This window comes from Actinomyces qiguomingii (assembly GCF_004102025.1).
GTDB lineage: Bacteria > Actinomycetota > Actinomycetes > Actinomycetales > Actinomycetaceae > Actinomyces > Actinomyces qiguomingii.
In genome coordinates this window covers 3,170,295-3,227,965 of sequence record NZ_CP025228.1, presented here as the reverse complement: position 1 = coordinate 3,227,965, position 57,671 = coordinate 3,170,295, and the positions used below count along the sequence as shown (strand labels likewise).

Annotated in this window: 43 protein-coding genes and 2 riboswitches (2 of these 45 cut by a window edge); of the genes, 23 read left to right on the top strand and 20 right to left on the bottom strand. The window is 67.5% G+C overall.

Going from position 1 to position 57,671, the window contains the following annotated elements:
- The 3 genes in view from CWT10_RS13560 to CWT10_RS13550 are tightly spaced (at most 60 nt apart) and all read left to right on the top strand, a layout consistent with a single transcriptional unit that may run on beyond the window.
- Window positions 1-804, top strand: the end of a protein-coding gene (locus CWT10_RS13560; RefSeq protein ID WP_103063058.1) for a DUF5605 domain-containing protein. 1,002 nt of this gene lie to the left of the window's left edge; the window shows 804 of its 1,806 coding nt (coding positions 1,003-1,806); its start codon lies beyond the left edge, outside the window; it ends in the stop codon at window positions 802-804.
- Window positions 805-864: 60 nt separating this feature from the next.
- Window positions 865-1,128 (top strand): hypothetical protein, encoded by a 264-nt coding sequence (locus tag CWT10_RS13555; RefSeq protein ID WP_103063059.1) that lies wholly within the window; start codon window positions 865-867, stop codon window positions 1,126-1,128.
- 9 nt (window positions 1,129-1,137) lie between these two features.
- Window positions 1,138-1,413, top strand: a complete 276-nt coding sequence (locus tag CWT10_RS13550; RefSeq protein ID WP_103063060.1) for a CopG family transcriptional regulator — start codon at window positions 1,138-1,140, stop codon at window positions 1,411-1,413.
- 74 nt (window positions 1,414-1,487) lie between these two features.
- On the opposite strand, the gene CWT10_RS13545 is transcribed toward CWT10_RS13550, so the two are convergent.
- From CWT10_RS13545 to CWT10_RS13525, 4 genes are all read right to left on the bottom strand, one after another.
- Window positions 1,488-3,062: a glycoside hydrolase family 43 protein gene (locus CWT10_RS13545; RefSeq protein ID WP_103063061.1), complete on the bottom strand. Its 1,575-nt coding sequence runs from the start codon at window positions 3,060-3,062 to the stop codon at window positions 1,488-1,490.
- A gap of 150 nt (window positions 3,063-3,212) precedes the next feature.
- Window positions 3,213-6,272 carry an alpha-L-rhamnosidase gene (locus CWT10_RS13540; RefSeq protein ID WP_199176336.1) on the bottom strand — a complete coding sequence of 1,020 codons (3,060 nt, stop codon included), beginning with the start codon at window positions 6,270-6,272 and terminating at the stop codon, window positions 3,213-3,215.
- Window positions 6,273-6,435: 163 nt separating this feature from the next.
- Complete coding sequence (locus tag CWT10_RS13535; RefSeq protein WP_103063062.1) at window positions 6,436-7,215, bottom strand: NADPH-dependent F420 reductase; 780 nt, start codon at window positions 7,213-7,215, stop codon at window positions 6,436-6,438.
- A gap of 467 nt (window positions 7,216-7,682) precedes the next feature.
- Window positions 7,683-8,291, bottom strand: a complete 609-nt coding sequence (locus CWT10_RS13525; RefSeq protein WP_233188142.1) for a TetR/AcrR family transcriptional regulator — start codon at window positions 8,289-8,291, stop codon at window positions 7,683-7,685.
- A 326-nt stretch (window positions 8,292-8,617) separates the two neighbouring features.
- On the opposite strand from CWT10_RS13525, the gene CWT10_RS13520 reads away from it, so the two are divergent.
- The 4 genes from CWT10_RS13520 (at window position 8,618) to CWT10_RS13505 (ending at window position 12,827) form a co-directional block, all read left to right on the top strand.
- Entirely contained in the window at window positions 8,618-9,988 is a 1,371-nt protein-coding gene (locus CWT10_RS13520) for an MFS transporter (RefSeq protein ID WP_158247647.1), read from the top strand.
- A 160-nt stretch (window positions 9,989-10,148) separates the two neighbouring features.
- Window positions 10,149-11,453 carry a glycoside hydrolase family 1 protein gene (locus CWT10_RS13515; protein WP_103063065.1) on the top strand — a complete coding sequence of 435 codons (1,305 nt, stop codon included), beginning with the start codon at window positions 10,149-10,151 and terminating at the stop codon, window positions 11,451-11,453.
- Between the two features lie 130 nt (window positions 11,454-11,583).
- Window positions 11,584-11,877, top strand: a complete 294-nt coding sequence (locus CWT10_RS13510) for a hypothetical protein (protein ID WP_103063066.1) — start codon at window positions 11,584-11,586, stop codon at window positions 11,875-11,877.
- Window positions 11,877-12,827 carry a zeta toxin family protein gene (locus tag CWT10_RS13505; RefSeq protein ID WP_103063067.1) on the top strand — a complete coding sequence of 317 codons (951 nt, stop codon included), beginning with the start codon at window positions 11,877-11,879 and terminating at the stop codon, window positions 12,825-12,827. The genes CWT10_RS13510 and CWT10_RS13505 overlap by 1 nt, the downstream gene beginning before the upstream one ends.
- Before the next feature lie 464 nt (window positions 12,828-13,291).
- Here CWT10_RS13505 and CWT10_RS13500 read toward each other — a convergent pair whose 3' ends face one another.
- The 3 genes from CWT10_RS13500 to CWT10_RS13490 form a co-directional block, all read right to left on the bottom strand.
- Window positions 13,292-16,204: an alpha-L-rhamnosidase gene (locus CWT10_RS13500; protein ID WP_103063068.1), complete on the bottom strand. Its 2,913-nt coding sequence runs from the start codon at window positions 16,202-16,204 to the stop codon at window positions 13,292-13,294.
- 92 nt (window positions 16,205-16,296) lie between these two features.
- Complete coding sequence (locus CWT10_RS13495) at window positions 16,297-17,841, bottom strand: carboxylesterase/lipase family protein (RefSeq protein ID WP_103063069.1); 1,545 nt, start codon at window positions 17,839-17,841, stop codon at window positions 16,297-16,299.
- Between the two features lie 104 nt (window positions 17,842-17,945).
- Window positions 17,946-19,379, bottom strand: a complete 1,434-nt coding sequence (locus CWT10_RS13490; protein WP_103063070.1) for an MFS transporter — start codon at window positions 19,377-19,379, stop codon at window positions 17,946-17,948.
- 327 nt (window positions 19,380-19,706) lie between these two features.
- Between CWT10_RS13490 and CWT10_RS13485 the strand changes: the two genes are divergently transcribed.
- Complete coding sequence (locus CWT10_RS13485) at window positions 19,707-20,726, top strand: LacI family DNA-binding transcriptional regulator (RefSeq protein WP_158247648.1); 1,020 nt, start codon at window positions 19,707-19,709, stop codon at window positions 20,724-20,726.
- A gap of 149 nt (window positions 20,727-20,875) precedes the next feature.
- On the opposite strand, the gene CWT10_RS13480 is transcribed toward CWT10_RS13485, so the two are convergent.
- The 8 genes from CWT10_RS13480 to CWT10_RS17705 all read right to left on the bottom strand — a co-directional run bounded on the left by CWT10_RS13480 (window position 20,876) and on the right by CWT10_RS17705 (window position 31,840).
- Complete coding sequence (locus CWT10_RS13480) at window positions 20,876-24,037, bottom strand: glycosyl hydrolase (RefSeq protein WP_103063072.1); 3,162 nt, start codon at window positions 24,035-24,037, stop codon at window positions 20,876-20,878.
- Between the two features lie 330 nt (window positions 24,038-24,367).
- The gene (locus CWT10_RS13475; protein ID WP_103063100.1) at window positions 24,368-25,183 is read right to left on the bottom strand and encodes a class II aldolase/adducin family protein; all 816 of its coding nucleotides are present in this window, start codon (window positions 25,181-25,183) and stop codon (window positions 24,368-24,370) included.
- A 103-nt stretch (window positions 25,184-25,286) separates the two neighbouring features.
- Window positions 25,287-26,414, bottom strand: a complete 1,128-nt coding sequence (locus tag CWT10_RS13470) for an alpha/beta hydrolase (RefSeq protein WP_103063073.1) — start codon at window positions 26,412-26,414, stop codon at window positions 25,287-25,289.
- 89 nt (window positions 26,415-26,503) lie between these two features.
- Window positions 26,504-28,069 (bottom strand): rhamnulokinase, encoded by a 1,566-nt coding sequence (locus tag CWT10_RS13465; RefSeq protein WP_103063074.1) that lies wholly within the window; start codon window positions 28,067-28,069, stop codon window positions 26,504-26,506.
- Between the two features lie 67 nt (window positions 28,070-28,136).
- The gene (rhaI, locus tag CWT10_RS13460; protein WP_103063075.1) at window positions 28,137-29,327 is read right to left on the bottom strand and encodes an L-rhamnose isomerase; all 1,191 of its coding nucleotides are present in this window, start codon (window positions 29,325-29,327) and stop codon (window positions 28,137-28,139) included.
- A 79-nt stretch (window positions 29,328-29,406) separates the two neighbouring features.
- Window positions 29,407-30,690: an MFS transporter gene (locus tag CWT10_RS13455; RefSeq protein ID WP_103063076.1), complete on the bottom strand. Its 1,284-nt coding sequence runs from the start codon at window positions 30,688-30,690 to the stop codon at window positions 29,407-29,409.
- A 41-nt stretch (window positions 30,691-30,731) separates the two neighbouring features.
- The gene (locus tag CWT10_RS13450; protein WP_103063077.1) at window positions 30,732-31,190 is read right to left on the bottom strand and encodes an L-rhamnose mutarotase; all 459 of its coding nucleotides are present in this window, start codon (window positions 31,188-31,190) and stop codon (window positions 30,732-30,734) included.
- A gap of 524 nt (window positions 31,191-31,714) precedes the next feature.
- Window positions 31,715-31,840 carry a hypothetical protein gene (locus CWT10_RS17705; protein WP_269843775.1) on the bottom strand — a complete coding sequence of 42 codons (126 nt, stop codon included), beginning with the start codon at window positions 31,838-31,840 and terminating at the stop codon, window positions 31,715-31,717.
- A gap of 408 nt (window positions 31,841-32,248) precedes the next feature.
- Here CWT10_RS17705 and CWT10_RS13445 point away from each other — a divergent pair, with 408 nt between their 5' ends.
- Window positions 32,249-32,476 (top strand): hypothetical protein, encoded by a 228-nt coding sequence (locus CWT10_RS13445; RefSeq protein WP_103063079.1) that lies wholly within the window; start codon window positions 32,249-32,251, stop codon window positions 32,474-32,476.
- An 863-nt stretch (window positions 32,477-33,339) separates the two neighbouring features.
- Here CWT10_RS13445 and CWT10_RS13440 read toward each other — a convergent pair.
- From CWT10_RS13440 to CWT10_RS13425, 4 genes are all read right to left on the bottom strand, one after another.
- Entirely contained in the window at window positions 33,340-33,714 is a 375-nt protein-coding gene (locus tag CWT10_RS13440; protein WP_103063080.1) for a DUF192 domain-containing protein, read from the bottom strand.
- A gap of 643 nt (window positions 33,715-34,357) precedes the next feature.
- Window positions 34,358-36,070, bottom strand: coding sequence for a DNA repair helicase XPB (locus tag CWT10_RS13435; RefSeq protein ID WP_103063081.1), 1,713 nt, complete (start codon window positions 36,068-36,070; stop codon window positions 34,358-34,360).
- A gap of 137 nt (window positions 36,071-36,207) precedes the next feature.
- Window positions 36,208-37,482, bottom strand: coding sequence for an alcohol dehydrogenase catalytic domain-containing protein (locus tag CWT10_RS13430; RefSeq protein ID WP_199176337.1), 1,275 nt, complete (start codon window positions 37,480-37,482; stop codon window positions 36,208-36,210).
- On the bottom strand, window positions 37,479-38,939 hold the full coding sequence (locus tag CWT10_RS13425) for a PTS mannitol transporter subunit IIBC (protein ID WP_103063082.1): 1,461 nt from the start codon (window positions 38,937-38,939) through the stop codon (window positions 37,479-37,481). The genes CWT10_RS13430 and CWT10_RS13425 overlap by 4 nt, the downstream gene beginning before the upstream one ends.
- Before the next feature lie 217 nt (window positions 38,940-39,156).
- Here CWT10_RS13425 and CWT10_RS13420 point away from each other — a divergent pair, with 217 nt between their 5' ends.
- Window positions 39,157-40,110: a sugar-binding transcriptional regulator gene (locus CWT10_RS13420; protein ID WP_103063083.1), complete on the top strand. Its 954-nt coding sequence runs from the start codon at window positions 39,157-39,159 to the stop codon at window positions 40,108-40,110.
- A gap of 50 nt (window positions 40,111-40,160) precedes the next feature.
- Here CWT10_RS13420 and CWT10_RS13415 read toward each other — a convergent pair whose 3' ends face one another.
- Window positions 40,161-41,318: an ROK family protein gene (locus tag CWT10_RS13415; protein WP_103063084.1), complete on the bottom strand. Its 1,158-nt coding sequence runs from the start codon at window positions 41,316-41,318 to the stop codon at window positions 40,161-40,163.
- A gap of 93 nt (window positions 41,319-41,411) precedes the next feature.
- Here CWT10_RS13415 and CWT10_RS13410 point away from each other — a divergent pair, with 93 nt between their 5' ends.
- The 13 genes from CWT10_RS13410 to CWT10_RS13355 all read left to right on the top strand — a co-directional run.
- Entirely contained in the window at window positions 41,412-42,347 is a 936-nt protein-coding gene (locus CWT10_RS13410; RefSeq protein WP_103063085.1) for a carbohydrate ABC transporter permease, read from the top strand.
- Window positions 42,348-42,350: 3 nt separating this feature from the next.
- The gene (locus CWT10_RS13405; RefSeq protein ID WP_103063086.1) at window positions 42,351-43,265 is read left to right on the top strand and encodes a carbohydrate ABC transporter permease; all 915 of its coding nucleotides are present in this window, start codon (window positions 42,351-42,353) and stop codon (window positions 43,263-43,265) included.
- Window positions 43,266-43,309: 44 nt separating this feature from the next.
- The gene (locus CWT10_RS13400; protein WP_103063087.1) at window positions 43,310-44,650 is read left to right on the top strand and encodes an ABC transporter substrate-binding protein; all 1,341 of its coding nucleotides are present in this window, start codon (window positions 43,310-43,312) and stop codon (window positions 44,648-44,650) included.
- Between the two features lie 5 nt (window positions 44,651-44,655).
- Complete coding sequence (locus tag CWT10_RS13395; RefSeq protein WP_128683495.1) at window positions 44,656-46,287, top strand: glycoside hydrolase family 36 protein; 1,632 nt, start codon at window positions 44,656-44,658, stop codon at window positions 46,285-46,287.
- Between the two features lie 191 nt (window positions 46,288-46,478).
- Window positions 46,479-47,681: a family 16 glycosylhydrolase gene (locus tag CWT10_RS13390; protein WP_158247649.1), complete on the top strand. Its 1,203-nt coding sequence runs from the start codon at window positions 46,479-46,481 to the stop codon at window positions 47,679-47,681.
- 50 nt (window positions 47,682-47,731) lie between these two features.
- Entirely contained in the window at window positions 47,732-49,120 is a 1,389-nt protein-coding gene (locus CWT10_RS17510) for a hypothetical protein (protein WP_244936749.1), read from the top strand.
- Complete coding sequence (locus CWT10_RS17505; RefSeq protein ID WP_244936748.1) at window positions 49,030-50,100, top strand: helicase-associated domain-containing protein; 1,071 nt, start codon at window positions 49,030-49,032, stop codon at window positions 50,098-50,100. The genes CWT10_RS17510 and CWT10_RS17505 overlap by 91 nt, the downstream gene beginning before the upstream one ends.
- A gap of 234 nt (window positions 50,101-50,334) precedes the next feature.
- Entirely contained in the window at window positions 50,335-51,639 is a 1,305-nt protein-coding gene (locus CWT10_RS13380; protein WP_233188144.1) for a DUF3027 domain-containing protein, read from the top strand.
- Between the two features lie 45 nt (window positions 51,640-51,684).
- Entirely contained in the window at window positions 51,685-53,205 is a 1,521-nt protein-coding gene (locus CWT10_RS13375) for an NCS2 family permease (RefSeq protein ID WP_103063090.1), read from the top strand.
- Between the two features lie 173 nt (window positions 53,206-53,378).
- Entirely contained in the window at window positions 53,379-54,758 is a 1,380-nt protein-coding gene (locus CWT10_RS13370; RefSeq protein ID WP_103063091.1) for an MFS transporter, read from the top strand.
- Window positions 54,759-54,903: 145 nt separating this feature from the next.
- A complete protein-coding gene (locus CWT10_RS13365) occupies window positions 54,904-55,581 on the top strand; it encodes a metal-dependent transcriptional regulator (protein ID WP_103063092.1) in 678 nt (225 codons plus the stop codon).
- Between the two features lie 171 nt (window positions 55,582-55,752).
- Window positions 55,753-55,922, top strand: a riboswitch (cyclic di-AMP (ydaO/yuaA leader).
- A complete protein-coding gene (locus CWT10_RS13360; protein WP_103063093.1) occupies window positions 55,923-56,693 on the top strand; it encodes a C40 family peptidase in 771 nt (256 codons plus the stop codon). It abuts the riboswitch before it with no gap.
- Window positions 56,694-56,923: 230 nt separating this feature from the next.
- A riboswitch (cyclic di-AMP (ydaO/yuaA leader) is annotated at window positions 56,924-57,082 on the top strand.
- A 5-nt stretch (window positions 57,083-57,087) separates the two neighbouring features.
- On the top strand, window positions 57,088-57,671 hold the 5' portion of the coding sequence (locus tag CWT10_RS13355; RefSeq protein ID WP_103063094.1) for a C40 family peptidase. It continues 217 nt past the right edge of the window; 584 of the gene's 801 nt are visible here — the first part of the coding sequence; it begins with the start codon at window positions 57,088-57,090; the stop codon falls past the right edge of the window.

Sequence of the window (57,671 nt, the reverse complement as noted above, 5' to 3'; positions counted from 1 at the left end):
GGCTTCGCGGAGATGACGCCCGACGTGGACGACGCCTATCTGCGTCATGTGGTCCGGCGTCTGGCCGCCTTTCCTAATGTGTGGTGGTCTATGGCCAACGAGTACGAGTTGCTGACAACCAAGTATCCCTCGGACTGGGACCGTCTAGGGCGGATTGTGGCGGAGGAGGACTCGGCGAGACACCCCATCGGCGTGCACAACATCTTCGGTCCCTTCGACGCCTCCGCCGACTGGGTCAGTCACGTGTCCTTCCAGGGCGGTGGCTACGAGATAGGACGGAATGTGGATGATCTGCGAGGTCGTTTCGGCAAACCGGTCGTCATCGACGAATACGGCTACGAGGGCAACCTGGAGCATGAGTGGGGAAACCTCACCGCCGAGGAAGAACTGCGTCGTTTCTGGGAGGGCCTCATCCGCGGTGCCGGTATGACTCACGGCGAGACCTACCTGCACGAGGACGGAATCTGGTGGTCTCATGGAGGCGTCCTGCGGGGGGAGAGCTGGAAACGCATAGACTTCTTGTGTCGGCTCATCCAGGACGCACCTCGTGGAAGGCTGATACCCACGCCGCCTGGTAGGGGGACGCCATCGGCCACGGATGGGGAGGACTACCTGCTGACCTATTTCGGCGGTGCACAGCCCTATCGGACCACCGTCACAGTGCCGGACGGCCGCACCGCGGCAATCGACGTCATCGACACGTGGAACATGACGATCGAACAGGTGGCCGCTGGGGTGGGCGGCAGCGTACACGTGCCGCTTCCGAGCCGCCCCTGGATGGCGGTGCGGGTACGCCGCGACTGAACGGTCTTCCCTCCCGCAGGGTTTTCGTCTAACATATTTGTGAGACAAAAGGTGGGTTTCATGGCTGACGGCGTCCTTGTACACCCGCGGGTGGCGGAGCGGAACCCAGACGTGGATACAGAAGACGTTGTTACGGCGTGGCGCCAGGCGATCGGTATCAGAAGACGGAATTTCGACCCTCCCGAGTACTACCTAGCAGCCGGTATGGATGCGAAGGGCCGGCTGCTCGAGATGCTCGGAGTCCAGCTCGAGGATGGCAGCATCCTGGTATTCCACGCGATGAAGCTCACCCACAAGGCAGCAATCGAGCTCGGACTCGGTTAGGAGGAAGCGGTGACGACGTACACGACCAAGAGCGGCAGGACGCTCACAGACCGGGACATTGAGGCGCTCGCGCAGGCGGCGGAGCGCGGTGACTTTCCGGGTGAGCCGGGTGCCTTCGTGGTGGGTCCGCCTGGGCGTCCGCGGCTGTCCGAGGAGGAACTCGTGACAGTCGCCTTCAAAGTGCCGCGTTCCCGGCGCGAGGCGCTCGACCGCAGGGCACAGTCGCGTGGGAAGACCCGAAGTCAGCTACTGCGTGAGATCCTCGAACGTGAACTCGCGTCCTGAACGATGATGTGCCAAACCGCTTCTTCCCTCCAGTGAGCTAGCACGCGTTCCTTCCGCCCCGCCCTCCGCCGTGCCTATAGCGGCCGGTAGTCGAAGCGCTCAATGGTTGCCGTGCCGCTTACTGCGCGAACGCCCACGACCCGGCCGGTGAAGCCGCCGGCGACCTCGGTGGACAGGTAGCGGCCGTCCAACCGGCCCAACTCCACGTCCTGACCGTCTACGCCGACGCCCAGCACCAGTTCGTCGGGCACGCGCTGCCCGAATAATCCCGACTCCGGGAGCTGCGCGCTCACCCACATCCGCACCGTCCGTCCCTGCAGTCCCTCCAAGTCCGCTGCCGTCAACTCGCCAAAAGTCTGCTCAAACGGCGCCGCGGTCGCGACGGCCACGGCGCGAGTCCCGTCCCACCGCACGGCCGCGCGATGGTCGGGGTCCAGATACACGCACAGTTCGACGACGGCGCCCGGCTCCACGGTCAGTTCCGCCTCGGCCCGCCAGGCGGAGTCGCGGCAGCGGGTGGCCAGCAGCGGGCGGGGCGCGGCGTCGTCGTCGGGCCCGGTTATCGTCAGCCTCCCGGCGGCGTTACGGGCCAGGGCGTTGCGGGCAAGCCCGCCGGGAGAGACCCACCTGTCGGGCAGATCCCAAGGAGCGTCGCCGTCGGCCACCGGTCCGGGCTGGCCGCGCAGCTCATCGGTGAAGGCATGCGTGGAGGCGGCGTCGCGCGCGGCGATCGCCTCGACGTAGCGGTCCTCGACGGCGACCGGCCAGTCCCCCTCCCAGTTGACGCCGACCAGGAAGGTCTCCCGGCCGTTGACGTGGTAGCCGGGGAAGGGCTCCAGCTGACGGATGCCCAGGTGCACCATGGCGAAGCGTGTCCCATCCCAGCCGGCGTCGTCGAGCGGGACCAGGTCGGCGTGCCCGGTGGCCTGCACCGGGTGATCGGTGGAGCGGTGGGTGAGGATCGGATTGCTGGGATGCTCCTCCCAAGGGCCCGTCAGTTCGCGGGCGCGCGCCATCGTCACGCAGTGGCCGACGCCGGTGCCGCCCTCGGCCAGCAGCAGGTACCACCAACCGCGGCGCCGGAACAGGTGCGGCCCCTCCGAATCGCGCATGCCCGTGCCCTGCCACAGGTCCACCGCCTCCCCCAGGCGCTTGCCGGTGTTCGGATCGATCGGCACCGAACGCAGTGTGGAGACCACGGTGCCGGTCTCGAAGGACACCCCGCGCCAGCTCAGGTGGCAGACGCCGTCCTCGTCCCAGCACAGGTCCGGGTCGATGCCTGGGGTGTCGGGTACTTCCACCGGGTCGGACCAGCCGGCGGCGGGATCCGTGGTACGCACGATGCGCTGGCCCAGCGGGTCCTGGCCCATATTGGTGACGATCACGTAGAAGACGCCGTCGTGGTGGCGAATAGTGGGGGCGAAGGTGCCCTGGGAGCCGGCGTCGCCTCCCGGCAGTGGCAGGGCGGAGGGGCGGGTGTAGGCGTGACCGACCTGCTCCCAGTGCACCAGGTCGGCGGAGCGGTGCACGGGCACGCCCGGAAGATACTCGAAGCTGGAGTTAACCAGCCAGAAAGTCCCGTCCACACGGCAGATGGACGGATCGGGGAAGTACCCCGGCAGAATCGGGCGGGTGGACTGGGCGGACACGGTATGTCTCCTTCCCGGGGACGGCGGTGGATAGTGGCGCCGAGCGGTCGGCAATCGGCATATCTACCGAACTCGATGGTTATTTCGACCGAACTCGGTGGTTATTTCGACCGAACTCGATGGTTATTTCGACCGAACTCGATGGTTATTTCAGCCGATCTCGGCGGAGGTGACTTCAGGCGCGTTCGGTGCCACCTCGGCGATTACCGCCTCAAGCGCGGCCTTGGCCGCCTCCATGCCGGGGATGAAGCCGTACATGGTGGCTGCGCCCGGGATCACCTTCGTCGTTGAGTCGAGTTCGTGGGTGAGGAAGCCGGTGAGCGTGGCGGCCGGGTCTTCCATGTAGGCGCCGTGCTTGCCGCGCACGGCCTCCACCACGCGCTCCCAGGCGGCGGCGTCGTCCATCAGGTCGCGCACCGTGCGGATCTGTCCGACGCCGTCGCGCAGCTGCGCGGGCAGCGTCACCGTGCGCTCATGCAGCCCGTGGCCGAGCGTCTCCGGCGCCGTGCCGGGCAGCGCCAGCTCGGCGCTCGCCCCCACCGGTACCTGCACGCTGATGTGCAGCGTGTCGCCGTCGATCTCCCAGGCGGCGCGGGCGGTGCCCAGCGGCAGCCGGCGCACCACGCTCGCGCAGGTGAAGCCATGGCCCACCTGCGGGGCCACCCGCAGCGCCCGCCCGCCGGCGCCGATCACGTCCAGGCCGGCCAGGTCCGTGATCAGCCACTGGGTTACGGCGCCCAGGGCGTAATGGTTGAAGCTGGTCATCTCCCCGGGGTTGATCTCCCCGTTGGGAAGCATGGAGTCCCAGCGCTCCCAGATGGTGGTCGCCCCCATGGTCACCGGGTACAGCCAGCTGGGGCACTCCCGTTCCAGGATCAGCCGGGCGGCCGTGGCCGCCTGCCCGCCCTTGACCAGGGCGTCCGGCACCAGCGGGGTGCCGACGAAGCCGGTGGAGATCCGGAAGGACCGCAGACGCACCAGGTCCGCCAGGCGCAGCCCGGCCCCGGCCACGCGCCGCGGCGTGTCCAGCAGGTCCCAGGCCAGTGCCTGGGCGTAGACGGTGGCGCAGTCGGACAGGATCATCCCGTCGGCGGTGACGTAGGCGTCCAGGTAGGCCTCCCGCACGCTCGCGGCTAGCGCCTCGTAGTGGGCGGCGCGCTCGGTGTTGCCGAGGATCTCCCAGGCGCGGGCGGTGATGCCGGCGCTGCGGGCGAAGTAGGCGGTGGCCACCACATCCGGGTCGGCCTTGGCGGCGGCCGGGTTGTCCGGCGGAGCGTCCGGGTCAAGCCAGTCGCCGAACTGGAAGCCGCCGCGCCACAGGTGTGAGGCCCCGGCCACCGCATCGACGCCGTCGACGAAGCAGCTCATCGCCTCCGCGCTCGCGGCCAGCACCGACGGGTCCCCGGTGGCCTCATAGACGGCCCAGGGCACCAGGGTGATGGCGTCGCCCCAGGCGCAGGTCAGCTTGTTGCCCTCCAGCACATCGGGGGAGACCGCCGGCAGGGCGCCGTCCGGGGTCTGGGCGGCGGCTAGGTCCTTGGTCCAGGAGTTCAGGAAGGCGGCGGCGTCGTACAGGCTCAGGGCGGTGGGGGCGAAGGCGCCGATGTCCCCGGTCCAGCCCAGGCGCTCGTCGCGCTGCGGGCAGTCGGTGGGCACGGTGATGAAATTGTCGATGGTTGACCAGCGGGTGTTCTCCACCAGCCGGTCCACCAGCGGATGGGAGCTGGTGAACCAGGCGGACCGCTCCATGCCCGCGGAGACCACGCGGGCGGTGACGCAGGCGAGCAGGGCGTTGTCGTCACCCGGGAACCCGTCGACCTCCACGTAGCGGAAGCCGTGCTGGGTGAGGGTGGGGGTGAAGACCTCGGGACGCTCGGGGGTGCCGGTGCCGGCCAGGGTGACGCGGTCGGTGCACTCCGCATTGCGCAGCGGGCGGGTGCCCAACTCGCCGTGCTCCAGCACCTCGGCGTGGCGCAGGGTGACCACGTCCCCCGCCTGGCCGCCGGGCACCGCCAGGCGCACGTGCCCGGTGAGGTTCTGCCCCAGGTCCACCACGCGCCTGCCCGACGGCGTGGTGAGCACCTCCACGGGCCGTACCTCGCCGACAACGGTGGGCAGCGGCAGTGTGGTCGGCTCCAGGGCGGCCTTCGGCAGGTCCCCGACGGCGACCGGGGATTCGGCCTCCGCCGCGCCGAGGGCGGGCAGCCGCAGGTCGGTGGATTGGCCGTTGTACAGGTCATTGGCGGTGATGTTGGAGGGCCGCCAGGCCCAGTCGGAGTCTGTGCCGATGACGGTGGTGCTCGCGCCGTCGCTCAGTTCGACCTGGGCCAGCAGCCACAGGTCCTGGCCGTAGACGGCCTCGCGCATCGCCCAGGTCAGGTGGCCGCGGTACCAGCCGTTGCCCAGGACGACGGCCAGCTCGTGCTCCCCCGGGGTCAATGCCGTGGTCACGTCGTGGCTCTGGACCACCTGGCGGCGGGAGTACTCGGTCCAGCCCGGGGCGAGCTCGTCGGCCCCGACTTTGACGCCGTCGATGAAGGCCTCGTAGGTGCCGCCGGCGGTCAGGTGCAGGCGGGCGGCAGTGGTGCCGGCGGGGACGTTGATGCGGCGCACCAGCACCGGTGCGGGATCGGTGCGCCGGTTGCCGGGGGCGGTGATGGGGCGGGCGGTCCAGTCAGCGGGATCCAGCAGGCCGGTCTCGACGACGGCGGGCGCCGACCAGGGCGACCAGGCGCCGTCGTCCCCGGCGACTCTTACCCGCCAGGCGGCGCTCTCGCGTGACCCCAACGGTGCGAAGGGCCAGGGCACGAACAGGGAGTCGGGGCCTTCCAGGGCCGCTGCCTCGGGTGTGCCGGGCAGGGCGCCTACGGGGCCGCGGACCACCTCGATTTCGGCCCGGGCCTGGATCCAGCCGGCGGGCGCGGTGGGCACCTGCCAGGACAGGGCGGGGGTGGCGCCGGTGCCGCCGAGCACGGGCAGGTCGGGGCGGTGATGGTCCAGGCGCAGGCCGGTCGGGGCGGCGAGGGGGCCGACCGGGTCGGTGCGCTCGGGTGCGGCGGCAGTAAGTAGGTCGGCGGCCGGGGAGGCGGGGCCGGCGGGACTGATGGCCGCGGCCGAGTTGACGCCTGCGCGAGTGGAGTCGGCCGGGGGCATGGCATCGGCGCCTGCGGCGCAGGCGGCGTTGGGCCGGCTTGAACGATGTGCGGACACTGATCCCTCCGGATCCTCGTTGAACCGTTTCACGGATTGGTCTGAGCGTATTGGGTCAATGGTGGATCCGTCAACCTCATGGTGCGCGTGGCCGGGCGGGCCGTGAAGAGGGGACGGCATCCGGCCCGGAATGGGCGCCGTTTGGGTGGCGCCCTGGGACCGGTTAAGGCTGTGTGGCGCCGCCTTCAACGGCGCCGGCGGGACCGGCGCAGATGACGCGAGCGACGGCGAGACTCCAGTCCGCATCGGGGTTGACGCCGGCGCCGAGCCAACTCGAGAAGACCTTGACCACCAGATCGCGACGCTGCGGTGCGTGCTCGGCATCGGCGGCACCTAGTGCTGCCGGCAGCAGTTCGCGGGTCAGATCGGTGCCGTATGCGGGCGTCCCGGGCTGTTGACGCCATGAGGTCTCCAAGGGGCCTGCGTCATAGGCGTCGAAACCAGTGTCCTCGACCAGAGCCATTGCCCGCTGTTTGTCGATACCTCGATCGGCTGCCACGGGCAGTGCGATCCGGCCGGGGGTGGCGCTGGGGACGCCTTTCATCGCCAGCGATGCAGAACCGATGGAGTTCCACGCCTTGGCGATGGGCCGCCCCAGCTGAGCGGAAACCCACAGGCTTTCGACCGTGCCGGCGGGCAAGAGATCGTCGCCGTCCCGCTGCGGGTAGTAGTTGGACGTATCGATGATGGTTGCATCCTCGGGGAGCTCGGCAAGTAACGGTGCAAGGGTGGGGATGGCGCTCAGCGGCACCGAGAGAATCACGACCTCGGTGTCCTGCACCGCTTGTGCGGATGTGACGGGCTTGGCGCCGTCGACGAGCAACTCGGCCGCAATGGTGTGGGGGCCGCGCGAGTTGGCGGCTGCGACCTCGTGTCCGGCGGCGCTCAACGCTCGCACGAGACTGGCGCCAATGTTGCCGGTGCCGATAATGCCAATTCTCATGGGGATTCCTTCCGGTGGTTCAAGGGTTCTTGCGGTCGACGACGTCATTGCGTCCGGTATGCCTCAGGCGGCGGGGGTGGGATCGCGGCGGGCCGCGGCTAGAGCATCCCGGATCTTCTCTGCGGGTGTGGGGGAGACCGGTGCGGTGAAGATGTCCTCCCGAAGCGCCGTCGTGCATCCAACACCCTGGGTGTGGGGGAGACCGGTGCGGTGAAGATGTCCTCCCCCGGCGTGAGCCGGCCGGCCAGGTATATGGGCGTGTAGGCGGCTGTCCCGGGCGCAAAGCGCCAGGCATCGGCCGCAGTGCCCGCGTCAACGGGGTCGAAAACTGCCAGTCGCGCGATGGCGCTGCCGATCGCGCCGGCGCCCACGATTCCGAGTTGCATGGGTGCTCCCTAGTGTCGAGAAGAGGTGGATGAAACCGCAGGGGCGGCCTGGCCGGGACGGCGATGCCGGTTCTCCGGTGGCTAGGCCCTGCGCAGGCGCTCGGCGAAGTCGCGCAGCACGGCGGCCATGTCCACGCTGCGGTCTAGCAGCCACTCCGCCTGAAGGCCCTCAATGAGGGAGACGAGTTCAACGGCTGCCAGGTCGAGGTCAACGTCCTCGCGCAGTCTTCCCGCTTCGCGCTCGCCCTCCAGGTCGGCGCGTACCGCGGACCGGAAACGACGGGTGAGTCCGGCGATGTAGTCGTGCGCGGGATGCTCGGGGTTGATGGCCTCGGCGCGCATGACGGTGTCCAACTGGATGAGGCCGGGGATGGTCGCATTGTGCTCCATGACCAGGGGCAGCGCCTCCAGCAGGCCGTGCTCGGTGAATAGAGCGGCGCGCCATTCGGCTTCGGTCTCCTCGCGTCGCTTCAGCACCGCTTCGAGCAGCGTCTCCTTGTTGCCGAAGTGGTGGCGCAGCAGTGTGTGGCTCACGCCGACCGCCTCGGCGATCTGTCGCAGGGAGAGGTTGTTGTAGCCCTGCTCGGCGAAGACTTCCATGGCGGCGTCGGCGATGGCGGCGCGTCGGCGCTCCCCGTTGGCGTAGCGCGTGCGCCCGTCGGGCGGGGCGACGGCGTCTGAGTCGGGCACGGTCAACCTCATCTCCGGGCGAATCGCTGTTATCGGGCATATGGGCCGGTGGTCAAGACCGTGGCCGTTGTCAAGTTTAGATGATCGGTTCGGCGGCTGTTCGGTGTTTGCGGGAGTGGTGTGCGGTGCCTGCTTGGCAGGGCCCATGGCGGGGCCGTCGGGGAGCGACCCAGGGGCGCACGCGGAGAGACGTAGACCACAATGTAAGTGATCTAGATCTTGACCAATATGGTGCAAATTGAGTTATGCTTTCCTCGTCAGGCGCCGCGACACCCGCGAGCGCGCCGTCGCCGGCATTGCAGCCGGCTTCATATCAAGGACGATTGATGACCACCCCACCCGCCACTCGGCAAGACGATGCCGACGATCCCTACGCCTCCTCCACCATTGCCGGGGCCGACCCCGCCGAGGGGGTCGCTTACCCCGCTGCGGGCGCAGTCATGACCGCGCCGGACGAGGAGACCGCTCGTATCACCGCCAAATTCGGCAACCCGCGCAAGACCATCTGGCTGGTGCTGATCGCCGCCATCGGCGGCTACATCATGATGATGGGAATGGGTACGGCTCTTCAGCTGCGCCTGAGCGTCATCGACGAGGACCTGGCCACCCTGGTCTACTCGCGCGCCACCTCCCTGTCCGCTCTGCTCATGCTCGCCGTCGTCCCCATTGTCGGGGCCCTGAGCGACCGCACTCTGTCGCGTCTGGGCCGCCGCCGTCCCTGGATCGTCGGCGGCTATCTCCTGGCCTTCGTGTGCTTCCTTATCATCGGCTCCTCCACGAGCTCCATCGTGATCATCGCCGCCTACATCATTGGCATCGCCTCCGCACAGGCGGGTTTCAACGCTTACTCCGTGATCCCCGTTGAAGGCGTCCCCGGCAATATGCGTGGGCGCATCATGGGATTCATGGGTCTGTGTGGAGCGCTTGCCATGAGTGCCGGCTCCTACATCGCCGGCGCCCTGGTCGACATCTCCACTGTGCTGCTGATGACGGTGCCGCCGACGCTCGCGATTATCTGCGCCCTGCCGCTGCTGCTGCTCTACAAGGACCCGCAGCACAGCCGCGAGGAGATCCCGCAGGGCGGCACCCTGGACATGTTCGCCCACATGTTCGTCAACCCGGTCAAGCACCCGAATTTCGGTATCGTCTGGCTCTCCCGTTTCCTGGCCGGGGCCGGCATGGCTGCCTTCCTCGGATTCTTCGTTCTCTACCTCATTATCGGCCTACATATGACCCCTGCCCAGGCCGGCGCCCAGGCCGGGCACCTGTCCCTGATGAGCGCCCCCGTGTCCATCGTCGTCTTCATCGGCTCCGGTTGGATCTCCGACAAGCTCGGCATGCTCAGGCCCCTCGTCGCCCTCGCGGCGGTCATCATGGCGGCCGCACTGATCATCGCCGCCACCTCCACCACCATCACCGGCTTCACCGTGGCCTGGATGATCTTCGCCGTCGGCCAGCCCATGTACCTGACCGTCGACCTCGCCCTGTGCGCCAAGGTCCTACCCAACGAGGCCGACGCCGGCAAGGACATGGCCGTTTTCGGTCTGGCTCTCAACCTCGGCAATGTCCTGGTGCCGGCAGTCGCCCCGACCCTGCTCGGTCCGGCCTCCAACAACTACCCGCTGCTGTGGGGCGCCGCGGCCGCCGTCGTCTTTGGTGGCGCGCTGCTGATGCCGCTGGTCAAGGGAGTGAAATGAACGGGGCGACGGCGGCAGTCGGTCTCGCTGCGAGTGCCGCCCGCCGCTGGCCGAACTGGGATGAGCCGTCGCGCCCTATCCTCCCCGTGCGCGCCGCCCCGCATGCGAAACCTTCCTCAACTACCACGAACCATGACTGACAAATGGAGATAATCACCCCATGACCACCCCTGCATCCTCACCGGCCTCCGCCGCTGGCTCCTCTGCCGCAGCCCCCGCCACCCCGTTCCCGGACGGCTTCCTCTGGGGCACCGCCACCGCCTCCCACCAGGTGGAGGGCGGCAATACCAACAACGACGTCTGGCTGTACGAGCACGTACCGAACACCATGTACGCCGAGTCCTCCGGCGACGCCTGTGATCACTACACCCGCTACCGGGAGGACATCGCGCTGCTCGCCTCCCTGGGGCTGAACTCCTACCGGTTCTCCCTGGAGTGGAGCCGCATTGAGCCGGCCGAGGGCGAGTTCTCCGCCGTCGCCATCGCCCATTACCGGGACATGCTGCGCGCCTGCCGCGAGCACGGGCTGACGCCGATCGTCACCTACCACCACTTCACCTCCCCGCAGTGGCTCATCGCCCGCGGCGGCTGGGAGGACGCCGACACGCCCGCCCTGTTCGCCCGCTTCTGCCGCCGCGTCACCGAAGAGCTCGGTGACCTGTTCGACATCGCCTGCACCATGAACGAGCCCAACCTCGCCATCCTGCTCGGTGAGATGGGCATGTGTGAGCGTGAGCCGGCCCAGCGGCTCGGCAACCCCACCTGGGAGGGCGCCGCCCGCGCCCTGGGGACGACGGCGGACAAGGTCGCCGGCTTCCAGCTGTCGGCCACCGAGCAGGCCTTCGAAATCAAGTGCGCTGCTCACAAGGCGGCGGTCGAGGCCATCAAGGCTGTCAAGCCCGAGATGCAGGTCGGCTGGAGTTTGGCCAACTCCGATTTCCACGCCGCTCCCGGGGGCCAGGAGCGGGTGGCGCGCATGAACGAGGAGAACAACCTGCGCTACCTGCGCGTGAGCGAGGGTGACGACTTCGTCGGGCTGCAGACCTACAACCGCACGGTGCTCGGACCCGACGGGCCGGTTCCGCCCGCCGAGGGCGCAGTGGTCAACCAGGGCGGGGAGGAGATCTGGCCGTGGGCGATCGGCGCCGTGATCCGCCAGGCCTGGGACGCGGTCCAGATGCCGATCTACGTCACCGAGAACGGGCTGAACACCGTCGATGACACTCAGCGGGTCGACTTCCTGCGCACAGCGATAGGTGAGGTCGGCGCCGCAATCGCCGACGGTATCGATGTGCGCGGCTACATGTGCTGGTCCGCCATGGACAACTTCGAGTGGATCTTTGGCTACGGCCCCAAGTTCGGCATCATCGCCGTCGACCGGGACACCCTGGCGCGCACCCCCAAGCCCAGCGCCCATGTGCTGGGGGAGATCGCCCAGTCCAACGGGGCGGTGCTGAGCCGGTAGCCGGAAGCTGCGGCGGCGTCGTCGGGCCGTAAAGCCGACGGCGCCGCTCCGGTGGTCCGAAGCGCGGCGGGCCACCGGACCGGACCCCGCCCGCGGCGCTAGACTCGGTAGTGGGGCGGAAGGAGCCAACATGAGCGGCAAGGACTGGTCGACGACGGAGCTGTCAGTCCTGTACGACGTGTTCTACGAGTGCGGCACGCGCCTCGGCGGCGAGTACGTGTCTCTGGCGTATGCGGCCGAGGACGCGGGCGACGCGGAGGCGGTGGAGTTCTGGGACGAGCAGGGTCGCCTGCTTCAAAATGAGCGGCAGGCCGTTGACCCGAATGATCGCGCGATGATTGTGGCAACTATGAAGCAGTGGGACCGCACCCTCCAGTTGCTACGGTACGCACGTGCTGCCAGGCCTGCTTCGGCGGCTGCGTGATGGACGAGACAACCAAGGGGCGGGCTTGGGACCGAGCACGTGCCCGGCTATTCGGTGGTGCTACTCGGTCGTCGTCGCCGGTGCTGCTGTCTGTGGGGGCTCAACCTGGTGCTGGGAAGACGCGCGCGATTGGCCTGGCCCTGCGTGAGTTCTACGCTGGTGCGTCATTTGTCGATATCGTCGGGGACGATCTGCGGCAGTTCCACCCGGACTTTCCTGCTCTGTCGCGGTCCGCGGACCCGGAGGCGATGCCCGCAGCGACGGCGGAGTTGTCCGGCTGGCTGGTCGGGCAGGCGCTGGCCTACGCCGCCGAGCACGGTTACTCGGCGGTAGTGGAAGGAACCCTGCGGCGTCCGGAGACCACGCTCGGAACGCTGACGAAGTTCGCGAAGGCGGGTGCCCGCACGCACCTGGTGGTACTGGGTGTGAGTGCCTTCGACTCGTGGACGGGATGCATAGACCGCTATCTGTCGGCGTTGGAGACTGGCAGGGCTGCGCGCTGGACGCCCTTGGCGGCCCACGACGCGGGTCTGAAGGGAACACCACAGACGCTGCTGGCCGCGGCGTCTAGTCCGGATGTGCATCGACTGTCGATCGTGGATCGTGCCGGTGTCGTCCACTATGACAATCTGAGGGGCGGTGACGGAGATTGGACGCGGCCCGAGCACGCCGTCGAGGTGCTCACCGAGTTGCGCAATCGGCCCGGTGACTCGGTTGGGAGGTTTGCCCGGGTCGACTCGCTCGCCGAGCGCGCGGGTGCGCTGAAGGTGGTGCCGATTGTGTGTGAGGGCATCGCTCACGCCCGGAAACTGGCTGGAACGCGTCCTGCCCGCTCGAAGGCGGATGTACTCGGGCAAATCGCGGAGCGAAGCGAACAGTTGCGTCGGGCGAATCAATCCGGCCTCGAGCGGCCAAGTCGGCGTCCCGACCCATTCAACCGACCCCGGTGATGGGGTCACTCAGCAAGGCAACAAGAAGGGCGAGGACCTCGTCGTCCTCGCCCCGTGTTTTCCGTGGCCTCAGGGCCGTCGCGGGAGCGCCCGCGGAGTGATCCGCCTCAGGCGGTCACCGCACTGCAATCGGTTACAACCGCTTTCAGCGCTGCTCGTTCTCGGCGGCAATCGCACGCTCGAGCTCACGCTCGCGGGCGGCGGCGGCACGGACGGCCAGATCGATGTCGAAGAACATGTTCGGTTCCTTTCGGTTGAGTTTTCCCGGTCGGTTCTCCGACCGAGGCCGGCTGGCTGTTCCTGCCGACGCCCATAAATATACCGATCGGTCGGCGCTCGATCCAGCCCTGAGAGTGTGCAGTCTGTCATGGTTGCAGTAACGCGGTGCAACGAATTGCATCGCGCTGTACGGGCTCGAGACGGTTCGGGAGTGCGGTCCGTTGCTCGAGACTCGCTCATAGTGGTTACACGACCAGCACCGTGCGTCCGCTGGCCAGCTCGCGCACGCCGTCGGGCTGTACCAGCTCCCCGGTGACCCCGGCCGGCAGGGTGATCTCGTAGCGCGTGCCTGCGGCGGAGGAGTCCGCACCGGCGCTCGTCACGAGCGCCTCGCCGTCGGCGCGTTCCCAGGCTACCTCCACCCGGCCGAAGGGCGTGTCCCGGTGCGCGCGCGCCCAAGACACCGGACCATCGGTCAGCGGCGCTACCCGTACGCGCCGGTAGCCGGGCTCAAGCGGGGCGATCCCGCCCAGACGCCGGAACAACCAGTCATCCACACAGCCGAAGGCGTAGTGGTTGAAACTCATCGCCCCCACGGTCCCGTCCGGGGCGACGGCATCCCATGACTCCCATATCGTCGTCGCCCCCGACTTCACCTCGTACAGCCAAGACGGCACCGTGTCCTGCATAAGCACCGCCCAGGCCACGTCCGCGTCCCCGGAATCGACCAGTACGTCGAGCAGGAACGGCACCGACAGGAAGCCGGTATCCAGGTGGTCGCCCGCCAGACGCACGAGCCGCACCAACCGATCCGCCACGGCCCGACGCCGCGGGCCGCCGTCCGGATCGTCGGCGGCCACGATGTCGAAGGCGAGCGCGAGTACGTACATGCCCTGCAGGTCCGGGGTCATGGCGCCGTCGGCGCCGATGTACTCCGCGGCCACCGCAGCCCGCACCGCCTGCCAGCGCTCCCGATAGGCGGCCGCATCGGCTTGGTGCCCGAGCACGTCGGCCACCTGGGCGAGGGTACGCAGCGCCTCGGCGTGGAAGGCGGCACCGATGAACTCGCTGGTCAGGTGCGGCGCCGTCATGATCGCATCCGGGCCCCCGCCTGCCAGGGTGGAGGGCGCCAGCCAGTCGCCGAAGTGCATGCGCGAGTTCCACAGCAGTCGCTGCCGGGCGGCCGTGGCGTCGTCGAGCGCCTCCCAGCCGGCTGTACGGTCCGTGTCCTCCCAGTCGGTGCCGCGCAGCCGGGGCGGCAGCTCGGTGGCGGCCTGGTGGGACTGCATCTGGACCCAGGCCTGCATGGCCGGGTAGTTGGCCCGCAGGGTGTCGACGTCGCCGTAGCGCTCCCACAGGGCCAGCGGCACGCGGATGATCGCGTCGCCCCAGCCGGCCGCGGCGGTGATGCCGCCGATGCCGGGCTGCCCCTCCATGGCCGCCTGGCGGGGCGCGAAGGGGGAGATGATGACCACGCGGCCGTCGTCGAGCTGATCGGCGCGGACATTGCGCAGCCAGCGTGCCAGGAAGGTATGCACCTGGGCGTTATTGGTGGCAGCCGGGGCGAAGACCTGGATGTCGCCGGTCCAGCCGACCCGCTCCCGCTGGGGGCAGTCGGTGGGGATGGACAGGAAGTTGGCCCGCTGGGACCACACCGTGTTGGCGTGCAGCCGGTTAAGGCGCGCATCGGAGCAGGCGAAGTCGCCCGCAGGCTCCAGATCCGAACCGACGACGACGGCGACCGCATCCCGGGTGTGCAGCTGCCCGGGGTAGCCGGTGACCCGCGCGTAGCGGAAGCCGTGGAAGGTGAAGGTCGGCTCGTAGGTCTCGGGGGCCTGCGGCGTGCCCGTGCCGGCCAGGATCCAGACATCTCGCTGATCCTTGTTAGGCCCCTGCACGTTGGAGAAGAAGTTGCCGTCGGCGGCCAGGTGCTCGGAGTGCTCCAGGGTGATCTCGGTGCCGGCCGGGCCGACAGCGCGCAGCCGCACCCGCCCGGCGATCACCTGCCCGAAATCCAGCACTGTCTCCCCGGCCGGGGTGGTGAGCACCTCCACCGCGGGCAACTCCGCCAGGCGCCGCACCGGTTCACCCCGGAAGGGCTCTAGAACGGTGGCCGGGTCCAGCTCGGCGGTCGGGACGATGCGCACCGGATCCCAGCCCGAGTCGTCGAAGCCGGGGCAGTCCCAACCGGCGACGGCGGCCGCCAGCCGGTCGTCGCGCCTCTCGCCGACCATGATGTCGCTGTAGCGCAGCGGCCCGGAGGTGGTGCCGCGGGCGGTACCGTCCGGCCCCCAGGTCTGGTGGGTGCCGTCGGCGCGGGTGATCGACAGCTGCCACCAGCCGCGCAGCAGGGTGCCGTATTGGCCGGACTCACCGGTGATGGTGGCCCGGCCGGCGAACCACCCGTCGCCCAGGCGCAGGCCGAGGGTGTGGGGCCGGGGCACCCCGGCGGGGTCGGCGAGGGCCGCGGTGACGTCGTGGACCTCGAACTCTGTGTAGGTGTGGTAGCTGGTCCAGCCCGGTGCCAGCACCGTGGCGCCTACCGGGATGCCGTCGATACTCGCCTCGATCACGCCCTGGGCGCTTAGGTACAGGCGGGCGCGGGTGATGGGGGCGTCCTCGGCGTCGGCGCGGGGCAGGTCCTGGCGGATGAACTTGACCGGGTGCAGCCTCTCACCGGCCGGCTGGGGGTCGCGCGGGGCGAACAGGGTGGCGAAGGAGGCCTCCGGTTCCAGTTCTACCGGCATCTGGTTCGGCTCCACCCAGTCGGCGACGACGCCGGCCCCGTCCAGCAGAGAGGTGGAGAAGGATGCTTCGGCCCAGGGCGAGGGTGCGGAGTCGGAGTCGGTCCAGATCCGCACCCGCCAGGCGTAGTCCGTGTCCGATTCCAGTGGCAGGCCGCCGTAGGGCAGCCACGGCGAGGCGGGCGGGTCGGGGACCGGAACGCGGCCGGTGGCCCACACCGGCGGTGTGAGCGCGCGGCCGGTGGCCGGGTCGAGGCGGCGCACCTGCACCTCGTAGGCGCTCGCGGGCGCCTTGCCGGGCACCTGCCAGGCGAGCACCGGCTGTGGCACGGCCACGCCGAGCGGGGCGTACTGGTGGTCGACTGTCAACTGGACGGGGGCGGTGGGCTGGATGGTGGGCTGGATGGCGGGCATGAAACTCCTTTGTTCGGCAGTGACGTGTCAAGACGGAGTGCTGCGAGGCCTGCGGCTACGGAGAGTGGTGCTGCGGCCTTCTGGGCGTCGGGTCAGTCCTCGTAGAAACGCATATCCGCCCAAACGCTCATCAGTTCCCGGCGGTCGAGCCGCTCGGTGCGGGTGATTCGATCGTATATGCGCACCGGCGAATCGGCGCCTTCAAAACGGGGCCAATCGCTGTTGGGTTCCCCGGTCTTGATGAAGGATGCCCAATCGCCGTGAATGGTTTGCGTCATTCTCACGAACAGATCGGCCGGCTCCCCCCGCAGCATCATACGCGAGAAGTGGTGATCAGGTTTTTCGAACACGAAAGGTAGTTCGAATGCGTGGGAGGCGCCCATCCCCGTCTCGTAGCCGGCAGCGGTTATCAACTCATAGCGGTACATCCAAACGTCATTGGTGTGCTTCTTCTGCGCCGAGGCCGTTCTGATCGCGGGCACCTCGAAGGCGTAGTCGGTCGCGAACCTGCTGAAGGGGTCGGTGTCGAATTTGCGTGTATCTCCGATGGCGGGGGCCGCGGACACGGCGATACGGCACGCCTCGCGGGCCCGTTGGGACTGCTGGTGGTAATACCAGGCGATCTGTGGGAGGCGGTCCGCACAGTCGTTCTTCTCCAACATTTGTGCAACCATGCTCCAACTGTTGGGGAAACCGGTGTTCTCCGGATGGACGAACATGGTGCCTTCGTGCATATTGGTGCCGATCATCAACGGGATGCCGTCGGCCGAGCCCTGCGCGATGGCCTCAAGGGGGCGCAGCGGCATGAGGTCATCCTGAACCGGTCCGGGTAGGAACATGCCGGGATTGTTGTACTGGTGCCTGGCGGTTACGTACTCGTGCCCGCTCAGGAACAGGCGCGGGTCCTCGGTGTGCAGCCTGCGCAGGTCGGCGGTGCTCCAATGCATGCCCTCCAGGAAAAGGTCGATGTTCTCCCTGGCCGTCCGGTGCGTCATCACGCAGTTCGGCAAACCGCTCTCGACGATCGCCCGGGTGAAGGTGCCTCTGGCTCCGGGGCACGCCAGCATATTGATGACGGAGGAGCCGCCGGCCGATTCTCCGCCGATGGTGATTCGGTCCGGATCTCCCCCGAACGCCTCAACATTCTCTCGGATCCAGTTCAGCGCCAGAATCTGATCCGACAGTCCGCAGTTGGAGTCCGTGTCATCACATCCCGGATATGTGGTGAAATCGTAGAAACCAAGTACGTTCGTGCGATAATTGAATGAGAAGAACAAAATGCCGTCGCGAACGAAGGCCTCGCCCCGATACATCTCGTCGGATGAGCTCCCCGTGTTGTAGCCGCCTCCGTATATCCAGACGAAGACCGGAAGACGGTCTCCGCTTAGGGGGCGCTGCACGTTGACCGTCAGGCAGTCCTCTTGCCCCACCACGGCCCCGTTGTTGTACTGCACCGGGCAGGCTCCGTAGTCTCCGGCGTCCAGGACGCCGTCCCAGGGGGTGACCGGCACCGCGCGCTTCAGGCGCAGCGGGCCGACCGGAGGCTGCGCGTAGGGAATGCCGAGGTAGTCGACTCGATCTGCCATACGCGTGCCGCGTACGGTGCCGGAGGTGGTGTGTACAAGATGCTCTGCCATGTCCTGACTCCTGGTTGTGTGGCGCGTCCGCCGACCGGGCCGGTGGGCATGCGCCGTGGATCGTTGAGGATATTCGCGCGATCGGCGTCGAACCGTCTCCTCGGCTACGCCGCCGGGTCGTCCTCCGCGTTCCTGGATTTGAGCGCCGCTAGATCGCGCTCGAGCCGGAAGAAGAAGGCCAACATGAGGAACACGATCAGGAACAGCCCGAACGGGATCCAGTTGTAGATGAGTTCGACGGCGGTGGTCACCGTGGCGGGCTGGCGCACACCCTCCAGATCCAGGGCGCCATCGAATCCCGACGCCGACAGCACCCACCCGAAGACCGCCGTGCCAAGCCCCATGCCGATCTTCTGGGCCGCGGACATGCCCGCATTGCCCATGCCCACGGCGTCGATGCCGGTCCGGAGCCTGCCGTACGTCAGGGTGTCGGCGACGATGCCCATCGCCATACCGCCGGCCATTCCCATACCGGCACCCTTGAGGATGTTGTATACGATCATTGCGGGAACGTTGAAGGCGAACAGGCCGAAGCCCAAGTAGCCCGCCATGGAGACCGCAATTCCGGCGATGTAGACCTTCTCCTTGCCGAACCGCGCCATGAGGAACGGGGTGGCGAACATGATGGCGAACTGCGCAATGGTGCCTGAGTTCGACAGCCAGCCGTACTGGGTCATATCATAGAAGACGTACAGGCAGTAGTAGATGCCTCCCACCGCGTTGAAGATGATGGCAAAGAATATCGCCAGCATGGCGATGAACATCATCACCCAGTACCTGTTGGTGAGCAGCGCCTTGACCGTGGTCCAAAACCCCGCGCCGTCGGTGGACGCCGTGGGTTCGGGCTGGGTCCCGCCGCCTTCGTGCACGCGCTCCTTGGTGGTGAATACGCAGATGAGCGCGAACAGGACCATGGCCGCGCAGAAGCACAGCATGGTCAGGGTGTAGGCCTGCTGGGTGTTGGGATTGGCGGCGTCGGATGAGAACCTCGCCAGCATGGTCACGAACACCGCGTTGACAATGACATTGCCGAGCGTTTGGAAGATCTGTTGGATGTTCCCCAGCAGTCCCCGCTCGTAGGAGTTGCGCGTCATCAGCGAGATCATCGAGTAGAACGGAACGAGCATCGAGGTCAGGAAAACAGCATTGACCGCGTTGTACATGACGAACACGTACACGTATTTCACGGCGTCGGGCCAGTTGGGCGGCACCAGGAAGAGCAGCATGACCGCCACGGCGAATGGTATGCACACTCGCAACAGCCAACTGCGCGCCTTGCCCATCTTCGACTTCGTGCGGTCGACGAGCCGTCCGACGATGATGTCCGAGACGCCGTCAAACAGCTTCGAGACGGCGATAATGGTGGAAATGACGGCTGCGTCGAGCAGTGCCACATTCGTGAAGTAGACGGTTAGGAACGAGCCGATTATTCCGTTGATGGCGTTGATCCCCAGCTGACCGGAGCCGTATCCCACGCGCTCAACCCAGCCGAGCCGGGCGTCGGGGTCATCGTGAGGTGTTGCGAGTGATGTCGCCATAGAGGTGTTCTCCTTTGAACTCTATTTGCTTGCGGGCTGGTTAGAGGAGCGCGAGTGGGTCGGTAGTAGGTGGGTCGCGCGTCAAGTTGGGTCGATGAGCGCCGCCGCGGGCGTCGGCGCACCAGCGGCGCGGGAATCATCCATGATTCGTTCCAATCATTGTGAACATGCGAGGTTACACGAGTAACCTATGGGCCTACGATAGAGTGTCCGCCACGCAGGCGCAAGTGTGACCTCCAGGACAAATCGCCCAGGGACGGTGGTATCCCGGTGCAGGTGAGGTCCCCGGGCGCAGGCGAGGAATCCTGTAAGCGGATGGAGGCGCAGATGGCCCGGGTCCTCAGCAGCGATGTGGCGCGGCGCGCCGGCGTCTCGCGCGCCACCGTCAGTTACGTCCTCAACCGCCGCCCCGATAAGACGATTTCTGAACAGACGCGGCGCCGCGTCATTGAGGCGGCCCGGGAACTCGGCTACATCCCGTCGGCCGCGGGTACCGCTCTGGGCTCGGGGCGGTCCCAGGTGGTGCTGTTACGAGACTCCGGACACATCCCTAAGCAGGGGCAGGAGGTGCTTCCGCTGGGATCCCTGGCAGGCCAGCTGCGTGACGCCCTGGCTCGCGAGATCCACTCCTGGGGCATGACCCTCGTCTCCTGCGGATCGGACACGCCCATCGCCGACGTTCTCAAACACGTGGATCCCGCACTGGTCATCGCCCCAGCGGGCCTGGCTGAGGACGAGGCGGATCTGGTCGATGCGGTGGGGGCGGTACTGGTGGACCGCGACGGGCGGGGCAGTCCGCTCGCAGACCTGGTGCTCGGCCGATTACCCACCTTGCAAGTGCAGTACTTGGCGGCTCACGGTTCGCGCCACCCCGCCTACCTGACCACACGCATGCCCGGGCTCGAACCCCTGGTCTCCTCACGCAGGCAGGCCGTTCTGGCCGCCTGCAAGCAGCAGGGACTCCATGACCCGCGCGAGCATGCGGCGGGCCCCCTGGGCGAGGACGCCGTCGCCGAATTCGCTGCGGTCCTGCGCGGCTGGACGGAAGCGGGGGTAGATGCGGTGGTCTGCTTCAACGATCTGCATGCGGGTCTGGCACTGGCCGCCGCCAGGGGCGTCGGGCTGCGCGTGCCCGACGAGCTTGCCGTGATTGGGGCGGACGATGAGGTGCTGGGCAGGTTCCTCGATCCGCCGCTGACCACGGTGGCTCCCGACATGGTGGCCTTCGCGCAGTACCTGGCTGCTCGGGCGCGGGCCGCGCTCGACGGAACGCGGACGCCGCCCGCGCCCACGGAACTGGCTCGGGTGATCGAGCGCTCCACGGTCCAGCCCGCCGAGTTCGGCTAACCTTCCCGCCGAGTTCGGTCGACGTTACTGCCGAGTTCGGTCGACGTTACTGCCGAGTTCGGTCGACGTTACTGCCGAGTTCGGTCGACGTTACTGCCGAGTTCGGTCGACGTTACTGCCGAGTTCGGTCGAAACGACGCGGCGCCCCCTTAGCTCTCGGCGAGCAGGCGCACCGGCCCGAGCAGGCCGTACTCGCGCACCGGCACCTCGTGCGTGACCTCTCCCATGCCGTTGAGAGAAGCGGAGATGTCGGCGATGTTCTCGTAGTAGCCGCGGGCGCGCAGCCGGTTGGACAGCGAGGAGGACACGCGCACGACGACGTCGTTGCGGCCCGAGTGCAGCAGGCCGGTCACGTCCACGCGTGTCGCGGAGGTGTCGAAGCCGACCGGCGCACTCCCGTTCACGCTTACCGACCCGAGACCCCCGCAGACGTCACCGAGGTCGAGGAGCAGGCGTCCCGCGGGCACCGCGTCGAGGGTGAATGCCGCGCGGTACTCGCCCACGCCGGAGACCTCCGGGCCGACGCCGTCCAGGTCCTTCCACGGCGCCAGCGCGCTGGAGTCGGCCCGCAGCCGGGTCACGACTGTGGTCGGACGGACCTCGCGGGTCACGTAGCCCAGGCCGCGGTCCTCCTCGATCAGTTCATCGGGGCCGGCGTCCCAGGAGTCCACCGTGATCTCCCAGTCAGAGAGCTCGGCGACGACGGCGTCGTCCGCGCGCCGAGTACCTGCGGTCCCTGAGGGGCCGCCTTCGCCGGTGGCGGCAGGGGCGGAGCGGTCGAGCGTGATGACGGCGGCCTCGCCCGGGCGCAGGCGGACTGGGACGACGGTGACATCGGAGTGATCCTGCCCGATCGGCTCGGTGTGAGCGTCGCCCAGTTCGTGGAACCGGCCGCTCCACTGGTCTAGCCGATAAGCCCTGCCAGCGCCGGGCAGGTGCAACGCCACCTCGGTGTCCTGCCCGGTCTCATACAGGAAGTGGTAGACGTACACGTGCGTCAGGTCCCCGTCGATGCGCTCGTAGGCGAGCACGTTCTGGTTCGGGACGGCGAACTCGTGGTAGCCGATGAGGCCGAGGCTCCGCAGCGCCTCCACGGTGTGGGCGGGATCGTCGATCTCGGCCACGTTCGGCAGCGCCTTCAGCGCCGCCATGGTCGCAGCCAGTTCCTCGTCACGCCCATCGCGCCCGGGAGTGCGCGCCGCCGCGGCCGCATAGTGGAAGTACTCGCCGGTCTCCAGCCGCTTCAGCTCGCTTGCCCCGTTAACTATCAGTACCCGCAGGCCGGTGCGCGCCCAGTCGAGTAGCCGGGCGGCGACGTCGGCGTCGAGCGCCTCCTGATAGACCACCAGGGCCTGGTAACCGGGACCGTCCGGTTGGACGACGCCGTCGGCGAAGGTCACCTCCTCGCGCAGCAGCAGCGAGCCGTCGAAGAACTCATACCCCCAGCCGGCGTCCTGCATGCCCAGGTCCCGCCACCAGTGATTCTGACGATCGCGCATCCACATGCGCCCGTAGGCGACCTCGTCCGGGATGCGGCGTTCGCCGTCGTAGAACATCATGCCGGAGGAGTTGTCGGTGAAGTGGTCGGTGCGCAGGATGCCGACGTCGATGCGCGGCCGGCCCCGACGCAGCACCTGCTGCATGCGTCCGACGGCCCGGTTCCACAGCGGATAGAACTCCGCGGCGGGCTGACGGGTGTCGAAGCGCTCGGAGAACATGGGCAGCATGCCCTCATGGCCGGGCCACTCGGTGCTGCCCGCGGCGCCCGCCGGGCTGGACCAGCCGTGCAGGACGGTCTTGGTGATGCCGGCAGCCAGTTGCGTGTTGATGATCTGGTCGTAGAAGCGGTGGGGCAGCATGTGGTTGCGGGTAGTCGCCCCGGTCTCGGAGGAGTACTGCTTGCCCAGCAGGTGCGCCGGCCCCGCCATGAGCCGGTAGGCGTCGATCTGCGCGCCGAACTCCAGGGACTCGGTCTCGATGCCGTCGACGGCCACGCCCGGGCGGGTCAGCTCGAAGGGCAGTCCGTAGGAGATCTCCGCGCGCAGTGCGATGCCCTGCTCGTGCAGGAACTGCGCGAAGGGCTGGAGCATGTGCTCGATGTACAGGTCGGTGAGCGTGGCCACGTAGTCGTGACGGACCTTGGCGACCTCGATGGCGTTCGCGGCATCGGGCTCGAAGTGGTACCGGGTGGACACCGCCATCAGTGGCGCCGACCGGATGAGCAGCGGCAGCCAGGGGGTGATGTCGTAGCCGCGGCGGGTGCGGAACTCCTCGGCCACGCAGCGGCCCCAGAACATGCCGCCCTCGCCCCAGGTGTTCAGTTCCAGGGAGTCCATGTACATCTGTGCGCGTGGATTGCGGGCGATGTCGGACTTCAGGGCGTCGGTGAGGACGACGTCGCGCCAGTAGTCGATCACGGCGTCGACGCCGTCGCGATCCAGGTAGTTAACCGTGTAGTTGACGCTCGCCGACGGGCTCGCGGTCTGTCCGGTCCCGTGCATCCAGAACACGAACAGGCGCCAGTCGCGAGAATCCGGCGGCATCCAGTCTAGCGCCTCTGCCCCCTCCGGTCCGCTCACGTGGGCGGTCAGGTCAGTGAGGGTGTCAACGTCGAGGATCGGCGCGGGCTGCTGGGCGGTGGGGGAGTGGGCTCCGGTCGGGCCGGCAGCGGACGCGGAAGGCGAGTTCGGGCCGGTGGCGAGTGCGGCGTCGTCGGACGCATCTGTGTGATCCGGGACGACGACGCCTGCCACGGCTGCGATGAAGTGCTGTCGCTGCGGGGCCACCCGGGAGCCCGGTAGCCCGCCGGCGCCGCGGTCGGCGTTTAGATCGATGCGCGGCAAAGGGCCCGAGCGCGAGCCGCGGACGGATTCATGGGCGACGTTGAGCTCCTGGGCGGCGGCGGGGTCGTCCGGGGTGATGGTGGGCAGGTTGGCGTTGGACCAGTTGGTGCCGGAGGTGAAGGAGAAGGACATGCCGCGGGCGGTGGTCTCGGCGACGATGGTGTGGGAGTCGTGGGTCCACTCCTCGCTGCCCCAGCCGTAGCGGGAGGAGTCGATGTTCTCCTCGGGCATGGCCAGGAACTCCATGCCGCCGAAGCCGAGGCGGTGGGCCGCGGCGATCTCGTGGCGGATGGTGGCGTCGGTGTGCAGCCCTTCCGCCAGCCACCAGCGTAGTTCCGGCCGGTACTCGATGGGCGGCTCGGCTATGGCGGCGCGCAGCGCGTCCAACGCGGATGACTGGGCGGGCCCTGCGGCGGGGGCCGCATCTCGCGCAACCTCACCAGCGGGGGTCTTGGTGGGCTCGGTCATGAGAATCTCCTTTGATATCCTTTGGGGAAATGTCCGAGTTCGGCATAAACGGCGGTGGGCGCCCGCTACGCCAGAACAGAAACCGTATGATTCCAACTGTCTGCGAACGGCTTTTGAGAGTCAGGAACCCGTTTATGCCGAATTCGGACAGTTTGGAACCTGCCGCGGGGTTGGCTGAACCCTGTTGGGAGCAGCCGGTCCCGCGGCGTAACGTCGACCGACCTCGGTGGTTATTTCGACCGACCTCGGTGGTTATTTCGACCGACCTCGGTGGTTATTTCGACCGACCTCGGTGGAAGAAGAAGATAAGAGGGGGAGGGAAGCGGAGGGTCAGAACAGGTCGGTGTCGACGTTGAAGGCCTCGACGACGGCGCGCAGCTCCTCATCGGTGACGCCCTCGCCCAGGCCCCCGGCCATAATGTTGCGGACCTCATACATGGCGCCGGTCTCGGCGTACTCGACCTTGTCGACGGCGGCCAGGGGGGCGACGTCGGAGCGGACCATGATGCCGTGCTTGGACCACAGCACGATCACGTGGTCGCGCAGGGCGCGCACATTGTTTTCCATGAGGGTGGCCGAGCCGGGCACCATGAAGTCGAGCACCTCGATGCCCTGGGGGAGCTGGACGATCGTCTCGGGCTCCCAGCGCAGGAGGCGGCGGTTGAAGTCCGCCGTGTTGCGGATGTCCTTGATGTGGCTGAGTTGGACCAGGTAGGGCGGCTGGGCGTGGATGACGGCCTGGAAGTCCACGCCGCGCTGCGCCACCTGGTCGTTGTGGACCGCCAGGTGGGAGTTGAACTCGCTGGTGGGGCGCACGTAGGCACGGTCGGGGTGGGTGTACCAGGTGCCGGTTACGCCCCCCTCGTCCACGACGAATGCGGAGACATTCGCCTCCGGGGACTCGGCGACATCGCGCAGACGGCAGCCCGAGCCGGTCACCAGTACGGTGCGGCCGGCCAGTGCCGGGGCGGGCAGTGGCAGCTCGGTGCCGGGGGAGACCTGCGGGAAGCGGTCGGCCAGGCCCAGCTGTTTTGCCGAGGCATTGATGGACACGGAGATGTTGCCGGCGCCGGCCTCGACGGCGCCCATGTGGTCCAGGCGTCCTCCGGCGGCGCCCATCTGGGTGAGGATCTCCGACAGGGGCATGGCGGTCACGGTGAATCGTCCTTTCGGTGTTTGTTTCTGGGGAGTCGTTGGTCAATGGGGTGGTAGGTGCGGAGCCCGCCGACGGCGGTCGTGGCCGCTGGTTTCACACGGCGCGACCCAGCCGGGCCGCGAAGCGGTCGAGGCTGGCGGAGGTCAGGGGACTGCCGACGGCGTTTAGGTGCCCGTGGGGCACGCCCGCGCAGGTGAGCACCTCGACGTCGGCGCCGGCCTGCCGCAGTTGGCGGGCGAAGGCCTCGCCGGAGGCGCGCAGGTCGTCGTTCTCGCAGTTCTCGATGTAGGTGGCCGGCCAGCCCTTCAGCCGGGTGGTGTCCAGGTCCCCGGGGAAGGCATAGGTCGGTGTGCTCGCGGCAGCGTCGAGCGGAGCCCCGAGATAGTTGGTGTTCATCGCCGCCATAATGTCGGCTGGGAACCGCAGGATCTGCGGCATCTGCTCCAACCGCGCCCCCAGCTCCGGGCTGGGGGCCGGCCAATGTCCGCCATGGGCCACCGGGTAGGCGAGTAGCGCCTGCCAGGGGGCGGCGGCCTGGTCGACGCCATGCAGCGTCACCCCGGCGGCCAGGTTTCCACCCGCACTGGCCCCGCCGACGGCTATGCGAGCGGCATCGATGCCGAGTTCGGCGGCGTGCTCACGCACCCACCGGTAGGCGGCGTAGGCGTCGTCGTGCGGGACCGGGTAATGGACGCCGCCGGTGCACAGCCGGTAGAAGACCGAGATGACGGTCGTGCCGGTGCGGGTCGTGAGTCCGCGGGAGACGGCGTCGGCTTCCGGCATGTCCAGGTCACCGCCGATGAAGGCGCCGCCGTGGTACCACACTAGTCCGGCGCGCAGGCCCGCATCCGTGGCCGGCGAGGCAGCGGGCGGAGTCCAGCCGGGCTCCGGGCGGTAGATGCGCACCGGTATCGGTCCGTGCGGGCCGGGTAGCTCGCGCTCCTCGACGAGCGCGCGGGTGGGCTCCGGCTCCCCGAAGCGTGCATCCCATGCCTCCATCGCCGCCAAGGCCTCGGCGGAGAAGGGCGCTCCGGCCGCCGCGGCGGGGTCGGCGGCGGTCAGGTTCTCGGCGCGCGGAGTCGGGAAGTCGGCGATCAGGTGCAATCGGTCGGCGTAGGGCGGCAGGAAGCCGCCGGCCAGCGGCGCTACGGGCACGCCGTCGCGGGTGGTGTCGGGCTGCGGCGTCGGCGGGACGGCGCCGTTGGTGGGGGTATCTGTCATGACTCTTCTCCAAGGCAATCAAGCGGGTGGTGTGGCGGGCGTGCGGGCGGCTTCCGCATGCCGTGGGGCGCGGGTGGGTGCAAGACGATTCAGCCCTGCAGTCGGCGCTCGGCGGCCTCCCAGCCGGCGGCCGTGGCCGGGTCGGGCGCGTATTCGGTGACGTCGCAGGAGGCGCGCACGATCCGCCGCAGCGCGGTCAGGTCTCCCTCGATCAGCCCCGCGCCACGGGCGGCGACGACGATATTGCCCAGGGCGGTGCCCTCGACGGGCCCGGCGATCACCTTCAGGCCGGTTGCATCGGCGGCCGACTGGCACAGCAGCCGGTTGCTGATGCCGCCGCCCACCATGTGCAGGACACCGACCTGTCTGCCGGACAATTCGGTGGCCTCGCGCACCGCACGGCGGTAGGCCAGGGCGAGAGAGTCGTCGATGCAGCGCACGTACTCACCTACGCTGCGCGGGCGCGGCTGGCCGGTGTGGAGGGCGTAGTCGTCTATGCGGGCGGCCATGTCTCCGGGTGCGAAGAAGACCGGATCGTTGATGTCGACGACGGTGCGCAGCGGCTCGGAGGCCGCGGCGGCGGCGTCGAGGTCCCGGTAGGACAGCTCCAGGCCCTGCTCGCGCCAGGTGCGCACGGCCTCGTTGAACACCCACAGGCCCATGACGTTCTTCAGGTAGCGCACGGTGCCGTCCACGCCGAGCTCATTGGTGAAGTTGGCCCGCCGGGAGGCCTCGCTGAGCACCGGCGCCTCCAGCTCCAGGCCCACCAGCGACCAGGTGCCGCAGGAGATGTAGGCGAAGTCGCTTCCGGACGCGGGCACGGCCGCCACCGCGGAGGCGGTGTCGTGGGAGCCGACGGCCACCACCGGAGTTGGGGCGCCGGCGGGTCCGAAGACGTCGACGACGTCGCGGCGCACCGGTCCGACGACGGTGCCGGCCTCCACGATGCCCGGCAGTACGCCGTCCAGGTCGAGCCCCAACTCGGTGCGCAGGCGCTCAAGCAGCGGCGCGGACCAGGTGCGCTGGCGGGCGTCGACCAGGCCGGTGGTGGAGGCATTGGTGATTTCGGCGATCGGCCTGCCGGTGAGCCAATAGGTGAACAGGTCCGGCAGCAGCAGCATGGTGCGCTGGGCGGGGCCGGTGCCCGGGGCAGCCGAGGCGACCCCGCCGTCGTCCGGAGCCGTGGCACGGGGCAGGCCGCCGTCGCGGGAGGTGGCCACCAGCTGGAAAAGGGTGTTGAAGTCCTGTACCTGCAGGCCGTTGACGGCGTAAAGCTCCGTGGCGGGGATGGCGGCGAAGACTTCCTCGGGCACGCCCCGAGTGCGGGGGCAACGGTAAGCGCTCACCTGTCCGGCCAACAGGCCGCCGGGGTCCAGCAGGCCGTAGTCCACGCCCCAGGTGTCAATGCCGACGGCGGCGAGTGGACCGACATCGCGCACGGCGGCGAGCAGGCCGGCGCGGATCTCATCCCATAGGTGCAGCACGTCCCAGTACAGGCGCTCGCCGCCGGGACCGGGCAGCGGGATGGGGCGGTTGGTGAAGCGGCGCGTCTGGGTCAGTTCGATGCGGCCGTCGGTGATGGTGCCGACCATGACGCGCCCGGAGGAGGCGCCCAGGTCGACGGCCCCAATGTGGATGGGGTGGGCGTTGGTCATGGTGGTTTCCTTCTGTATGACGCGGGTTGGTGGGGTCGGGCGGCGGTGCCCGACCCCACCTAGAGTTTCAGGCGCCCCAGCCGGCGGCGGTGCCGCCGACGCGCTCGGAGCGGATCTGGTCCAGGTAGCCGGAGTCCAGGAAGGCGCGCATCGGGTCGGGCGCCAGCCCCTGGGACTCGCGCAGCTCGGCCAGCAGTGGGCGCACATCGGTGTTGTAGGCGTCCACGAACACATCGTTGGCGGCCAGGACGTCGCCGGCGCGCTGCGCCTGCGCGAGCGCCTCACGGTCCACCAGCAGGGCCTTGGCGGTCGCCTCCTGCACGTTGGTGGCGGAGCGGATCTCGCCGGGGATCTTCTCCTCCAGGTTGTGGCACTGGTCGAGCATGAAGTTGACCCCGGAGTCGGGAGCGAGCGCGCCGGCGGCGACGATCTCATTCATGATGCGGAACAGCTGGTAGGGGTCGGCGGCGCCCACGATCAGGTCGTCGTCGGCGTAGAAGCGTGAGTTGAAGTCAAAGGCGCCCAGGCGGCCCAGGCGCAGCAGCTGCGCGACGATAAACTCGATGTTGGTGCCGGGGGCGTGGTGGCCGGTGTCGAGGACGACCTTGGCTCGGTCTCCCAGCGCTAGGCAGTGCACGAGGCTGGTGCCCCAGTCCGGCACGTCGGTGTGGTAGAAGGCCGGTTCGAAGAACTTGTACTCCAGCACCAGCTGTTGATCGTCGTCGAGGGCGGCGTAGATCTCCGCCAGGGACTCCGCCAGGCGGTCCTGGCGGGCGCGGATGGAGTCCTGGCCGGGGTAGTTGGTGCCGTCGGCGAGCCAGATCTTCAGGGCCGGCGAGCCGGTGGCGCGCATGATGTCGATGCATTCCAGGTGGTGGTCGATCGCCTTGCGGCGGATGCGCTCGTCGGAGTTGGTTAGGGAGCCGAGCTTGTAGTCCTCGTCCTGGAAGACGTTGGAGTTGATGGTGCCGATGGTGACGCCCTGGTCCTCGGCGTGAGCGCGCAGCGCCTCATAATTGTCGACCTTGTCCCACGGGATGTGCAGGGAAACCCGGGGGGTGACGCCGGTGTACTTGTTGACCTGGGCGACGTCGTCGATCTTCTCATACGGGTCGCGGGGTACGCCGGCGGTGGTGAAGACGCGGAAGCGGGTGCCGGAGTTGCCGAATGCCCAGCTGGGCAACTCGATGGTCTGGCTTTCAAGCAGACCGCGGGCCTCGGCAGTGAGGTCTGATAGCGAGGGGGTGGTTGCGGACATGGTGTTCTCTCTTTCGTGAGTTTGGTGTGTGCTGGTCGTGCTGGTCGTGCTGGTCGGATGCCTGGCCGGCGGTGGGGACTCAGGCGTTGGTGACGTGCTCTCCGTAACGCTCCATTTCGATGTCTTCCAGGGACTTGCCCTGGGTCCTCGGGGCGCCGATGGTGCCCACGAGCGTGGAGATGATGAGGAAGCCGATGAGGATGAGACCGTCGATCATCAGGCCGTTGTCCCACTTGAGGATGACTGGGAAGATCAGTGAGATCAGCCCGGAGGCGAGGCGCACCGCGAAGAAGACGATGCCCTGGGCGGCCGAGCGGTACGGGGTGGCGAAGAGCTCGGGTGACCACACGGAGTAGAAGGCCTGGGCGGATGGGCCGGCGGACAGGCCCCAGATGATGGTGTAGCCGAAGGCGGTCCAGGCGGCGTCGGAGGGGCCGAAGACCAGGATGATCCAGGAGACGATGGCAGCCAGGCCGCCCACCAGGTAGTGCCAGCGGTAGGGGACGCGGTCCACCAGGTTCATGAAGACGAAGGTGGATACGATCACAAAGCCCCACGACAGCATGGAGAACAGGTCTGTCTGTATGGTCTCGTAGCCCATGGAGCCGAGGATGGTGGGCAGAAAGATACCGTTTTGGGAGGCCGCCTGGTTCCAGCAGGTGTAGATCACGGCCAGGAAGATGAGCGCGGTGATGTTGACACGGCGGCTGAAGAGTTTGTGGAAGGCCGACCACATCGACGGCGGTTTGGCCTGTGCTCCGCCCTTGGCGTTCTGCCAGGTCTCGGACTCCTCCAGTCCTCGCCGGATGTACCAGGTGATCAGGGCGATTACGACTAGATGGGCGAAGACGATGCGGCTGCCGAGCAGACCCAGTGGGGCGAGGGCGGCCGCCAGGCCGAAGCCGATGAACGGGCCGAAGGACCAGGCCAGCTGGGTGGCGCCGATGTGCTTGCCGCGCTGACCGGTGGGGGCGAATTCGGCGATGTAGGTCCAGCCGGCGGGGACGGAGGCGCCCACGGCCAGACCGACGATTACGAAGCCGGTGAACAGCATCGGTAGGTTGACGGTGAACACGACGATCAGGCCGCCGAGCGCGTACAGCAGCAGGTCGTAGGTGTAGATGAATTTACGGCCGTACTTGTCGCACAGGGGGCCGCCGATCAGTGCACCGATGGCGGCGCCGAAGGCATTGGAGCTGAAGGCTGCCAGCAGACCGGCGATCCGTCCGTTGTCATCTGGGAAGTAGGCGGCTCCCCAGAAGCCGAGCGAGGTGGCGATGGCGATGATGGAGCCGGAGTCGATGTAATTCGACATGGCGACGGCGGCGGTCGCTTTCCAGCCGGTAAGTGGTTTGCGGGCCACGGACTGCTCCTTGCGTGTGGGAGATGGGTGGATGGGGTGCGTCAGGGCAGGTAGAAGTACTGGGGCAGGATCTCGTTGGTGCCACCGTCGGGCTGGACGAAGTACTGGGCCATCTCCGCCTGCCAGCGGGTATTGACCTCTTCATCGCCCATGGCGGCCTGGGCGGCGTCGACGTCGTCGGACTCGAAATAGCCGACGACGAGCCCGTCCTCGGGGCGCAGGAATAGCGAGTAGTTACGCCATCCGCAGCGGGTCAGGGCCTGGCGCATCTCCTCCCACACGTGTTGGTGGACCTCGACGTACTCGGTGAGCCGGTCAGGGCGCACGTGTAGCAGGAAGCAGCAGCGGCGGGAGGAGCGGGCCGAGGTGGTGTCCAGCAGCTCGGCCAAGGCGGTTGGGATGACGGCGGAGGCGGCCCCGGCAGCCGAAGCGGCAGCGTCGACGGCCGGGGTAGGCGGGACGCCGGTTGCCGGAAGGTCGGTGGTCGGGAAGTCGGTCATAGAACGTCCTTGTTCGGATTGTGCCGCGGCACGGAGGCGAGGCGTTGACGGCGGTGTGAACCGTTTCAATATGCGTTACTGTAGTTCAGGCGTGGGGCGTGAGTCAAGGGGTGTCCTCGGCGGCCAGCCCGCGTCCTGTAGGTCTAACCCACGTCCTCGGGCGCCCCCACCCGGCAGCGACAACGACCCGTCTGGCCCGGCAATGTCCTCGTCGGCCTGAACTCGTCCTTGTCCGTCCGACAACGTCCTGCGGCGGTCGACCGCGACTTCATCGGCCGGACACGGGCGCCGCGCCCCAGCGCGCACTGAACCATTACGGGTCATCAGCGCGAACGTGGTGTCTTGGGTCGGTGTGTCGCGGGGAGGGTCTGCCGTCGGCCTCCTCGGTCCGGGCCCCGCTCCTCCAGATGGACCGCGTTTCTGCCGTTGGACCGCGTTTCTTCAGTTGGACCGTCTGAGAGTGCGGCTGAGACGGTCCAACCGCAGTTAGACGGTCCCACCGCAGTTAGACGGTCCCACGGCAGTTAGACGGTCCAACTGGATGCGGGCGGGACGGCGGCAGGGGCGGCCGCGGCAGTCGGAGCGGTGGCGTGGGCGGCTGGAGTCGGCGTAGCGTCGGTTGCCGGAGAGTCGGTGGTCGAGTCGGTCATGGAGCGTCCTGGTTCGGTCTGTGCCGCAGCAGGAAGCTGAGGTGCGAGTGGGTGACTGCGGTGGACCGTTTCAATGCGAACGATGCAGTCCTCGATAGTGCGCGGTCAAGAGCTGCGCAAGACGTCTGCGGACCGCCAGGTTGCTTGCGCGTGACATATGGGCGTGGGAGACCACACAAGATCCTGATGACGTGAGGCTCATACGCGCGAGGAGTTGCCCGACCGCTAAGGCCGCCACCGTCCAGGAGGCGCGTGAGGCCCGTACGTGCGAGGAGTTGCCCATGGCTCGTTTCCTGACTGGCTCACCCGGCCGGCGGCCTGCATATCGTTTCCGGCCATATCGTGGTTGCCCATGGCTCGTTTCCTGACTGGCTCACCCGGACTGCGTGTGCTGCCGCAGGCGCGCTGGTGCTGCTGCTGGCCTGCCCGCCCCTGGTGGCGTGCTCTTCTGATTCCGACGACACTCCCCTGGGTATCGGCACCTTTGATCCGGAGGAGATGGCCTCAGCCCGGGCCTCACGATCCGCGGTACCGGCGGAGGCATCGGCGTTGGCCGCGGGCGTGGTGACTGCGGAGTCCCTGTCCACCGACCGCTCCCTACGGTCCTACGCCGCAGGCCGAGAATCTACTCTGTGACGACCAGCCGGGTCTTACTGTCTACGATATTAATGGCAATAAAGTGCCTTCGTGTTTGGTGGTGTGGTGGTGTGTTCTGGCCTGTCCGGGCGGAACTCTCCCGCGGCCAAAGGCGCCGTCCGGTGTCCGAAGGCGCCGTCCCGTGTTCGGGCGTGGTCTGCCATGTCCGAAAGCTGTTCCTGTGTTTGAGGGGCCCCTGGTGTTTGAGGGCGGTCTGTCGCTGTTGCGGTGGAGCGTGCTGTGGGGCGTGAGGTGCTGGTTTTCGACCTTGGGGTGTGGTTTACGACCCCGGGGTGGTCGTGAATCGCACCCCGGGGTCGAAAATCGACATGAACGGCCGTCTTGCACACCATCGCCCGGGGGCCTATGGGTGCCACCGACCCCGGGCACAGGGCCAGACAGTCCGTACGTTCCACTTTCGATCCGTCACCCAGCACTCCCACGATTGGGCATCCGGCACACGCCAATGAACACGCCAACAGCCCACACCCACCAAACAGCGGCACATTGGGCTGCCGCCACCAAGGCGGCACGACATCAAAACCACTGAAACCAACCCAGGGTTGATCTCCCCAGGGGGCGCCCCACCACCCCGATTCTGGACACTTCCCCCGCCCCGCCGGCCCCGCCAACCGAACTCGATGGTCATATCTACCGAACTCGATGGTCATATCTACCGAACTCGATGGTTATTTCGACCGAACTCGGCGAACACGGCCTCGACCGGAAGAGCCAGTTTTGCTTGGCAAACGATGCTCACCGCCACGATCGACTAGCAGCAGGCAGGACGAGCGCCGGAGAGGTGTCAATCAAGCCGCCGACTACAAGGCGTCACGCGTGTGGAATGACTCCGTGCGCCGCATTTATGCGCGGGCTTTTACGCCAACGACACTTCCGCGTGTGATGTTGAGTTGGGCTGCCATACCTGCGGGCATTTCCACGGTGGCGTGCGCAGTCAGCCGGGGAAGGCAAAGGCGTCCCGGTGGCGTGGTGGCGACGGCGACGACGCGGCCGCGGCGCCCGACATAAACCAGGTCGAGGGCGTAGTGCATGCCGAAGGTGTGTACCCAGTTGCATGCCTTGATCCACAACGCGCCGTCGAGGGCATCCGTGCCCAGAAGGCCGGTGTTGCGCTCCTTGCGTGTGTGGGCAACCCAGACTCGTGTAGTTGGTTCGCCGTCGATGGTGAGAACGTATTCGGTACGTTCGTCGGCCCAAACGGGGCTGAATGTCGTCATAGGGTAACGTTCTCATATGGGTAGATGGATGTCATGTGGTGGCCGAGTAGCTTCCGGTGAAACTGGCTGTTCGGGCGTGGTGGCTGGGTGGGTGTGGGGTGTATTGGGTGCTCGCTCCGTCATGGTGCCGTCTGCTACGTCGGTTGACTGTTGGGTGCGCTCCTTCGGTGTCTGCTACGCCGGTTAGACCTGTGTTGAAGGGTTTTTAGTCCTTCAACAAAGACCTAAGTGGCGTACTACAGCATGAACCGGCGTAGTAGATGACTCCGGCCTCTGGCATCGAGGCCTGTTTGGTTCCTGCTCACGGCCCTAGGGCGAAGCTGAAGCGTCCGGTTCCCGCGGACGCCTCGCCGCGAGTGGTCGGCATCGGTTAGGTTGGCAAGTGGTGGGGGCGGTAACCAGGTGCCCGGGTTGGCCGGGCCGCCGAGATGAGTGCCCAGTTCCCCCGCGGCTGGGCGTTTTCATGGGATACCAGGCCATCACAGCACCCCCTGTGCCGAGTGCTGAATCAGCCTGAATGTAGGCCGGACCCAGATACGTAGCAAACCCCCCACCCACCACCACACCCCTAAACGCGAAGAGCCGCATTTCCACCCTATAAGCCACGGGCCCTGACGGTTGCCAATGCCCCCAGCTGCGCCGTCTACCTGGACGCCTGCAGATCCTCCAGGTCCTCGGCGTCGATGACCTCATAGGCGTAGCCCTGCTCGGCCAGGAAGCGCTGCCGGTGTGCGGCGAACTCCTGGTCCACCGTGTCCCGGGCGATCACCGTGTAGAAGTGCGCCTGCCGCCCGTCTTCCTTGGGGCGCACGATCCGCCCGAGTCGCTGTGCCTCCTCCTGCCGCGACCCGAAGGAGCCCGACACCTGCACGGCCACGGACGCGCCGGGCAGGTCGATGGAGAAGTTGGCGACCTTGGAAACCACCAGCGTGCTCACCTGGCCGCAGCGGAAGGCCTCATATAGGCGCTGGCGCTCACGCACCGTGCTCGCCCCGGTGATCAGCGGCGCCCCTAGGTGCTCGGCCAGCTCCTCCAACTGGTCCACGTACTGGCCGATCACCAGCGCCGATTCCCCGGGGTGTCGGGCCAGCAGACGCTCGACGATCCGCAGCTTCGCCGGCGTGGAGGCGGCCAGCCGGTAGCGCTCATCGGCCTCGGCGGTGGCGTAGGCCATCCGCTCCCCGGCGTCCAACGTCAGCCGCACCTCCGTGCACACGGCCGGGGCGATCCATCCCTGATTCTCCAGGTCCTTCCACGGGGCGTCGTAGCGCTTGGGGCCGATCAGGGAGAACACCTCGTCCTCCCGACCGTCCTCGCGCACCAGTGTGGCGGTCAGTCCCAGCCGACGGCGGGCCTGCAGGTCCGCCGTCATGCGGAAGATAGGGGCCGGCAGCAGATGCACCTCGTCGTAGATGATCAGCCCCCAGTCGCGCGCGTCCAACAGGTCCAGGTGCGGGTAGACGCCCTTCCGCTTGGTGGTGAGCACCTGGTAGGTGGCGATTGTGACCGGGCGGATCTCCTTGCGTGAGCCCGAGTACTCGCCGATCTCATCCTCGGTCAGGGAGGTGAAGCGCATGAGTTCCTGCTTCCACTGGCGGGCCGAGACGGCGTTGGTCACCAGGATCAGCGTGGTGGTGGCCGAGCGGGCCATAGCCGCCGCCCCCACCAGGGTCTTGCCCGCACCGCACGGCAGGACGACGACGCCGGAACCGCCCGCCCAGAAGGAGTCGACCGCCTCGCTCTGGTAGGGGCGCAGTGCGAAGGCGCCCTCGACCCCCGCGGCCACGTCCGCCGTCGAATCCCGCAGCGTGATCGGGTGCGCCTCGCCGTCGACGTAGCCCGCCAGGTCCTCTGCCGGCCAACCCAGCTTGATCAGTACCTGCTTGAGGTGACCGCGCTCGGAGGGATGGACCACTACGTCAGCGTCTCCCAGGGGCTCGCCCAGCAGGCCCTTGGTGCGTTTGGAGCGCATCACCTCCGCCAGGACGGGGGCGTCGGTGGCGTGCAGCACCAGCCCGTGCGCCGGGTCTGTCACCAGCTGCAACCGGCCGTAACGGCCCATGGTTTCGGCGATCTCGGTCAGCAGCGAATGCGGCACCGGAAAGCGCGAGTAGGTGATCAGGACGTGGATCACCGTCTCGGCGTCCAGTCCGGCGGCGCGCGCATTCCACAGGGCCAGCGGAGTGATCCGGTAGGTGTGAATGTGTTCCGGGGCGCGTTCAAGCTCGGCGAAGGGCGCGATGGCACGGCGCGCGTCGACGGCGGCGGGGTGGGCGACCTCCAGCAGAACCGTCTTGTCGCTCTGGACGATCAGTGGACCGTCGGGCAGCGAGGGGGAGGGCCGGGAATCTGACATGGGCGGAGTATGACAAGGACGGCGGGGCTCGCGCCGTGACGCAGCAGACGCCTTCACCGGCAGCGGACCCCTTCACCGAGTTCGGTGGAAGTTACGTGCCGAGTTCGGTCGATGTGGCGGCGGGTGACCCGCAGGTCTCAGTCGGGCCCGGCCGGTCGGGAGAAGTGCCTCAGGAGGAACACTTCCGCCTCCTGACACCACAGGCCGTTATTGGCCTTGACGATGTCGGCCAGTGCCGCGTATCTGCGGTCCTGGGCGGCGTGGGTGTGCAGATCAGCGAGTGCCACCAGCGGCATTGTCACCCAGGGGTAGAAGAGCTTCTTCCCACCGGGAATCTCCTTGAAATGTTCCAAAGTGTGGGCAACGGCATCGAGCCCGCCCACATGAGTGATCATCAGGGAGGGGTTCAACTTGCCTTGGGCGGTCATCCGGAGGGCCTCTAGCATGTCCGATCGTGCCCCGCCGGAGGTCCCGACCACGTGCGCAGACTCGTAGTGGACGTCGTAGAAGTTGAATGTTGCAGAGAATTCCCTGTCGGTCGGCCCGGCGAAGAAGTTCAGACAGCAATCCCAGCCCTTGAGCCGATCCGCCATCTCCAGCAGGGGGCGACTGGCGGCGAAGACCATGATGTCGTCGAAGCCCGCAGCGTGCGGGGTCTGGCTGCGCAGCAGGCCTACGGCGTCTTCGCAGTCCGCTGTGTTGAGGTACACGAGCCGGCGGCCCGTGCCCTCCAACAGCTCGGGTGGAAGGAGCTGCTGCGCGCGCTCCAAACGGCTCTGGTCGATGTCGGTGACGACTATCAACCCGGGCTGGTAAGGACCGCTGAGTGCATACTCGATGGCGGCTAGGCCCATGGGGCCCGCCGCGCCCAGCAGAGCCAGCGCCCCGCCCCTCTTGATACCCATCTCATGCTCGTAGACGTACTGAGTCGTGTGGTAGCTCGCATGGAAGGCGCCGATGATGCACATGAGCGGTTCGGCGAGGCAGCCATTGGCCATGTAGGTGCCTTCATAGGGAAGGATCGCACCCTTGTCGATCGCGATCTCGGGAACGATCGTGTAGGTGGCGTCCCCGCCGTAGGTCGGGTAGCTGTAACCGGGGGAGTAGCCGGAGGGCAGCCCCATGGCAGGCTGGATGACGATGCGCTGCCCGACCTGGTAGTGATCGGTCAGTCCCGAGCCGACCTCGGCGATCTCTCCGCTGAATTCGTGGCCGGTCATGACCGGGTTCTCGGATACGTCGTCGGGCACGCGCTTGTGTGCGGCGCCGAGGGAGTACGCCTTATAGGTCGAGTAGCACATGCTCGACGCCGCTACCTTCATGAGGACCTCCCGGGGCCCAAGCGGCGGGAGCTCATTCTCGGTGAGAACCGCCCTGTGAGCGCCCGCGATGTAGACGGCCCTGGTCTTCACTTGTCCGCCTCCTGCTGGGACTCGAGCCGGGAGTAGAGGTCATCGATGTGCGCATCGGAGAGGTAGTTCTCAATGGCAACGATCTCAACGCCCGGATTGGCGTTGGCCGCTCTCTCGGAGAGGTTCTTGTGCGTGACAATGACGTCCGCGTCGCTGGGGACCCTCTCAATGGCGGTGTTGCCGACCTCGACGTCGATACCGGCCTCCTCAAGCCGTCTGCGGAACAGGCTGGCGCCCATGGTGGATGAGCCCATGCCGGCGTCGCAGGCGAAGATGACCTTGCTGATGGCCCGGGTCGCAATCGGCGCCCCGCTGGCCGTTACGGCCGCGAGAAGGCCCTTGCCCTCCTGCTTCATGGCGGCGCTGCGCTCTTGCGCCTGTTCGAATTCGGCGGCGCCGACGGCGGTGTCCTTGCGGGCGGAGGCTCGCAACAGGGCCGCGTTTACCAGGAAGGACACCAGGGTGGCGACGATCACGTCGGCGATAATTCCCAGGTGGCTGCCGCGGGGCGTGAGCATGATGTAGGCGAAGATGGACCCCGGGGAGGGGCCGGCCACCAGACCGGCACCGAAGACCTGGGCGGTGGCGATCCCCGAGGCCGCGCCGGCGATCATGCCGAGCAGGGTGATCGGCTTGGCGAGCACGTACGGGAAGTAGATCTCGTGGATGCCGCCGAGGAAGTGGATGATCACGGCGCCCGGGGCGGTCTCCTTCATTATCTTGTTGCCGCTGAAGAGCCAGTAGGCGAGGAGCAGACCCAGGCCGGGGCCCGGGTTGGAGGCCAGTACAAAGAAGATCGATTTGCCGGCCGTCTGGGCTGCCTGCATGCCGAGCGGGTAGTAGATGCCCTGGTCGATGACGTTATTGAGGAACAGCACCTTGGCGGGCTCGTTGAGGACGGCGACCAGGGGGAGCACACCGGTGTTCACCAGAGCGTTGATCACCCAGGTCAGTGCGGTGTTGAGCGATTCGATGATGGGGCCGATGAATCTGAAGGAGATGATGCACAGGATGAATCCGATGATGCCCAGGCCGAAGTTGTTGACCACCATTTCAAAGCCGGGGCGGATGCGCGGCTGGATGAGTCCGTCCCACTTCTTGATGATCCAGGCGCTGAGTGGGCCCATGACCATCGCGCCGAGGAACATCGGGATGTCAGAACCGACGACGAGTCCGATGGTCCCGATTACGCCGGCGACCCCGCCGCGCTGGCCGTGCACAAGGTTGCCCCCCGAGTACGCCAGCAGCAGGGGGAGCATGTACTTGATGAGCGGATCGACCAGCGTGCCCAGGCTCTCATTGGGGATCCAGCCGTCGGGGATGAACAGCGCGGTGATCAAACCCCAGGCGATGAAAGCGCCCATGTTGGGGATGACCATGGCGGTCAGGAAGCCCCCGAATGCTTGCAGGCGTGCGCGTCCCGAGGGCGGGGACGGAGTGGATTTGCGAGTTGTCATGCGTGGTCACTTCCTGGCGATGGGGCGTTTGGCGAGCAGGACTCGGACAAGAGCATGTAGGCGCCAGTGCGCTTCGGGGCCGCCACTGCGATCATGTCGGACTTCCCGTGCTCATATGAGCATCATTGCTCGTATGGGAGAACAATAATGGTGTGCTGTGGTGTCCGTCAAGACCGCTCGGAACGGATACGCTTGCTCAAACGAGCAAGGAGGCGCCGTGCCTGACGACACCGGCCTGATGATCGCCGTGGCCCGCGCCTACTATGAGGCCGGCGAGGCGAAGGTCAATATCGCGGAGAGATTCGGCATTTCGCGGTTCAAGGTGGCGCGCCTGCTCGACACCGCCCGTGAGACCGGCATCGTGCAGATTCGCATCGTTGAGCCGACTCGTCCCGATGAGGCGCTCGCGGAGCGTGTTGCCGCCCATCTCAACCTGCGTGACTGCGTGGTTGTGCCCGGGGCCGAGGGCGAGGCCGCCAATCGCCAGGCGCTCGCTCGGGCGGCGGCGGTCGAGATCTCCTCGCTGGTCGGCCGGAGGGAGACCATCGGTTTCTCCTGGGGGCGTACCATCGCCGAGATCGGCGCGCATGTGGGGTCCCTCGCCGATGTCAGGGTCGTTGCCCTAACAGGTGCTGTCGGTGCCGACTTCGCCCTGTCGCCGGTCGACATCTTCCGCTCGGTCTCCACCCATTCGGGCTCTACCACATTGTCGATCTTCGCGCCGATGTTCGTCGACTCTCCGCAGACGGCGGAGGCGCTGCGCCGGGATCCTGCCATCGCCTCGGTTCTGGCCGCCTATGCCGAGCTGTCGCTGGCCGTCGTCTCGATCGGCTCCTGGGATCCGCCCGTGACCCAGTTGATGGACGCCCTCAGCGATGCGGACAAGCAGCAGCTCGAGTCCGGCGGGGCCCGTGCCGAGATGCTGGGCATATTCATCGACGACGACGGACGAGTGGTCCCCTGTGCCGCTCGCAGCCGCTGCATCGCGATCACTGCGCAGCAGCTCGTGCGAACCCCGCGTGTGCTCGCCGTCGCCGGCGGCGTCCGTAAGGTGCCTGCCATGCGGGCGGTTGCCCGCTCCGGCCTCATAACATCTCTGGTCACCGACAGGCGGACCGCGCAGATGCTACTCGACGGCCCCGCCGTCGCCGGGCGGGAGATTAACCGTTAGGAGCGCCTTCGGGGGATGAGCCCGTCAACGGGACACACCCGGGCCGGAGCCTACTGCCAAAGGCTTGCCGGTGAGGTGGAGGGGAAGAAATCGGCCTCCCGCACGATCGTGTCGATGCCGTCCAAGATGTCGTCCAAGGCGAGCCTCACTCCGCCGATAACGACGGCGTCGTCGCCCAGGCGGGATGCTGCCACCTGTGGGGGGAAGGGGCACAGCTCGCCGAGCCGGCGCGTGAAGCGGGGCAGGAACAGGTCTGCGTGGACGGAGAACACGCCGCCGACGATCACCATCTGAGGTGCCACCGCGAGCACCATGGCGGCGGTTCCCGTGGCCAGCACCTCGGCGTACTCATCCAGCGCGGCCAACGCTCGCTGCTCGCCCGCGCGGGCAGCGGTGAACAAGTCCTCGCGGCGCGGAGTCTGGCCGTCGTACAGGGCGTCGGCGAAGGTTTCGTCCTCCAGCTCGCGCCACCGCAGCTGCGGTAGCTCACCGATCAGGCCGGCCGCCCCGCGCAGCCCCTCATGTACGCGCCCGTTTATGACGCTGGCGGCGCCGGTGCGGCGACCGGCGAGGATGAAGACTACGTCGTCGAAGGCGGCGGCGGCGCCCTTCCAGGACTCGCCGCGGGCCCCCAGGGCGCAATCGCCCGCGCTGCGCACCCGCGTCTGCAGGGCAGCGGATATCGCGGACTCAAGTTGCATGCCTTGCCACCCGGGCATGCCGTCCCCGCCGAAGTAGGCAACGCACCCGTCGTGCACAACTCCCGGTGAGGCGACGGTGCAGGTCCACAAGGGCGCCTCGGGGGTGCGCGCCAGCGCCTGCTGTGCCAGCTGGATCGATCGATCCAGCCTGCCTCGCGCCGGTAGGTCCTCGGCGAGCTCGATGCGCTCGCGCGCCAGCGTGGCACCGGTCAGATCGGCGGTTACGGCGGTGACGTGGTGTGCGCCGATATCCAGCGACAGGACCCGGCCCGCGTGCGGGTTCAGTCCCACATAGGTGGCCGGGCGACCCGGTCGGGGAGTGCGCGGGGTCACGGCTGTCTCAGCCAGCCAGCCCAGCTCGATCAGGTCCGTCACCACCGATTCGGCCGCGGGTCGGGTGATGCCAGTGGAGGCGGCGATATCCGCCAGGGTCTGCGGGCCGCTCAGGCAATGGCGCAGTACGGCGGACATGTTGGCTCGGCGTTGGATGCGGCGGGGTGCCTTCACGACAGTCTCCAGGCAGGGGGACGAACGGACTTGACTTTAATAAGTAAGTAGCGTTTTAATCTGGTCATTGCAACTCCTCCCGAGGACTCAAGGATGACAGACCTCGTTCCGACCGACACTCAGGCCGCGCCCACACCGCGGCTGACAAGGCACGGCGCACTGCGCCGCCGCCAGGCGCTGACCGCCTACGCCTACCTGGCCCCCGCACTCATCGGCTTCCTGGTCTTCTACCTGGTGCCCATGGTGCGCGGGCTGCAGATCTCCCTGACCGACTGGGACCTGATCACGCAGCCGCATTTCGTCGGGCTCGACAACTACCGCCGGCTCCTGGGTGATGAGAACTTCCTGCACAGCCTGGTGATCACGGCCACCTACGTGTTGGTGAACATAACCACCCAGACCGCCGCCGGCCTGGGGATCGCGCTGCTGATGCAACGCATCAGCCACTCCACACTCGTGCGCTCCCTGCTGCTGGTGCCCTGGCTGGTGCCCAATGTCACCATCGCGGTGATCACCCTGTTCGTCCTGGACCCCAACGTCGGCCTGCTCAACCATCTTCTCGGCGCACTGGGCCTGGGGCCCATCGCCTTCTACGGCAACCCCGACCTGGCGATCATCACCGTCGCGCTGGTCAACTCGTGGCGAAACATGGGTTACACGGCGCTGCTCATCTTCGCGGGCATGCAAACGGTGCCACACATGGTCTATGAGGCCGCCGAATTGGACGGCTGCTCAACCGCCCGCACATTCCGCTCCATCACCCTGCCACTGATCAGACCGGTGCTGGTCATGGTGGTCGTCGTATCGATGATCGGCTCCTTCCAGATCTTCGACACCGTCGCCGTCGCAACCAAAGGAGGTCCTGTGGGCTCCACCCGGGTTATCTACTTCTACATCTATGAAAAGGCGTTCCAGCAGGGGCAGATGGGCTACGCCGCAGCCATGTCGGTGGTGTTGCTGGCGATCATCCTGATCATGACGCTCATCCAGCTGCGCGCCTCGCGGGCGGCGGAATCGGATCTGGGGTGAATCATGACCGACTCCTTGCGCACCGTAACTAGTCAGCCTGTCCTGCTGCGCCGCCCCGGCCGAATCCTGGGTTGGGCCCTGCTCATACTGCTGTTGGCGATCACGCTGACGCCATTCGTCTGGGCGATCCGCACCGCGCTGATCTCCAACGCGGAGGTGTTCAACGGGGACTACTCCCTCATTCCGCGCAACCTGACGCTGATCAACTTCAAACGGGTACTCGGGCTGGTGTCTGCCGAGGAGAGCCTCGCCGCCGGGGGATCGGGTGCCAAGATGTACTTCTGGCTGTATCTGCGCAACTCCCTGATCTTCACCGCACTGCTGGTCGCGGGCCAGGTCACTACCTCCACCATGGCCGCATACGCCTTCTCCCGGCTGCGCTTCCCCGGGCGGGACCTGCTATTCGGTCTGCTCCTGACCGGCATGATGATCCCCCCGATCTTCATCGTGCTGCCCAACTTCGTGCTGATCAAGAACGCCGGACTGCTCAACACCTTCCCCGGCATGCTCGCACCCTACGTGCTGGTCAGCCCCTTCGCGATCTTCTTCTTGCGCCAGTTCATGCTGTCGCTGCCCCGGGAGGTTGAAGAGGCCGCCATGCTCGACGGCGCGAGTTCCTGGACCACCTTCCACAGGGTCATTGTCCCTATGGCCGCCACGCCCATCACCACTGTGGCGATTATCCAGGCGGTATTTGCCTGGAACGAGTACCTGTGGCCACAGCTGATAGGCCAGGACCACGGGGTGCGCCTGCTGAATGTGGCACTGGCCGTCTTCCAACAGAGTTCGCCTTCGACCCGCCCCGACTGGACCGGCCTCATGGCCGCCGCCACCTTGCAGACGCTCCCCATGCTGATCGTCCTGCTGCTGCTGGGCCGCAAGCTCGTCTCCTCCATCAGTCTTACCTCCGCCAAGTGAATCCCGCGCCATCGGCGCCCAATCCCATCTCGAAGGAGAGAATCATGAAACGCACCACCGCACTACTGGCCGCGCTGGCCCTGGCCGGTTCCGGCCTGGCCGCCTGCACCCCGGCCGAACTCGGCGCGGAAGGCTCCGAGAAGAGCATCGTCTACTCCCTGTGGGACCCCAACCAGCAGACCGCCTACCAGAAGTGTGCCGATGCCTTCACCGCGGAGACCGGCATCGGCGTAACCATTGAGCAGAAGGGTTGGGACGACTACTGGCAGAACCTCACCATCGGCCTGAACTCCGGAACCGCCCCGGATGTGATCACCAACCATGTGGCCCACTACCCGGAACTCGCCTCCAAGGGTGCGCTGGCGGACCTGTCCGAACGTATCGAGCAGGACGGGATCGACCTGGGTCAGTACACCGGTGAATTGGCCGCACTGTGGAACTACGACGGCAAGATCTACGGCATCCCGCAGGACTGGGACACCATCGCCCTGGTTTACAACGTCAAGGACGTAAAAGACGCCGGAATCGCCCCGGAGGACCTCAACGATCTGGACTGGAACCCCACGGACGGCGGTTCCTTCGGCAAGCTAATCGCCCGCCTGACCGTTGACGACAACGGCGTGCGGGGAGACGAGCCCGGCTTTGACAAGACCAAGGTGGCCACCTACGGCTGGGGCCTGGAGACCGGTGGTGGGGTTGTCGGCCAGGGCCCCTGGTCCTGGCTGGCCCTGTCCAACGGCTTCGAGTACCTGGACACTAACCCCTTCGGAACGCACTACAACCTCGATTCGCCCAAGCTGATCGAGGCCATGACCTGGTGGCGCCAGCAGATCGACGCCGGCTATGTAACGCCGGTGGAACAGGCCGGAAACCTGGGTCTGGAGCCGATGATGGAGCAGAACAAGGCCGCCCTCGTTCCTGACGGCTCCTGGAGGATCAACACCTGGGCCGGATCTGAGGCGCAGGAGTTCGCCTTCGCCCCGCTGCCCAAGGGGCCCGAGGGACGCAAGACCATCATCAATGGCCTAGCCCCCTCCATCACGGCGTCCTCGAAGCACCAGGACGAGGCCTGGCAGTGGGTCAAGTACCTGACCTCCGACGCGTGCCAGTCGGTTATCGCCCAGGAGGCCGTGGTCTTCCCCTCCATCACGGCGCAGTCCGAGGCCGCCGCCAAGGCCCACGAGGCAGCCGGAGTGGACGTGTCGGCCTTCCTGGACATCGCCCAGGATCCGCAGGCGTTGTCCTACTACCCGATCACCTTCAAAGCCGATGAAATCAACTCCGAGGCCGACGTGGTGATCGAGCGGATCCAGCGCGGTGAGGTGGACCCCGCCACCGCCCTTCCCGAACTGGCCACCAAGGTCAACTCGCTACTGGAAGAGTGAAGGTCATGACGTCTCCCGTGCCCGTGCACTTCACCCTGACGCGACAAGACTCGACCTGGGTGCTGCACCGCGATCCAGCGGGATCGCAGGCGGCGCTAAGCCTCGATCCCAGTGGAGTTGTAATTGATGCCGAGGCCATGGTGATCGACCATCCGGCGGGTGGCGACGCGGAACTGTACCGGCACGGGTGGACGTCCTGGTCCCCTACCGCCTGGTGGCGCCAAGACCGCGACCCCTGGCGGGTGTGGGACAACCCGGAGCGGACGGCCACCGCCGAGGAACCCGCCACTGACCGCTACGACCGCCACCGGTCCTACTTGCTGACCGCTGTCGTCCTTCCATCGCAACCGGGCGACAACGGGCGGACCGATTGCCTGCTCATCGGGCGTTTGGGCGGGAGGACGGGCGTGCTCGACCTCCTGCCCGGGCGGATCCAGGCGCGTACCCTGGCGCACCTGACTGGGCAGGGCGGCGCCGCTCCTTTCCCACCCGGGTCTTCCAGTGACGTCGCTTGGTGGGTAGGTGTCGGCCCGGAGCTGGAGGTCTTCGAGCGGTGGGCGCATGCCCTGGCCGACTCTGTCGGGTTGCCCGTGGAGACGCCGGCACGGCGCGATGATCCGGGGCCCGTGTGGTCCTCCTGGTACTCCTGGTTCGAGGAGATCACCGCCGAGAGAATCGAGGCCGAAATCCTCCCCGCCGCGGCCAACGGCTACGGCGTCGTCCAGATTGACGACGGCTGGCAGCGCGCCGTGGGCGACTGGGAGCCCAACGGGAACTTCCCCGAGGGCATGGCCGCCTTGGCCGACCACATACACCACGCCGGCATGGAGGCCGGGCTTTGGCTCGCCCCGTTCATAGTGTCGGCGCGCTCACCGCTGGCCCGGCAGCGCCCCGAGCTGCTGGTGCGCACCGAGTCGGGTGAGCCCGCGGTAGCCGGTTACAACTGGGCGGCGCCGTACTACGCGCTGGACTGCACCCATCCTGAGGCCCTGGACTGGATTCGCGAACTGGTCGGGCGAATAACGCAGTGGGGGTACGGCTACCTCAAACTCGACTTCCTCAACGCCGCCGCCATATGCGGACTCCGTCACCGCCGAGTCGACCGGGAAGCTGCCTACCGGCTCGGGCTGGAGGCCATAAGGGGAGCAGCCCCTGACGCCTACCTGATGGCCTCCGGTGCCGTAATCGCTCCATCGCTGGGTGTTGTAGATGGCATGCGGGTCGGTCCCGACACCGCCCCATACTGGGACAACACCGAGCGGCGGCGCGACCCCAGTGGTCCTGCGGTACGTAACGCGTTGCGCGCCGCCGTGGCCAGGAGCTGGCTTAGCCGTATCGTAGATACGGACCCGGACGTCGCCTTCGCACGCTCACGAGGCTCGCTTCTGAGCCCCGAGGCCTGCGCCGTCACCCGTGACATGGCGCTGGTGTCCGGCGTCGTGGGCTGCTCGGACCCGGATGCCTGGCTGACGGATGCTGAGCGAGACCAGATCCGTGAGTTGTGCGGTCGGGCCCGGACCGGGGCGCGGGTCAGGGCTCTGGGACGCTACCGCTTCGAGGTGGACGGACGCATCGTGGACTTCGAGCCCTGGATCAACCCGCCTGCGCGTATGAGCGATCGAATCCTGGCCAAGTGAAATTGAATCCGACATACATGGGAAGGCGACCTGAAATGACTGCCAATACCCCCCGGGTGCGTAGGCGCACTCTTGTAGGGGGAGCATTCTCCGCGATTGCCCTTTCTGCGGCGGGCGGTCCAGCGGCTGCGTCCGAGGCAATGGTCTCGGGGACGCCCCAGCGGCGGCCTATTGTGCAGGGTGGTCTAGATATGTCGACGGCAAGCCCACTGCCTCCGCTGGCGCCCCGCGTGGATCCGACCACGCCCCAGTTGGACGGATACCATCTAGTCGCGTCGGATGAATTCTCCGGCGCTCTGGACCGCCGACTGTTCCTGGACGACTATTTGCCTCACTGGTCCACGGGCGCCACGAAGACAGACTATGACGTCGTGGACGGTCATTTGCGTCTGGTGATGCGTCAAGATCGAGAGGAATGGGACCCCGTCTATGATTCGGGTATGCGGATCAGTTCCGTGCAGACCTATGAGCGCAATGACCTGCACCGCTGGACCAACTATCCCGGTACTGCAAGAGATGTGCCGACATTTCGGGGTCATTTGCAGAAGTATGGCCACTTCGAGCTCCGGGCGCGTATGGCGGTAGGGGGTGGAAGTCACTGTGCCTGGTGGATGATCGGAGCGAACCAGGACCAGCCCGAGGGGGCCGGAGTCATCGGGCGAGAGTCCGGGGAGGTCGATATCTTCGAGGTGCTCGGGAAGGATCGGGCCACCGGCGGTGCTTTCTCAGTGCACGTCTGGAAGGACTACTTCGGCCTGCTCCCCCTGAAACAGTCCTTTGTGCTGCCGGACGGTGCTGGCTTCGCAGACGACTTCCACGTCTTTGAATTTGACTGGGACGCTCACGGAATGAAGATGGCCATAGATGGGCGTATGGTCGCGTCAACGCGCATGACGGTGGGATATCCCATGATGACCCTGTTGGGAATCTATGACAACACCAAAGGGGGATGGACTGGACCGTATGATCCGACGGTGCCGTACCCGAAGTACTTCGAGATCGATTACTTCAGGGCGTATCAGAAGACACCGACCCTCCCCTACGAGCTGACCGTCGCGGACGGTTACCTACGTGGTCAGACTCGCTCCGACAGATGGGTGACGCGATGGCTCGGCGGGGACGGGAATGACGCCACACTGGCTAATGTGTGGGTTCCGGAAGATGGAGAGTACACACTGACATTCAACTACCGTTGTGCCGGGCCGCGTAGCTTCCGCGTGCTGGTTGCGGGTCTGGTTGAGGCAGAGATCAAGGGAGTGTCTAATGGCACCTTCACGGGGAGCTTCTCCCAACTGCCGATCAGGGTGAGGCTGTCAGCCGGGGTTAACTCCATCACGGTGGACAACCCCGATGGTCCGGCACCGGACTTCGGAAACCTCCGGGTCGACTACTGACTTGCATCCAGGCTGGGGGAGGTAGCGGCGACGCAGGTAGATTGGTGCGGGTGAGTGCAGGTGATGCCGGTCGAATCCGTGCCGAGGAACTGCCGGGAAGTGGCGCGCGCGACTATGGACGCGCGTTCGTGGGTGTTGGCGTCGAGCAGTTGGCCGCCCACTTAATGGCCCTGCCCGACCGCGACGTTGCCGCCCTCCTAGCCGCCCGTCCCGACCTGGCCGCTCCGCCCTCTGCCTCCTTCACCGCCCTGGCCGCCCGCGCCGGCGCCCGTCCTAGCGTCGAGGTCGCGCTGCGTGACCTGGATGCCGTCACCATGGCCGTCGCCGAAGCTACGGTCGCCCTGGAAAGCGCCGACGCCGCCACCGTGGCGACCGCCCTGGGACTGACCGCCGGCGACGTCTGCGCCCGCCTGGCCGTGCTGAACCGTCTGGCGCTGATTATTGGTGCGGGTCCGGTGCCCGGACTCGTGGAGGCCTTCGGGCCCCACCCCTTCGGGCTGGGTCCGGCCGCCGCCGAGCCGCTGGCCGCCGACCGGCTCCCACCTGCGCTGGCCGACCTGGAACAGGCCCCCGAACCGATCGCTGGCCTTGGCGTGCTACGGGCCTTGACCTGGGGGCCGCCGGTCGGCACCGGAGATCGCCCCGCCGGTGCGGCCGAACTGGTTCGGCGCGGCTGGCTACTCCGCGCCTCCGACGCCTCCGGCCGCACCCGCTTCATCCTCCCGCGGGAGGTCGGCATGGCCCTGCGCGGGGGACGCCTGATTAAGGATCCCCTCGCGCCCCCGGCCGCCGATGACCTTGAGGTGCTGAGCGCGGACGCCGTCGCCTCCGAGGCCACGAGTCGCGCCGAGGAGGTGGTTCGGGTCACGCGCGAGCTGCTGGCCGAATGGGGACGCGAGGGCGGTCCGATTCTGCGCACCGGCGGCGTGGGCGTGCGGGCGCTCGACCGCACCGCCGCCGCCCTGGACCTGGAGCGATCCGTGGCCGCCACCGTCATCGAACTGGCCGCCGGCGCCGGGCTCCTCGGTCTGGATGAGGGCGGCGCCGCTTGGGTGCCGGCGGATACGAGCACCGCCTGGCTGGAAGCCGAACTGCCCGAGCAGTGGTCTACGCTCGCGGCCGCCTGGGTCGGCTCGGCACGCACCCCCTGGCTGGTCGGCACCCGTGCCGACGACGGCGTCCTGCGCCCCGTGCTCGGGGCCGACGTCGAAGCCACCTGGGCGATTGGACTGCGCCACCGGGTCCTGGCCCTGCTCGGTTCGTTGCCGGAGGGCGCCGCGGCACACGCCGACTGGGTGCACGCCAGCCTCGCCTTCAGCCGCCCCCGCCGCCGTCCCCCGAAGGCGCCGTGGCGGCGGTTCTCGCCGAGGCACAACTGCTCGGCATCAGCGGCGCAGGCGCCCTCAGCCGTGCCGGACGCGTTCTGGCCGCCTCCGTAGGCGCCGACTCCGAGTCCGCCCCGCCCTCGGAGCCCCGGGGTAGCGCCGATCCCGGCGGGCGGGTCCTGGGCGCCCTCGAACAGGCACTGGCCGCCGACCTGCCCGAGCCCGTCGACATGCTTCTGGTGCAGTCCGACCTGACCGCGATCGTGCCGGGGCGTCCCGTCCCCGCGTTGGCGGCCGCCCTGGAACGCAGCAGCGTCGTCGAATCGCGGGGTGGCGCCCTTACCGTCCGCTTCACCCCCCAGTCCGTGCGCCGCGCCCTGGACGGGGGCTGGTCGGCCGCTGAACTCCTCCGGACCCTGGCCGGCTTCAGCCCGTCCCCACTGCCCGGCGCGCTGAAGGTACTGGTGGACGACGCAGCCCGCCGCCACGGGGTGGTGCGTGTGCGTGAAGTCGCCAGCGTCCTGCGGGTGGCCGACCCAGCCGTCGCCGCCGGAATCAAAGCCGACGCCGCCCTGGCGGGCCTGGGGCTGGACGAGGTTGCCCCCGGCATCATCCTTTCCACCGCTCCCGCCGGGGTGGTGCTGCGTGAGCTGCGCGCCACCGGGCTCGCCCCCGTCCTTGAGAATGAGCACGGTCGCGTGCTCGTGGCGACGCGTCCTGGGGCTGGGCGCAGGGCGCCCTGCCCGCCTCCGGCCCACCCCGGAAACGCGCACTCCGTACGCACACGCCGTCCCGGCCCCCGGGAGCTGGTCGCGCTGGTAGGGCGGATGCGGGCGGGGGAGGAGGCACGAAACGCCTCCGGCGGCGCCTCAGTGACCGCCGCCGACCCGGTGCACGCCCTGGCCCGGATGCGGCAGGCACAGGCCTCCCGGGAACGAGTACGGCTGCGTCTAGCCGGTCCCGACGGGGCCGTGCAGGAACGCACCGTGCGGGTGCTCGCCGTCGAACCCGGCCGGGTTCGTCTGGCCGATCTGGTGCGGGAGACCGAGCTGACCGTGGCCGTGCATCGGATCGTGTCGGTTGATCTGCCTTAAGGGGCTTGGGCTCGCGGCGGCTGTCGGCCATGGCGGAACGGCGGCTTTGGGTGGGTGTGGGTCCGGCTGACTGCCGGCCGCGTACTTGGACCGCGTTTCTGCGGTTGGACCGCGCTTTTGCGGTTGGACCGTCTGAGAGTGCGTTTCAGGTGGTCCAACGGCAGCCAGGTGGTCCATCCGCGGGACCGGTGGACGGTGCAGACGGGAACCGGGGCGGCCCCCTACACTGGAACCGTGACTGACGCAGCGACTCAAAGGTCGAAGAACAAGTCGAGCAAAACGTCTATCCCTGCGGCCGGCCCCGAACGCGCCCCGGTGGCCAGTGCCCGTCCCGGCGCCCTGCCGACCGCGGCGCAGCAGGCCACCGCCGCCAAGGACAAGGTGCTCACATCCCAGGTCGCCATTGAGGCCGCCCGCAAGGCCCTGGGAGAGATCACCGAGCCGGTCAGTGTCGGCAGGTACGTCGCCTCCCGACAGTTGGACAAACGGCTGATCACCCACCTGTTCGAATGCAACCTCGCCGGCTACCGCGGCTGGCGCTGGGCCGTCACCATGGCCCGGCCCCCGCGCGGCCGCACCGCCACAATCTGTGAATTGGAGCTGCTTCCCGGCGAGGAGGCCCTGCTGGCCCCCGCCTGGGTGCCGTGGGCGGAGCGCCTGCTTCCCGGAGACGCATCCCGCTCAGATCGCCTGCCGCGGCGCGAGACTGACGAGCGCCTGCAGCCCGGTTGGGAGGCCACCGGCGAGGACGGCGATACCGTGGCCCTGGACGAGCTCGACCTCGGCCGCGCCCGCGTGCTGTCCGCCGAGGGCTACCGCCGCGCCGCCCAGCGCTGGTACGACGGCGACCACGGCCCCGACGCCGAAGGCGTGCGCAAGGCCCACGCCGCCTGTTCCACCTGCGGCTTCCTGGTACCCATGGCCGGACGCCTGCGCAACACCTTCGGCGTATGCGCCAACGAGTGGGCAGTCGACGATGGGCGTGTGGTCTCCCTGGATCACGGCTGCGGCGCCCACTCCGAAACCGACCTGCCCGATCAGGGGCCGGAGTGGCCGGTAGCGCCGTCGCGCCTGGACGAAGTGGCCATGGAGCCGCTGGCAACCAACGGCATGGACCTGCGTGCCGGGTACAGCATTGAAGAGATCCGTGAGGCTGAGCAGGGCGGGCCCGTTACCGCCCAGAGCGCGCCCAGCGAGTCCACCAAGACCGCTGTCGCCCCGGAGTCGGGACCCGAACAGTCCCCGGATGAAGCCGCCACCGCGTCCCCGCCCCAGCCGGGGGAATCCTCCGACACCGCGACGGCCCATGCCGAGGCAGCCGAGAACACGGGCACCGACTCGGCGCCGGCCTCGGCACAGGCCGCCGCAAAAGTAGGGAACTCTGCCTCCGAGGCCTCCGATGCCTTGCGTCGCGCCGCCTCCGCCCGCGACGCCGTCGCCGACCTGGCCCAGGAGCACACCCACCACGACGTCGCGGAGCACCATGACGCGGCGGCGGCCCTGGCCGAGCTGGAGGCCTCACTGCCCACCCGGTCCTGAACGAGCGGGAGCGGCTGCGGCGCCAGCACGCGGCCGTCCCAAGTTATGGCCGCGGCTTCGCCGTCGCTTCCGCTTCTGGAACAATCCGGTGCCGTGACCACACACACCCCAACTCCCGCAGCATCTGAACGGGCGAAGGCGGCGCCCACCTCAAGCGCGGTAGACCGCTTCTTCCACATCTCCGAGCGCGGCTCCACGGTGGCCCGCGAGGTTCGTGGCGGCATCGTCACGTTCTTCACGATGGCCTACATCCTTGTCCTAAACCCCCTGGTGCTGTCCACGCCCCATGAGGGGATCGCTCCGCTGGGAAGCCCGGAGCAGATCGCCGCCGGCACCGCCTTCATTGCGGGCGTCATCACGATCCTCATGGGCCTGGTGGCCAACTACCCCATGGCCCTGGCCGCCGGCCTGGGCATCAACGCCATGATCGCCTACACGCTGGTGGGCATGAGCGGCATGACCTACGCCGACGCCATGGGACTGGTGGTGATCGAGGGGGTCATCATCCTGGTCCTCGTGCTCACCGGTTTCCGCGAGGCCGTATTCAGAGCCGTCCCGGCAGATATCAAGACCGCGATCTCGGTGGGTATCGGCCTGTTCATCGCCCTGATCGGACTGGTGGACGCCAAGGTCGTACGCGCCGGTGGCACCCCGTTGGAACTCGGCCTGGGTGGCTCCCTACAGGGCTGGCCCGTGCTGGTGTTCCTGTTCGGCCTGTTCCTGATCCTGGTGCTGCATGTACGCAAGGTGCGCGGCTCCATCCTCATCGGCATCGTCGCCTCCACCATCCTGGCGGCCCTCATCGAGGCCTTCGCCCACCTGGGCGCCTTCGACGCGGAGACCAACCCCACGGGCTGGTCGCTGTCCATCCCCGCCCTGGAGGGCGCGCCCATTGAACTGCCTAGCCTGGCCACCCTCGGCCAGTTCAGCCTGCTGGGCAGCGTGGAGAAGGTCGGCGTCGTCTCCGTGGTGCTGCTGGTCTTCTCACTCATGCTGGCCGACTTCTTCGACACCATGGGCACCATGGTTGCCATCGGCGCGGAGGGTGACTTGCTGGATGAGAACGGCAACCCGCCGAACACCCGTGAGATCCTCGTGGTCGACTCCCTGGGCGCGATTGCTGGCGGTGCCGGTGGTGTCTCCTCCAACACCTCCTACATCGAGTCGGCTGCGGGGGTCGGTGAGGGCGCCCGCACCGGCCTGGCCTCGATAGTCACCGGACTGCTGTTCCTGGCCAGCATGTTCATTGCCCCGATCGTCTCGATGGTGCCCTATGAGGCCGCCACTCCGGCGCTGGTGGTTGTCGGCTTCCTGATGATGACCCAGGTGACGGACATCGACTGGAAGACCCCGCAGATCGCCCTGCCGGCTTTCATCACCATCATCATGATGCCGTTCTCCTACTCCATCACCAACGGCATCGGTGCGGGCTTCGTCTCCTACCTGATCATCCAGCTCGCCTGCGGCAGGATCAAGCAGATCCACCCGCTGATGTGGGTCGCCTCGGTGCTGTTCATCATCTACTTCACTCTCGAACCCATTAAGGCGATCCTCGGCGTCGGTTGACGACGGGGCGCCGGACCTCAACTCGAGCGGGGGCGACGACGCGGCTGAGGCACGTCGTCGCCCCCCCCTGTCTGCGCGCGTTGTACAGACGTACAATTAACCGATCCTAAAAAAGTGCGAGCCCAGCGCTCGCGCCCGCCGTAACACCATGAAGCTGGAGCCGTCCTCCCACCGTGAGCAGCATCTTCGAGTCACTCAAGTTCCACAACTACCGGATCTGGTTCTTCACCGCGCTGGTCGCCAACACCGGCACCTGGATGCAGCGCGTGGCCCAGGACTGGCTGGTGCTGCGGATTCTGACCGATGATTCGGCCTCCGCCACGGGCATCACCACGGCTCTCCAGTTCCTGCCCGCCATGCTGTTCAGCGCCCACGCCGGACTGCTCGCAGATCGGGTGGATCAGCGTAAGTTCCTCATTGCCACCCAGTCAGCCATGGGTCTGTTCTCTCTTATCCTGGCCGTCGATGTGCTCGCCGGGCACGCGGCCCTCTGGCATGTCTACCTCGCCGCCTTCGCCACGGGAGTTGCCGCTGCCTACGATGCTCCGGCCCGCCAGATCTTCGTCAGCCGGATGGTTCCTGCGGAGAACCTGGCCAACGCCGTCGGCCTGAACTCGGCCTCCTTCAATGCCGCCCGTTTGCTGGGTCCGGCCGCCAGTGGCCTGGTGATCGCCTGGGTCGGGCCGGGATGGGTCTTCCTGGTCAACGCCCTGACCTTCCTGTTCCCGGCCCTGGCGCTGGCCAGCATGCGCGTATCGGAGTTGTATGACATGCCCCGCGCCAAGCGGGCCAGGGGACAGCTGCGGGCGGGCCTGGCCTACATCCGCCACCGCACCGATCTGATGGTGATCATCGCGGTGATCACCATAGTCTCTATGCTCACCCTCAACTTCCAGGTGACGATGGCGGCCATGGTGCGCTCCGCCTTCAACATGGAGTCCGATGCCTACGGCACCGTCTCCTCGATCTTCGCCGTGGGCTCCCTGGCCGGAGCCCTGTGGGCTGCGCGCCGCAAGTCCCCGCGCGTGCGCACACTGGTGGTCGCCGCCTTCTTCCTGGGCGTGTTCACGATCCTCATGGCGCTGGCTCCCAACTACCAGCTGTTCGCGCTGTCCTCCATTCCGGTCGGGCTATGTGTGCTAACCGTGCTCACCAGCGCTAACCAGACGGTCCAACTGAATACGGAACCGGCTATGCGCGGGCGCGTGATGAGCATCTACATGATGTTCTTCCTCGGCACCACGCCGATCGGCGCCCCGATCATGGGCTGGGTATCGGATCAGTGGGGACCGCGCATCTCGATCCTCGCCGGTGGCATCGCCGCTGTCGTGGCAGCCGTTACCGCCGGCATTTGGGTGCGGCACCACTGGCACATCGACTTCGCATACTCCTCCACCCGTCCGTTCCTGGCGACCATCGGTCCGCGTGAACGGGCCGAGCAGGCCGAGCAGGCCGAAGTTGGGAGCGCTGAGCAGGCCGAAGCTGGGACCACAGACGCAGTGGATAACGGGACCGACGACTCCGCCGAGCCGGGTAGGCAGGAGCCGGCCTGATCGGTGTCCCCGACCGGCCCTCCTGCGGGCCTCGTCGCGGCCTCGTACGTGACGCCGATATCCTTTTAAGGCACGTGTGCACGCGCCGCCCCCCGGATGCGTCAACCGTGCGGCATCGGGCAGCAGCCATCGGAGGAGAGACCAGATGAGTGGGCTAATCGACACTACCGAGATGTACCTGAAGTCCGTGTACGAGCTTGAGGAGGACGGCGTGCTTCCGCTGCGAGCACGGATAGTGGAGCGCCTGGGGCACTCCGGGCCGACCGTGTCGCAGACGGTCTCCCGCATGGAGCGCAGCGGCCTGATATGGGTGGCCGATGACCGCTCTCTGCAGCTCACGGACGAGGGCCGCCGTCGGGCCACAGAAGTTATTCGCAAACACCGGCTTGCTGAAAGGCTGCTCTTGGACGTCATCGGTCTGGACCGCAGACTCGTCCATGAAGAGGCCTGCCGGTGGGAGCATGTGATGAGTGAACAGGTCGAGAATCGCCTGGCGGAAATACTCGACGACGTCAACGCCGACCCCTTTGGAAATCCGGTTCCCGACCGCGTGCCCACCCGTCCGGCGCCCGCGGCCGACGAGATCAGTGCCGAGCGCCTGGTCCGCGACGGCCGCTCCGACGCCGTCGTCTCTCGCGTGGGAGAACCGATTCAGGCCGATGTGGAGCTGATAGCCCAGTTCGAAGACGCCGCCATCCACGCAGGCACTTCTGTCCGGCTGAACTCCACGATCGGCGGCATCCGGGTCACTCGCCAAGACGACGACGCCGTTTCGGTCCTGCTGCCCGGCGCCCTTGTCAGGCATCTGTTCCTGAAGCGTTGAAGGGGTCCAGCGGGTGCGCGCGGGCTCGATTGTCGCCCGTATGACTCCGGCGTGGGAGATTCCACACCGATTAGGGCGGGGAAGAAGTACCCACTTCGCGAGAAGTCCATTACGGTTGAGGCCGTAGCCGGCACCCCTGGCTGCGGAGGCAGTCGCAGAGCCCAAGTCTGCCGGTGCGAGTAGCCTCCTCCCAACGAATATCTCCGGCAGGCACGGGGGAACCACTTCTCGGCAGCTGTGCTCAAGTGCAAGCGGCCTCGGGGTGAAGCCCGCATGATGCGGGCCGGGCGCCTCCCGCCCGAACCCGACAGCTAACCTCGTCGGCTCTTCAGGAGAATTCATTGACTACTAATGTCAAGGCCCGCCACCGCAAGGCCACGCGTCCGCTGACACCGCTCACGGGTGCCGCCCCCGTTGCCCGCCGTGGCCTCGCCGTCGCCGCCTCCTCGGGACTTGCCCTCACCATGATCGCCTCTGGCGCCAATGCGGCCAGTGATGACGCCGAGGCCGTCGGTTCGGCCGGTGCGCTCAATGAGGCCGGCGTGGCCGCGCTCGCCAATGACGCGCGCGAGGCCGTCACCACCAACGCCGCCATCTCCGCCGGCGGGGAGACGGCGTGGAGCCCCGACGTCGTCGAGGTCGCCGCAGCCACCGCCACCGCGCCCGTGATCGAGGAGCCCGAGGTCGAGGAGACCACCGAGGAATCGGGCCTCGACACGGCCCAGACAGCCGAGGCGGCCGTTGAGACTGCGGACAGCACCGTGGCCGCGTCTGCCGCGAGTTCCTCCGGTGAAGGCATGGTGGCCCTGGCCATGCAGTACCTGGGCACCCCCTACGTGTGGGGAGCCGGCGGTCCGTCCTCCTTTGACTGCTCGGGCCTGGTCTCATACGTCTATGCCCAGTACGGAATCAGCATCCCGCACCAGTCCGGGCAGATCCGCGCCATCGGCACGCCGATCTCCGCGGATGAGGCCCGTCCCGGTGACATCCTGTGGTGGTCCGGGCACGTGGGCCTGTACGCGGGCGATGGGATGATGGTTGACGCCACCCCCTCCAAGGGCGTCTCCTACCGACCCGTCTACTCGGGAGTGACCTACCTCCGCGTCTACTGACCGTATATCGACCCCGGTTGATCGGATCGCCCCGCTCCTCGTCCGGAGGAGCGGGGCGATCTTGCATTCGCCGGTGCGCTCAAGCGGCCGCACCGCCTCCAACATGTGCGCCTTTTCACGGCCGTGTGTGTGATCTCGTCGTGACGGCAGGCGGAGGTATCGGGTAACGTGTCCACCGTTGCGGGCAGCAGTTGCCCGCGGCGCCGGTACCGGGGCCCAATCCTGCCACTCGGTCCTGGCAGCCACATCCCATATACCTGGCAGGAACGGGGGAACCACAACCGGCCTTGGCATCCACTGAGGCCTTGGGGTGAAGCCCGCATGATGCGGGCCGGGCTTCTCCAGTCCGAACCCGACAGCTCACCTCGTCGGCCTTCCAGAGGAGAACCAATACATGACAACACGCACCTCAGCCCGGCATCGCAAGGCCGCCCGTCCGCTGACCCCGCTCACTTCTGTTGCTCCGGTCGCCCGCCGCGGCTTCGCGGTGGCTGCTTCTTCGGGTCTGGCACTGGGCATGATTGCTTCCGGTGCATCAGCCGCCAACAGCACTGAGGCCGCGGAGTCCGCCGGCTCACTGGAGACTCAGGGAGTAGGCGTGCTCGCCGCCGAGGCGCGCACCGCAGTCGCCACCAACGAGTCAGTGCAGGTCGCCGCATCCGTTGCAGTCCCCACCGACGTGGAGACCGTGGACACTCCGACCGCACAGGCCCCCGTCATTGAGGTTGAAGAGGCTCCCGAGGTCGTGGAGGAGCCCGAGGCCGTCACCGAGGAGGCGACCACCGCGCAGGCTGGCGCGGAAACGACCGAAACCGTCGCCGACTCCACGCCCACCGCTAGCCCGGCGCCTGCCAACACCTCCGGCTCATCGGTGGTCTCCATCGCCATGCAGTACACCGGCATGGCCTACGTGTGGGGCTCGAACAACCCGGCCAACGGCGGTTTCGACTGCTCCGGTCTGGTCCAGTACGTCTACTC

What these genes read in the sequence shown, in the direction of transcription:
- CWT10_RS13555 (WP_103063059.1), top strand. Translation starts at nt 865, where the DNA reads ATGGCTGACGGCGTCCTTGTACACCCGCGGGTGGCGGAGCGGAACCCA.
- CWT10_RS13535 (WP_103063062.1), bottom strand. Translation starts at nt 7,215, where the DNA reads ATGAGAATTGGCATTATCGGCACCGGCAACATTGGCGCCAGTCTCGTG.
- CWT10_RS13520 (WP_158247647.1), top strand. Translation starts at nt 8,618, where the DNA reads ATGACCACCCCACCCGCCACTCGGCAAGACGATGCCGACGATCCCTAC.
- CWT10_RS13515 (WP_103063065.1), top strand. Translation starts at nt 10,149, where the DNA reads ATGACCACCCCTGCATCCTCACCGGCCTCCGCCGCTGGCTCCTCTGCC.
- CWT10_RS13510 (WP_103063066.1), top strand. Translation starts at nt 11,584, where the DNA reads ATGAGCGGCAAGGACTGGTCGACGACGGAGCTGTCAGTCCTGTACGAC.
- CWT10_RS13505 (WP_103063067.1), top strand. Translation starts at nt 11,877, where the DNA reads ATGGACGAGACAACCAAGGGGCGGGCTTGGGACCGAGCACGTGCCCGG.
- CWT10_RS13500 (WP_103063068.1), bottom strand. Translation starts at nt 16,204, where the DNA reads ATGCCCGCCATCCAGCCCACCATCCAGCCCACCGCCCCCGTCCAGTTG.
- CWT10_RS13495 (WP_103063069.1), bottom strand. Translation starts at nt 17,841, where the DNA reads ATGGCAGAGCATCTTGTACACACCACCTCCGGCACCGTACGCGGCACG.
- CWT10_RS13490 (WP_103063070.1), bottom strand. Translation starts at nt 19,379, where the DNA reads ATGGCGACATCACTCGCAACACCTCACGATGACCCCGACGCCCGGCTC.
- CWT10_RS13485 (WP_158247648.1), top strand. Translation starts at nt 19,707, where the DNA reads ATGGCCCGGGTCCTCAGCAGCGATGTGGCGCGGCGCGCCGGCGTCTCG.
- CWT10_RS13480 (WP_103063072.1), bottom strand. Translation starts at nt 24,037, where the DNA reads ATGACCGAGCCCACCAAGACCCCCGCTGGTGAGGTTGCGCGAGATGCG.
- CWT10_RS13475 (WP_103063100.1), bottom strand. Translation starts at nt 25,183, where the DNA reads ATGCCCCTGTCGGAGATCCTCACCCAGATGGGCGCCGCCGGAGGACGC.
- CWT10_RS13470 (WP_103063073.1), bottom strand. Translation starts at nt 26,414, where the DNA reads ATGACAGATACCCCCACCAACGGCGCCGTCCCGCCGACGCCGCAGCCC.
- CWT10_RS13465 (WP_103063074.1), bottom strand. Translation starts at nt 28,069, where the DNA reads ATGACCAACGCCCACCCCATCCACATTGGGGCCGTCGACCTGGGCGCC.
- rhaI (WP_103063075.1), bottom strand. Translation starts at nt 29,327, where the DNA reads ATGTCCGCAACCACCCCCTCGCTATCAGACCTCACTGCCGAGGCCCGC.
- CWT10_RS13450 (WP_103063077.1), bottom strand. Translation starts at nt 31,190, where the DNA reads ATGACCGACTTCCCGACCACCGACCTTCCGGCAACCGGCGTCCCGCCT.
- CWT10_RS17705 (WP_269843775.1), bottom strand. Translation starts at nt 31,840, where the DNA reads ATGACCGACTCGACCACCGACTCTCCGGCAACCGACGCTACGCCGACT.
- CWT10_RS13440 (WP_103063080.1), bottom strand. Translation starts at nt 33,714, where the DNA reads ATGACGACATTCAGCCCCGTTTGGGCCGACGAACGTACCGAATACGTT.
- CWT10_RS13435 (WP_103063081.1), bottom strand. Translation starts at nt 36,070, where the DNA reads ATGTCAGATTCCCGGCCCTCCCCCTCGCTGCCCGACGGTCCACTGATC.
- CWT10_RS13425 (WP_103063082.1), bottom strand. Translation starts at nt 38,939, where the DNA reads ATGACAACTCGCAAATCCACTCCGTCCCCGCCCTCGGGACGCGCACGC.
- CWT10_RS13410 (WP_103063085.1), top strand. Translation starts at nt 41,412, where the DNA reads ATGACAGACCTCGTTCCGACCGACACTCAGGCCGCGCCCACACCGCGG.
- CWT10_RS13405 (WP_103063086.1), top strand. Translation starts at nt 42,351, where the DNA reads ATGACCGACTCCTTGCGCACCGTAACTAGTCAGCCTGTCCTGCTGCGC.
- CWT10_RS13400 (WP_103063087.1), top strand. Translation starts at nt 43,310, where the DNA reads ATGAAACGCACCACCGCACTACTGGCCGCGCTGGCCCTGGCCGGTTCC.
- CWT10_RS13395 (WP_128683495.1), top strand. Translation starts at nt 44,656, where the DNA reads ATGACGTCTCCCGTGCCCGTGCACTTCACCCTGACGCGACAAGACTCG.
- CWT10_RS13390 (WP_158247649.1), top strand. Translation starts at nt 46,479, where the DNA reads ATGTCGACGGCAAGCCCACTGCCTCCGCTGGCGCCCCGCGTGGATCCG.
- CWT10_RS13375 (WP_103063090.1), top strand. Translation starts at nt 51,685, where the DNA reads ATGGCCGCGGCTTCGCCGTCGCTTCCGCTTCTGGAACAATCCGGTGCC.
- CWT10_RS13365 (WP_103063092.1), top strand. Translation starts at nt 54,904, where the DNA reads ATGAGTGGGCTAATCGACACTACCGAGATGTACCTGAAGTCCGTGTAC.